General features: G+C 69.5%; 42 protein-coding genes and 1 tRNA gene. 21 read left to right on the forward strand and 22 right to left on the reverse strand.

The features are described from left to right. Positions 1 to 517: 517 nt before the first annotated feature. On the reverse strand, positions 518 to 1,729 hold the full coding sequence (gene tyrS / locus CEK66_RS13790; RefSeq protein WP_152181180.1) for a tyrosine--tRNA ligase: 1,212 nt from the start codon (positions 1,727 to 1,729) through the stop codon (positions 518 to 520). 168 nt (positions 1,730 to 1,897) lie between these two features. Here tyrS and CEK66_RS13795 point away from each other — a divergent pair, with 168 nt between their 5' ends. Together CEK66_RS13795 and CEK66_RS13800 are read left to right on the forward strand one after the other, a co-directional pair. Then, complete coding sequence (locus tag CEK66_RS13795; protein ID WP_152237288.1) at positions 1,898 to 3,352, forward strand: peptidoglycan DD-metalloendopeptidase family protein; 1,455 nt, start codon at positions 1,898 to 1,900, stop codon at positions 3,350 to 3,352. 89 nt (positions 3,353 to 3,441) lie between these two features. Next, positions 3,442 to 4,572: an anhydro-N-acetylmuramic acid kinase gene (locus tag CEK66_RS13800; protein ID WP_152237289.1), complete on the forward strand. Its 1,131-nt coding sequence runs from the start codon at positions 3,442 to 3,444 to the stop codon at positions 4,570 to 4,572. A 15-nt stretch (positions 4,573 to 4,587) separates the two neighbouring features. On the opposite strand, the gene CEK66_RS13805 is transcribed toward CEK66_RS13800, so the two are convergent. The 3 genes from CEK66_RS13805 to CEK66_RS13815 all read right to left on the reverse strand — a co-directional run bounded on the left by CEK66_RS13805 (position 4,588) and on the right by CEK66_RS13815 (position 7,128). Further along, positions 4,588 to 4,815 (reverse strand): hypothetical protein, encoded by a 228-nt coding sequence (locus CEK66_RS13805; protein ID WP_026143529.1) that lies wholly within the window; start codon positions 4,813 to 4,815, stop codon positions 4,588 to 4,590. A gap of 151 nt (positions 4,816 to 4,966) precedes the next feature. After that, the gene (locus CEK66_RS13810) at positions 4,967 to 6,331 is read right to left on the reverse strand and encodes an MFS transporter (RefSeq protein WP_152237290.1); all 1,365 of its coding nucleotides are present in this window, start codon (positions 6,329 to 6,331) and stop codon (positions 4,967 to 4,969) included. Then, complete coding sequence (locus CEK66_RS13815) at positions 6,328 to 7,128, reverse strand: exodeoxyribonuclease III (RefSeq protein WP_152237313.1); 801 nt, start codon at positions 7,126 to 7,128, stop codon at positions 6,328 to 6,330. The genes CEK66_RS13810 and CEK66_RS13815 overlap by 4 nt, the downstream gene beginning before the upstream one ends. 129 nt (positions 7,129 to 7,257) lie before the next feature. Between CEK66_RS13815 and pyrE the strand changes: the two genes are divergently transcribed. Together pyrE and CEK66_RS13825 are read left to right on the forward strand one after the other, a co-directional pair. After that, complete coding sequence (gene pyrE / locus CEK66_RS13820) at positions 7,258 to 7,917, forward strand: orotate phosphoribosyltransferase (RefSeq protein WP_017907592.1); 660 nt, start codon at positions 7,258 to 7,260, stop codon at positions 7,915 to 7,917. An 18-nt stretch (positions 7,918 to 7,935) separates the two neighbouring features. Continuing rightward, the gene (locus CEK66_RS13825) at positions 7,936 to 8,607 is read left to right on the forward strand and encodes a hypothetical protein (RefSeq protein WP_193312657.1); all 672 of its coding nucleotides are present in this window, start codon (positions 7,936 to 7,938) and stop codon (positions 8,605 to 8,607) included. Positions 8,608 to 8,656: 49 nt separating this feature from the next. Here the strand turns inward: CEK66_RS13825 and CEK66_RS13830 are convergent, their stop codons facing one another. From CEK66_RS13830 to coaBC, 3 genes are read right to left on the reverse strand one after another with little or no spacing between them, the layout of a single operon-like run. Beyond that, positions 8,657 to 10,993 (reverse strand): phosphomannomutase/phosphoglucomutase, encoded by a 2,337-nt coding sequence (locus tag CEK66_RS13830; protein WP_152237291.1) that lies wholly within the window; start codon positions 10,991 to 10,993, stop codon positions 8,657 to 8,659. Positions 10,994 to 11,008: 15 nt separating this feature from the next. Then, entirely contained in the window at positions 11,009 to 11,479 is a 471-nt protein-coding gene (gene dut, locus CEK66_RS13835) for a dUTP diphosphatase (protein ID WP_017907877.1), read from the reverse strand. Beyond that, on the reverse strand, positions 11,476 to 12,753 hold the full coding sequence (gene coaBC, locus CEK66_RS13840) for a bifunctional phosphopantothenoylcysteine decarboxylase/phosphopantothenate--cysteine ligase CoaBC (protein WP_193312658.1): 1,278 nt from the start codon (positions 12,751 to 12,753) through the stop codon (positions 11,476 to 11,478). The genes dut and coaBC overlap by 4 nt, the downstream gene beginning before the upstream one ends. Positions 12,754 to 12,849: 96 nt before the next feature. On the opposite strand from coaBC, the gene radC reads away from it, so the two are divergent. The 7 genes from radC to CEK66_RS13875 all read left to right on the forward strand — a co-directional run bounded on the left by radC (position 12,850) and on the right by CEK66_RS13875 (position 23,341). After that, the gene (gene radC / locus CEK66_RS13845) at positions 12,850 to 13,524 is read left to right on the forward strand and encodes a DNA repair protein RadC (protein ID WP_152237292.1); all 675 of its coding nucleotides are present in this window, start codon (positions 12,850 to 12,852) and stop codon (positions 13,522 to 13,524) included. Between the two features lie 210 nt (positions 13,525 to 13,734). Beyond that, the gene (argS, locus tag CEK66_RS13850) at positions 13,735 to 15,423 is read left to right on the forward strand and encodes an arginine--tRNA ligase (RefSeq protein ID WP_017907880.1); all 1,689 of its coding nucleotides are present in this window, start codon (positions 13,735 to 13,737) and stop codon (positions 15,421 to 15,423) included. Between the two features lie 15 nt (positions 15,424 to 15,438). Continuing rightward, positions 15,439 to 16,272 carry an SPOR domain-containing protein gene (locus CEK66_RS13855; protein WP_152181185.1) on the forward strand — a complete coding sequence of 278 codons (834 nt, stop codon included), beginning with the start codon at positions 15,439 to 15,441 and terminating at the stop codon, positions 16,270 to 16,272. 378 nt (positions 16,273 to 16,650) lie between these two features. Further along, positions 16,651 to 17,406 carry an SDR family NAD(P)-dependent oxidoreductase gene (locus CEK66_RS13860; protein ID WP_010341843.1) on the forward strand — a complete coding sequence of 252 codons (756 nt, stop codon included), beginning with the start codon at positions 16,651 to 16,653 and terminating at the stop codon, positions 17,404 to 17,406. A gap of 251 nt (positions 17,407 to 17,657) precedes the next feature. Further along, the gene (locus tag CEK66_RS13865) at positions 17,658 to 19,709 is read left to right on the forward strand and encodes a TonB-dependent receptor (RefSeq protein WP_152237293.1); all 2,052 of its coding nucleotides are present in this window, start codon (positions 17,658 to 17,660) and stop codon (positions 19,707 to 19,709) included. 241 nt (positions 19,710 to 19,950) lie between these two features. Further along, positions 19,951 to 22,011 (forward strand): TonB-dependent receptor, encoded by a 2,061-nt coding sequence (locus tag CEK66_RS13870; RefSeq protein WP_152237294.1) that lies wholly within the window; start codon positions 19,951 to 19,953, stop codon positions 22,009 to 22,011. A gap of 322 nt (positions 22,012 to 22,333) precedes the next feature. Beyond that, a complete protein-coding gene (locus CEK66_RS13875) occupies positions 22,334 to 23,341 on the forward strand; it encodes a pyridoxamine 5'-phosphate oxidase family protein (RefSeq protein ID WP_152237295.1) in 1,008 nt (335 codons plus the stop codon). Between the two features lie 17 nt (positions 23,342 to 23,358). Here CEK66_RS13875 and CEK66_RS13880 read toward each other — a convergent pair whose 3' ends face one another. From CEK66_RS13880 to CEK66_RS13890, 3 genes are read right to left on the reverse strand one after another with little or no spacing between them, the layout of a single operon-like run. Further along, positions 23,359 to 23,913 carry a DUF4865 family protein gene (locus CEK66_RS13880; protein WP_152237296.1) on the reverse strand — a complete coding sequence of 185 codons (555 nt, stop codon included), beginning with the start codon at positions 23,911 to 23,913 and terminating at the stop codon, positions 23,359 to 23,361. Next, a complete protein-coding gene (locus CEK66_RS13885) occupies positions 23,910 to 24,308 on the reverse strand; it encodes a tautomerase family protein (RefSeq protein WP_152237297.1) in 399 nt (132 codons plus the stop codon). Before CEK66_RS13885 ends, CEK66_RS13880 begins: the two co-directional genes overlap by 4 nt. Further along, the gene (locus CEK66_RS13890; protein ID WP_152237298.1) at positions 24,308 to 24,658 is read right to left on the reverse strand and encodes a carboxymuconolactone decarboxylase family protein; all 351 of its coding nucleotides are present in this window, start codon (positions 24,656 to 24,658) and stop codon (positions 24,308 to 24,310) included. The genes CEK66_RS13885 and CEK66_RS13890 overlap by 1 nt, the downstream gene beginning before the upstream one ends. 101 nt (positions 24,659 to 24,759) lie before the next feature. On the opposite strand from CEK66_RS13890, the gene CEK66_RS13895 reads away from it, so the two are divergent. Beyond that, positions 24,760 to 25,668, forward strand: coding sequence for a LysR substrate-binding domain-containing protein (locus tag CEK66_RS13895; protein ID WP_152237299.1), 909 nt, complete (start codon positions 24,760 to 24,762; stop codon positions 25,666 to 25,668). 150 nt (positions 25,669 to 25,818) lie between these two features. Here CEK66_RS13895 and CEK66_RS13900 read toward each other — a convergent pair whose 3' ends face one another. Together CEK66_RS13900 and speA are read right to left on the reverse strand one after the other, a co-directional pair. Then, a complete protein-coding gene (locus tag CEK66_RS13900) occupies positions 25,819 to 26,934 on the reverse strand; it encodes an acyltransferase (RefSeq protein ID WP_152237300.1) in 1,116 nt (371 codons plus the stop codon). 204 nt (positions 26,935 to 27,138) lie between these two features. Beyond that, positions 27,139 to 29,028 carry an arginine decarboxylase gene (speA, locus tag CEK66_RS13905; RefSeq protein ID WP_152237301.1) on the reverse strand — a complete coding sequence of 630 codons (1,890 nt, stop codon included), beginning with the start codon at positions 29,026 to 29,028 and terminating at the stop codon, positions 27,139 to 27,141. A 413-nt stretch (positions 29,029 to 29,441) separates the two neighbouring features. Between speA and speE the strand changes: the two genes are divergently transcribed. Both speE and CEK66_RS13915 read left to right on the forward strand, forming a co-directional pair. Continuing rightward, positions 29,442 to 30,293, forward strand: coding sequence for a polyamine aminopropyltransferase (gene speE / locus CEK66_RS13910; RefSeq protein WP_017916998.1), 852 nt, complete (start codon positions 29,442 to 29,444; stop codon positions 30,291 to 30,293). A 248-nt stretch (positions 30,294 to 30,541) separates the two neighbouring features. Further along, positions 30,542 to 31,273, forward strand: a complete 732-nt coding sequence (locus tag CEK66_RS13915) for a hypothetical protein (RefSeq protein WP_152237302.1) — start codon at positions 30,542 to 30,544, stop codon at positions 31,271 to 31,273. 160 nt (positions 31,274 to 31,433) lie between these two features. Here the strand turns inward: CEK66_RS13915 and CEK66_RS13920 are convergent, their stop codons facing one another. Then, on the reverse strand, positions 31,434 to 31,772 hold the full coding sequence (locus CEK66_RS13920; RefSeq protein WP_010341856.1) for a P-II family nitrogen regulator: 339 nt from the start codon (positions 31,770 to 31,772) through the stop codon (positions 31,434 to 31,436). A 175-nt stretch (positions 31,773 to 31,947) separates the two neighbouring features. On the opposite strand from CEK66_RS13920, the gene CEK66_RS13925 reads away from it, so the two are divergent. Beyond that, on the forward strand, positions 31,948 to 32,217 hold the full coding sequence (locus tag CEK66_RS13925) for an accessory factor UbiK family protein (RefSeq protein ID WP_152237303.1): 270 nt from the start codon (positions 31,948 to 31,950) through the stop codon (positions 32,215 to 32,217). Between the two features lie 13 nt (positions 32,218 to 32,230). Further along, positions 32,231 to 33,754: a YifB family Mg chelatase-like AAA ATPase gene (locus CEK66_RS13930; RefSeq protein WP_152237304.1), complete on the forward strand. Its 1,524-nt coding sequence runs from the start codon at positions 32,231 to 32,233 to the stop codon at positions 33,752 to 33,754. A gap of 491 nt (positions 33,755 to 34,245) precedes the next feature. On the opposite strand, the gene CEK66_RS13935 is transcribed toward CEK66_RS13930, so the two are convergent. The 8 genes from CEK66_RS13935 to CEK66_RS13970 form a co-directional block, all read right to left on the reverse strand. After that, positions 34,246 to 35,289 (reverse strand): lipocalin-like domain-containing protein, encoded by a 1,044-nt coding sequence (locus tag CEK66_RS13935; protein WP_152237305.1) that lies wholly within the window; start codon positions 35,287 to 35,289, stop codon positions 34,246 to 34,248. A gap of 111 nt (positions 35,290 to 35,400) precedes the next feature. Beyond that, positions 35,401 to 36,489, reverse strand: coding sequence for a carotenoid 1,2-hydratase (locus CEK66_RS13940; RefSeq protein WP_226977771.1), 1,089 nt, complete (start codon positions 36,487 to 36,489; stop codon positions 35,401 to 35,403). A gap of 398 nt (positions 36,490 to 36,887) precedes the next feature. Beyond that, positions 36,888 to 37,730: an alpha/beta fold hydrolase gene (locus CEK66_RS13945; RefSeq protein ID WP_152237306.1), complete on the reverse strand. Its 843-nt coding sequence runs from the start codon at positions 37,728 to 37,730 to the stop codon at positions 36,888 to 36,890. A gap of 559 nt (positions 37,731 to 38,289) precedes the next feature. After that, positions 38,290 to 44,562, reverse strand: a complete 6,273-nt coding sequence (locus tag CEK66_RS13950; RefSeq protein ID WP_152237307.1) for a YDG domain-containing protein — start codon at positions 44,560 to 44,562, stop codon at positions 38,290 to 38,292. Between the two features lie 34 nt (positions 44,563 to 44,596). Further along, positions 44,597 to 46,324 (reverse strand): ShlB/FhaC/HecB family hemolysin secretion/activation protein, encoded by a 1,728-nt coding sequence (locus CEK66_RS13955; protein ID WP_226975057.1) that lies wholly within the window; start codon positions 46,322 to 46,324, stop codon positions 44,597 to 44,599. 305 nt (positions 46,325 to 46,629) lie between these two features. Beyond that, positions 46,630 to 47,295, reverse strand: a complete 666-nt coding sequence (locus tag CEK66_RS13960; protein WP_226977772.1) for a response regulator transcription factor — start codon at positions 47,293 to 47,295, stop codon at positions 46,630 to 46,632. 75 nt (positions 47,296 to 47,370) lie between these two features. Continuing rightward, positions 47,371 to 49,389, reverse strand: a complete 2,019-nt coding sequence (locus CEK66_RS13965) for a sensor histidine kinase (protein ID WP_226978610.1) — start codon at positions 49,387 to 49,389, stop codon at positions 47,371 to 47,373. A 536-nt stretch (positions 49,390 to 49,925) separates the two neighbouring features. After that, positions 49,926 to 50,002, reverse strand: a tRNA-Arg gene (locus CEK66_RS13970). A gap of 259 nt (positions 50,003 to 50,261) precedes the next feature. Here CEK66_RS13970 and ubiA point away from each other — a divergent pair. After that, positions 50,262 to 51,164, forward strand: coding sequence for a 4-hydroxybenzoate octaprenyltransferase (gene ubiA, locus CEK66_RS13975; protein ID WP_017909533.1), 903 nt, complete (start codon positions 50,262 to 50,264; stop codon positions 51,162 to 51,164). A 110-nt stretch (positions 51,165 to 51,274) separates the two neighbouring features. Here the strand turns inward: ubiA and CEK66_RS13980 are convergent, their stop codons facing one another. After that, positions 51,275 to 51,982, reverse strand: coding sequence for a ComF family protein (locus tag CEK66_RS13980; protein ID WP_152237309.1), 708 nt, complete (start codon positions 51,980 to 51,982; stop codon positions 51,275 to 51,277). 73 nt (positions 51,983 to 52,055) lie between these two features. On the opposite strand from CEK66_RS13980, the gene bioB reads away from it, so the two are divergent. From bioB to bioH, 4 genes are all read left to right on the forward strand, one after another. After that, the gene (bioB, locus tag CEK66_RS13985; RefSeq protein ID WP_017914166.1) at positions 52,056 to 53,099 is read left to right on the forward strand and encodes a biotin synthase BioB; all 1,044 of its coding nucleotides are present in this window, start codon (positions 52,056 to 52,058) and stop codon (positions 53,097 to 53,099) included. Positions 53,100 to 53,200: 101 nt separating this feature from the next. Further along, entirely contained in the window at positions 53,201 to 54,406 is a 1,206-nt protein-coding gene (bioF, locus tag CEK66_RS13990; protein ID WP_152237310.1) for an 8-amino-7-oxononanoate synthase, read from the forward strand. Further along, on the forward strand, positions 54,403 to 54,756 hold the full coding sequence (locus CEK66_RS13995; RefSeq protein WP_152237311.1) for a hypothetical protein: 354 nt from the start codon (positions 54,403 to 54,405) through the stop codon (positions 54,754 to 54,756). The genes bioF and CEK66_RS13995 overlap by 4 nt, the downstream gene beginning before the upstream one ends. A gap of 49 nt (positions 54,757 to 54,805) precedes the next feature. Continuing rightward, entirely contained in the window at positions 54,806 to 55,567 is a 762-nt protein-coding gene (gene bioH, locus CEK66_RS14000) for a pimeloyl-ACP methyl ester esterase BioH (RefSeq protein WP_152237312.1), read from the forward strand. The last annotated feature ends 373 nt before the right edge of the window (positions 55,568 to 55,940 follow it).

The raw sequence follows: 55,940 nt of genomic DNA on the forward strand, positions 1-55,940 counted from the left end.
CGTCCGAGTGAGCCGCCCATTGTAGCGGACTTTTTGTTTCCGTCAACACCTCATTTCGAGGCGGTTGACGCTGGTTCGTCTTCAAACCCGAGGGCTTTTCGCCGAACCGAGCCGCCCATCATAGCGGCTTTTTTCTTGCCGTCAACACCTTTTTGATCAGGTGGTTGACGCCGCTTCTTCGTCCAAACCCGAAGGCTTTTCCTCGAAGCGAGCCGGCCATATTAGCCGACTTTTTCACTTCGTCAACACCTTTTTGAAGAGGTTTTTGACGCCCTTGCCGCGTTGCCGTGAAGGCGTTGCGTCAGGGGAGGGAAAGTATGGCCCCAAATCGGGCGCTTGGGAAGAGGGCGTGAAAACTTTTTTCACTCTCCCGTCGCGGGAGCCCTGTCAGCCCCACCTGCCTTACCGCGCACGCTATTCGGTGAGCGCTGCTTCGCGGCCACTCCCTATATATAGAGAGCAGGCAGCGCCGCACCACCGTCGCCCGATTGCCTGCGCGGCAACCGGGCGGACGATCTCATGCCGCGATGAGCTGTACCCGGGCGAACGTCCGCTTGCCGACCTGCAGGACGCCCTCGAAGCCAGGCGCGAAACTCTGTTGCGGATCTTCCACCACCTCGCCAGCCACGCGCACCGCCCGCTCCTTGAGCTTGCGGCTTGCCTCGGAGTTGCTGGCGGTCAGCCCCGCAGCGGTAAGCAGCGCGGCGATCCGCAGGCCTTCCGCCGGCACGGCGACCTGCTGCAGCGGCAAGGCGCTGGTGTCGCCCTGCCCGGTCACCACGGCGTGCCAGCCGACGATGGCCTGCTCGGCGGCGGCGGCATCGTGGAAGCGGGTGGTCAATTCGCGCGCCAGGCGCAACTTCACTTCACGCGGATGCAGACTGCCGGCCTGCACCTGCTGGCGCAGCGCCTGCGCTTCGTTCACGCCGATATCGAAGGACAGCAGTTCGATCCAGCGCCACATCAGCTCGTCGCCGATCTTCATGGTCTTGGTGACGATGTCGATCGCCGGTTCGCTGATGCCGATGTAGTTGCCCAGCGACTTGGACATCTTGTTGACCCCGTCCAGGCCCTCCAGCAGCGGCATGGTCAGCACGATCTGCGCCGGCTGCCCGTAGTGCTCCTGCAGGCCGCGGCCCATCAGCAGGTTGAACTTCTGGTCGGTGCCGCCCAGCTCGACGTCGGCCTTCAGCGCCACCGAGTCGTAGCCCTGCACCAGCGGGTACAGGAACTCGTGGATGGCAATGGACTGCTGCGCCGCGTAGCGCTTGGCGAAGTCGTCGCGCTCGAGCATGCGCGCCACGGTGTGCTGGCCGGCCAGCCGGATCATGTCGGCCGCGCTCATCTGCCCGAACCATTCGGAGTTGAAGCGGACCTCGGTGCGCTCCCGGTCCAGCACCTTGAACACCTGCTCCTCGTAGGTGCGGGCGTTGGCCAGCACGTCCTCGCGGGTCAGCGGCTTGCGGGTGACGTTCTTGCCGGTGGGGTCGCCGATCATCCCGGTGAAGTCGCCGATCAGGAAGATCACCTGGTGTCCCAGGTCCTGGAACTGGCGCATCTTGTTCAACAGCACGGTGTGACCGATGTGCAGGTCCGGCGCGGTGGGATCGAAGCCGGCCTTGATCCGCAGCGGGCGGCCGCTGCGCAGGCGGGCCTCCAGTTCTTCACGCTTGAGGATTTCGTCGGCACCGCGGCCGATCAGGACAAGGGACTCTTCGATCGTGGACAAAACAGTAACTCCGGCGAATGGCGTCAACAAACGTGAATGGCGTTAAGAGCGAGTTAACCGTGCAGCCAGGTGAAAATTCGAGCCGGCTCAATGGTTTGACGCGCTGTGGAACGATGTTTATGGTAGCCGAGTTTTGAGCTCGCGCTTCGGGCTCGTGAGGAAGCCTTGATGCCCAACAGTGATCAGGAACGCGCGCGCCGGCAGCGGTTCCAGCAACGCCTTCACGTTCTCCACGACACTGCGCTGCATCGCAAGTTGAAGGAACATCTTCCCGCCGGCCGCTGGACGCGCCGCCACTGGATCCACGCCAGCCTGTTCGCCACCATCGGCGCGATGGTCGCCACGATCGTCCCGGGCTTTTCCAACGCCATCGACGTGCCGCTGCAGACCACGCAGGCGACGCTGGCGCTGCCGTTGCCGCCGATCTCGCTGGCGCAGCAACAGCAGGCGGCGATCACCGACAACTGGCAGGTGGTGCGGATCGAGTCCGGGCAGACCCTGGGCTCGGTGTTCGAGAAGCTCGGCATCCCCGCCACGGTGATGCAACGGGTGCTGGACCATCCGGGCACCCATGACGCGCTGACCAAGCTGCGTCCAGGCGCCGAGATCGGCTTCGACCTGGCGACGACGGGCGATCTGCGCGCTCTGCGCTTCGACCGCGATGCCACCCACCGGGTGGAACTGTCGCTGCTGGACGACGACATCAAGGAAAAGGTGATCGAGCGCGAGACCAGCACGCACACCGTGGTCACCAGCGGCGAAATCACCAGCTCGCTGTACGTGGCCGCACGCAAGGCCGGGCTGTCGCCGTCGGCGATCGCGACGATGACCGACGAGATCTTCAAGTACGACATCGACTTCGACAAGGACCTGCAGCCGGGCGACCGCTTCAGCGTGGTCATGGACGAGACCTGGCGCGAAGGCGAGCGCATCGACACCAGCAAGATCCTGGCGGCGACCTTCACCACCCGCGGCAAGACCTACAGCGGCTTCCGCTTCGAGCGCGGCGGCAAGCCGGCCGAATATTTCGACGTGACCGGGCGGCCGCTGAAGAAGAGCTTCATCCGCATGCCGGTGTCCTACAGCCGCATCAGCTCCACTTTCGGCGCGCGCAAGCACCCGGTGCTGGGCACCATGCGCATGCACAAGGGCATCGACTACGCGGCGCCGACCGGCACCCCGATCATGGCCGCCGGCGACGCGCGGGTGCAGTTCGTCGGCACCCAGCGCGGCTACGGCAACGTCGTCATCCTGGATCACGGCAAGGGCTACAGCACGCTGTACGGACACATGTCGCGCTTCGGCGGGATCAAGGCCGGCCAGCGCATCAACCAGGGCACGGTGATCGGCTACGTCGGCATGACCGGCATGGCCACCGGTCCGCACCTGCACTACGAATTCCGCGTGGACGGGGTGCAGCGCAATCCGGCCTCGGTGACGATGCCGCCGCCGACCCCGCTGGCCGGCGCCGAACTGGCCGCGTTCCGTGCGCAGACCTCGCCGGCGCTGGCACGCATCCAGCGCGTGGAGAAGCTGATCTACGCCGATGCCGGCGAGCCGGGGGCGAAGAAGAAGAAGGTCGTCGCCTCGTCCAAGGCCGCCACGTCGCACGACGCCGGCTGAGCACCGGCAGCCGGTTTCGCCGCGCCGCGCATTGACGGGCGGCGGCGCCTGGCCCACGCTGCGGCGCCGACCGCCGCCTGGTGTCTTGCATGCCCTCGCCTTCCGCCGTTCCCGACGACGCCCTGTTCCTGGGCCTGATGTCCGGCACCAGCGCCGACGGCATCGATGCCGCGCTGGTGCGCTTCGACCACGCTGGACGCCCGCAGCTGCAGCTGGGCCGCACCTATGCGTGGGCGCTGCAGCAGCGCGCGGCGCTGATCGCGCTGGGCGAAGGCGGCGACATCGCCTCGCTGGACGCGCTGGGCCAGCTTGATGCCGAGGTCGCGATCGCCTTCGCCGAGGCGGCGCTGCGCCTGCTCGACGACGCCGGGGTGGCGCCGGCCGCGGTCCGCGCGATCGGGTCGCACGGGCAGACCGTGCGCCACCGCCCGCTGGCCGACCCCGCCTTCACCTGGCAGCTCGGCGACGGCAACCGCATCGCCGAACTGACCGGCATCGCCACGGTCTGCGACTTCCGCCGCCGCGACGTCGCCGCCGGCGGCCATGGCGCACCACTGATGCCGGCCTTCCATGCGGCGATGCTGGGGGCGGCGCACGAGGACCGGGCCGTGCTCAACCTCGGCGGCATCGGCAACCTGACCTTGCTGCCGGCCCACGGCGCGGTGCGCGGGTTCGACACCGGCCCGGCCAACGCGCTGCTCGATGCCTGGTGCCAACGCCATCGCGGCCAGCCCTACGATGCGGGCGGCGCGTTCGCCGCCAGCGGCGCGGTCGACGCCGACCTGTTGCAGCGCTTGCTGGCCGATCCCTGGTTCGCGCTGCCGCCGCCCAAGAGCACCGGGCGCGAGCAGTTCCACCTGCGCTGGCTGGAGGCCTGCCTGGACACCCCGGCGCCGGCGCCGGCCGCGGTGCAGGCGACGCTGCTGGAACTGACCGCGGCCACCGTCGCCGACGCGCTGCTGGCGCGGCAGCCGGCGACCCGGCAGTTGCTGGTGTGCGGCGGCGGCGTGCACAACCCGCTGTTGCTGGCGCGGCTGCAGGCGCGCTTGCCGGGGGTGCAGGTGCACTCGACCCAGGCACAGGGCCTGGACCCGGACTACATCGAAGCGATGGGCTTCGCCTGGCTGGCCCGGCAGACCCTGGCCGGGCTGCCGGGCAACCTGCCGTCGGTCAGCGGCGCGCGCGGGCCGCGCATCCTCGGCGCGATCCACCCCGCGTAAGCGAGGCGTCGGGATTCAGAAGCCGCTGCCGGCCGGCAGCGCGCGCAAGGCCGCGATCGCCTCCGAGAGCGCATCCACCTCGCGGTGCTCGAACCCGCTGCGCACGTCGTGCTCGCTGGAGAACAGGCCCTGCTCGATCAGCGCCAGCACCGCCTGGCGCTGGGTCCAGCCGCGCGCGACGGCGATGCGGCGAATGCGTTCGAGCAGGAACGGGTCGATATCGCGCAACACAAGGTCGCTCATGCGGACTCCCGGGCGGCGGCGCACGCGTGCGCCGTTGCCCATCATCCCCGTCCGGGGACGGCCTTTCAATCGCTGGGCGGCAATGGCTGTGAGGGAGTTGCGGATACGCGCCTCGTACACACGCGGCTGCTATGGCCGAGAAACCCAGCGGTCAGGGTGTTTTCTGCCAGGCATCTCCCCTCATTCGTGGCTCACGCCAGATGAGCCAGATGATCATCGGTAACGCAAGGATGCCAATCGCAGCGGTATAGACAAAGAACGGAGGATAGCCCCAGGCGTCCACGATCTTGCCCCATTGACTGGCGATCGACTTGGCGGGAAGGCTCCACAGGGTTCCGAACAGAGCGTATTGCGTCGCCGTGTAGTTCGGACTGGTCAGCGATGACATGTAAGCGATGAAGGCCGTCCCGGCGATACCGTTGGCCACGTTGTCGGCGCTGATCGCAGTCGCCAGCCAGGCGATCCCAGGGTGGATGCTGGCGATATGCGCGTAGATCAGGTTGGCGCCACTAAGCAGGACCAATCCGATCAGCAACGTCCGCGCTATGCCGTAACGACGGACCAGGATGCCTGCCAGAAAAGCGCCGACGATCGTCATGAGGATCCCATAGACCTTGGAGACCAATGCGATCTGTTCCAGCGTAAACCCCATGTCCAGATAGAACGTATTGGCCGCAACGCCCATCGTGGTGTAGTTGAGTCGGTAGGTGATCACCAGGGAAAGGGACAAGATGCCCACCTTCCAGCCCATCCGCGCGAAGAAATCGACGAACGGGCAGATCACGGCACCGATGCACCAAGCAACCGTCGCTCTGATCCACGCCGGCCAACGCTGCGCGCGCGTGCGGAACGCCTCCACCATGGGTTCGACCGGACGTATTGGACCGCTGGTGCCCGTCATGGGTTCGGCAATGCAGAGCGTCGTGACAAGACCGACCAATCCGCAGACCGCCATGATCAGGTAGGACGCCTTCCAGCCCAGTTCTGCCGCCAAGGTCAGGGCACCGGCGCCGGTACAGATCAGCGCCAACTGGTAGCCAGCCTGATAGGCGGCGACCATCGCGCCTTGCGTATCGGCCTGAGCCGCCTCGATTCGATAGGCGTCCACGACAATGTCCTGGGTTGCCGCGGCGAAAGCAGTGCAGACGGCAAGCAATGCCACCGCGCGCGCGTCCAGCGCGGGATTGGCCAGCGCGAGTGCGACCAGGCCGGCAACGACGCCGATCTGTGCAACCAGCATCCAGCTACGCCGCCGACCAAGTCGCGAGAGAACCGGGATCGGCAGACGGTCCACGATCGGCGACCAGAAGTACTTCAACGAGTACGCCAGCCCGACCAGACTGAAGTAGCCGATGGTGGTCCGGTCGATGCCGGCCTGGCGCAGACGCGCCGACAGCGTGGTCAGCACCAATGCGAACGGCAGCCCCGAGGAAAATCCCAGAAACAGCATCGCCCGCACCCGCGGGTTGGCGTATACGTCCAGCGACCGCCACCAAGCGCCCAGTGCTCCGATCACGTGCGGTAGTCCACCGTGAACGGCGCGTGGTCGGAGAAGCGCTGCGCGGTATAGATCGAACAGCCCTGCAGGCGCTCGCGCAGGGTCGGGGTGACGAACTGGTAGTCGATGCGCCAACCGACGTCGTTGGCGCGTGCCGCGCCGCGGTTGCTCCACCAAGTGTAGTCCTGGCCGTCCGGATGCAGCGCGCGGTAGGCGTCGACCCAGCCGCGGCCGCTGGCCGCATCGGCCTCGTCGGCGCGGTCGGCGCACAGGCCGTTGAGCCAGTCGCGCTCGGCCGGCAGGCAGCCGGAGTTCTTCTGGTTCGACTTCCAGTTCTTGATGTCCAGCGCCGAGCGCACGATGTTCCAGTCGCCGCACAGCACGTAGTCGCGGCCGCTGTGCAGCCACTCCACCAGGATCGGCCGCAGCCAGTCCATGACCTGGAACTTGTAGCCCTGGCGCAGTTCTCCGGAGGACCCGGAAGGAATGTAGAAGGACACCACGCTCAGGTTGCCGAAGCGCGCCTCGATGTAGCGGCCCTCCTCGTCGAACTCGGGCCAGCCCAGCGCGGTCCGCACCTCGTCCGGCTCGCGCTTGCTGTAGATGGCCACGCCGCTGTAGCCCTTCTTGATGCTGGCGTCGCGGAACCAGACCCGGTAGCCGTCCGGCAGAAACGCCGGCCCGGCCAGCTGATGCTCCTGCGCCTTGGTCTCCTGCACGCACAGCACATCCGCCTGCTGGGTGGCGAACCACTCGAAAAAGCCCTTGGTGGCGGCCGACCGCAGGCCGTTGGCGTTGAAGCTGATGATGCGCATTGAGGAGCCGGGAATGGGGAAAGGGGAATAGGGAATGGTGAAAAGCATAGCGGTTGTTCCGTCTTCGCGGTCCTGCTGGGGTACGCTTTATCGATTCCCTATTCCCGTTTCCCCATTCCCGGCCCCCCAATGACCGACTACCGGCACCGTTTCCTGCAACTGGCCCTGGACGTGGAGGCGCTGCGCTTCGGCGAGTTCACGCTGAAGTCCGGACGCCTCAGCCCCTATTTCTTCAACGCCGGGCGCTTCGACTCCGGTGCCAGCATGGCGCGGCTGGCGGCGTGCTACGCCGATGCGGCCGACGCCGCCGGGCTCGACTTCGACCTGCTGTTCGGCCCTGCCTACAAGGGCATTCCGCTGGCGACGGCGGTGGCCTGCGAGTACGCGCGGCGCGGGCGCGATTTGCCGCTGGCGTTCAACCGCAAGGAAGCCAAGGCGCACGGCGAAGGCGGCAGCCTGATCGGCGCGCCGCTGGCCGGCCGCCGGGTGCTGATCGTGGACGACGTGATCACCGCCGGCACCGCGATCCGCGAGGCGCTGGGCATCATCCGCGCCGCCGGCGGCGAACCGGCCGCGATCCTGGTCGCGCTGGACCGCCAGGAGATCGCCGCCGAGGACGACCGCCGCTCGGCGGCGCAGGCAGTGGCCGCAGAAGCCGGCGTTCCTGTGGTCTCGGTCGCGCATCTGGGCGACCTGCTTGCATTCATCGACGGAAACGCAGACCTTGTCGGCTTCCGCGAACCGCTGCTGGCCTACCGGGCCCGCTACGGTTGCGCTTCGTCTGGCTGACAGCAGGGGGCTGCCACGATGCCGATCCGATCACGCACCCGCGTCCTGCCGGCCGTGTTGGCGCTGCTGGCCTTGCCGGTCGCCGCGCAACAGGCGTCGGCGCCGTCCAAGAAGCTGTACTGCTGGAACCAGGGCGGCCAACGTACCTGCAGCGATGCGTTGCCGCCGGAAGCGGTGAACCAGGCACGCGACGAGTTCAACGCCACCAGCGGCATGCGCAGCGCCGAGGTCGGGCGTGCGCTCAATGCCGAGGAACGCGCCGCGGCCGCGGCCGATGCCGCGCAGCAGCGCGCCGACCAGGCCGCGCTGGAGACGCGCAAGCGCACCGACCAGGCGATGCTGCTGTCGTACCAGACCGAGGACGAACTGCGCCGGGTGTTCGCCGAGCGCATCGGCATTGTCGACAACAACATCAACACCGCCCGCTACAACGTCGACAGCCTGCGCCAGGGTCTGATCGGCCTGCTGTCCGGCGCCGGCGCGCGCGAACTGGCCGGGCAGAGCGTGCCGGCCAAGACCGCCGACGACGTGCAGCAGCGGCACCGCGCCCTGCTGTGGCAACTGCGCATGCAGAAGAACTTCGAACAGCAGCGGCTCGGCTTGGATCAGGAAATCGAGGACGTGCTGCAGCGCTATCGCGCGGCCCGGGGCAACGGCCCGGCACAGTCCGCGACCACCGCCGGCGGCTGAGCCGTCGCACACGCCGGCGCCCGGACCAGACCGGGCGCGCGACGCCGCCTCAGAAGGTCGGCGCCAGGCCCGGCAGCATGGCCTGCAGCTGTGCGCGGAACAGCGCCTTGATCCGCTCCAGCGCCGCCGCGTTGTCGGCTTCGAAGCGCAGCACCAGCACTGGCGTGGTGTTGGAGGCGCGCACCAGGCCCCAGCCATCCGGGAAGTCGGCGCGCAGCCCGTCGATGGTCAGCAGCCGCGCGCCGGCGAACGGCGAGCCCTCCTGCTGCGCCTGGGCGACCAGCTCGGCGACCAGCGCATGCGCGTCCTGCCCGTCCACCGGCAGCTTGATCTCCGGCGTGGCCACGCTGTCGGGCAGTTCGGCCAGCACCTCCGACGGCGATTCCTCGCGCTGGGCCAGGATCTCCAGCAATCGCGCCGCCGCGTACAGGCCGTCGTCGAAGCCGTACCAGCGCTCCTTGAAGAAGAAGTGGCCGCTCATCTCGCCGGCCAGTTCGGCGTCGGTCTCGCGCATCTTCGCCTTGATCAGCGAATGCCCGGTCTTCCAGACCAGCGGGCTGCCGCCGTTGCGCAGCACGTAGTCGGACAACTTGCCGGTGCACTTGACGTCGTAGATCACCAGCGCACCGGGATTGCGTTGCAGCACGTCGGCGGCGAACAGCATCAGCAGGCGGTCCGGGTAGATCACCGTGCCTTCCTTGGTGACCACGCCGAGGCGGTCGGCGTCGCCGTCGAAGGCCACGCCGAGGTCGGCGTCGAAGCGCCGCACCGTCTGCACCAGATCCTCAAGGTTGTGCGGCTCGCTGGGATCGGGATGGTGGTTGGGGAAGGTGCCGTCGACGTCGCAATACAGCGGCACGACCTCGGCACCGATCGCTTCCAGCAGGCGCGGCGCCAGTTCGCCACCGACGCCGTTGCCGGCATCGGCCACCACCTTGAGCGGGCGGTCCAGCTGCACGTCGTCGGCGATGCGCTGGATGTAGTCGTCGCCGACATCGCGCTGCTGCAGCCGGCCCGGCTCCTCGGCCGTGGGCAGGCGGCCGGCGCTGATCCGCGCGTACAGGTCGGCGATGGCGGCGCCGGACAGGGTCTCGCCGCCGACCACGATCTTGAAGCCGTTGTAGTCGGCGGGGTTGTGGCTGCCGGTCACCGCCACGCAGCTGCCGGCGCGCAGGTGGTAGGCGGCGAAGTAGACCACCGGGGTCGGCGCCAGGCCGATGTCGGTGACATGGCAGCCGGCGCGGCGCAGGCCTTCGATCAGTGCGGCCGACAGCTCCGGCCCGGACAGGCGGCCATCGCGGCCGACCACCACCTCGTTGAGCCCCTGCTCCTGCATCACCGCGCCGATCGCCTGGCCGATCAGCGCGGCGACCTGCGGGCTGAGGTCGCGGCCGACCACGCCGCGGATGTCGTAGGCGCGGAAGATCTCCGGCGCCACCGTGAACGCCGGCACCGGCTTGGCCGGCGCGGCATCCTCGGTGGCAGACGGCGGCGGCGGGGGCAGCTCCTGGCGTTGCAGGCTCTGCTGCAGGGTGTGTTCTTCGGCCACCGCCGGGCCGGCGCGGCGCACCCGCGGCTGCGGCAGGCGCCCGCGCGCGGCCAGCAACAACAGCGCGCCCAGCACCAGGCACAGGCCGGCGACCAGCAGGCAGGGCAGTGCGCCCAGCCCCAGCGGACCGGCTTCGGTATCCGGCAGCGAGGCGACCATGCGCAGGCCGCTGTCGCCGACCGGGCGCGACATCGCGTCGGCGCGATCGTGCAGCGCATTGTCGCCGGCGGCGATCACGTCGTAGCCGCCCTGGCGCAGGGCCAGATAGCCGGTGCCCGGCACCGATGCCTGCGCGACCGGGTCGGTCAGCAGCGCCAGTGGCAGGCGCAGATACACCACTCCGGCGTTGCCGCCCAGCGAGACCGGCGCGGCCAGGCCCAGCCGCGGGCCGCCGCCGTCGCGGATCACCGCGCTGGCGAGCTTGCCGGTCATCAGGGCCTTCTCCAGCAGCGCCAGGCGGCCGTAGCCGAAGTGCGCCGCATCGGTGTAGCCAGGCTCCAGGTCGGCCGGCAGCACCTGCGCGTCCTCGGCCTGCGCCCAGTCCGCACGCAGCGCCTGGGCGGCGGCCGCGGCGTCGCCGCGGCGCAGGGCCGCCTGCACGGCCGGCTGCTGCAGACGTTCGGACAGGCGTTTGCCCACGCCCGCCAGCGCCTGCTGGGTCTGCGTCACCGCGGCATCGCGCGCCTGCTCCAGGGTGGCGGCGGCCTGCTCGGCGCGCCATTGCTCGACCCCGCTCCAGCCGAACCAGACCACCAACAGCACCAGCAGCACCGTCAGCAGAGGCGCCACCTTGCGCAAACCCTGCGGCACCGGCCGCGCTTGTGTTGCCTCGCTCATGCAGACGATCCCCTGTCAGCGCACTCCGGTATGGCCGAATCCACCCGTTCCCCTGGCGCTGTCGGCGAAAGTATCCACCACCTGCAGGGCGACACGCACGACCGGCATCACCACCAACTGCGCGATGCGGTCGCCGGGGGCGATGGTGAAGTCCTCGCGGCCGCGATTCCAGACGCTGATCAGCAGCGGCCCCTGGTAATCGGCGTCGATCAGGCCGGTGCCGTTGCCGAGCACGATGCCGTGGCGGTGGCCCAGGCCCGAGCGCGGCAGCACCACCGCGCACAGCTGCGGATCGGCGATGTAGATGGACAGGCCGCTGGGGATCAGCGCGGTGTCGCCCGGCGCCAGGGTCAGCGGCGCCTCGGTGGCCGCGCGCAGGTCGAGCCCGGCGCTGGCTTCGGTGGCGTAGTCGGGCAGCGGCCAGCTGTCGCCGAAGCGCGGATCCAGCAGCTTCACCTGCAGCGGATAGGGCGTGGGAGTGCTCATGCGTGCAGCCTCTGCGCGATCAGGTCCAGCAGTTGTTCGGCCAGCTGCGTCTTGGAGACCGCCGGGAAGTCGCGTTCGCCATCCTGCCAATAGGCGGTGGCCGCGTTCTGGTCGCTCTCGAAGCCGTTGCCGGCCACCCCCACCCGGTTGGCCACGATCAGGTCCAGGTGCTTGTCGGCGAGTTTGCCACGGGCATAGCGCTCGATGTCGTGGGTCTCGGCGGCGAAGCCGACCACCAGCTTCAGCGCCTGGGTCTGCGCGGCGACCTCGGCCAGGATGTCCGGAGTGCGGGTCAGTTCGAGGGTGAGCGTCTCGCCGCTCTTCTTGATCTTCTGCGCCGCCACCTGTTTTGGCGTGTAATCGGCGACCGCGGCGGTGCCGATATAGATGTCCGCCGGCAGCGCGCCGAGCACCGCCTCGCGCATCTGCGCGGCCGAGCGCACATCGATGCGCTGCACGCCGTCGGGCGTAGACAAATGCACCGGGCCGCTGACCAGCACCACCTCGGCGCCTTGCCGGACCGCGGCCGCGGCCAGCGCATAGCCCATCTTGCCGCTGCTGCGGTTGCCCAGGTAGCGCACCGGATCCAGGTCTTCGTAGGTGGGGCCGGCACTGATCACCACGCGCAGGCCGCGCAGGGCGGCAGTGCCGGTGCCAGCGCCGGAACGCGCCGGGAAGGCGGCCGCGGCCGGCTTGGCCGACGCGGCGCTCTGGTCGGTGCGCGCAACGAGCGCGGCGACGATCTGCTCCGGTTCGGCCAGGCGACCGGGGCCGGACTCGCCTTCGGCCAGCGGGCCATCGTTCGGGCCGACCACCTGTGCGCCGCGCGCGCGCAGGGTGGCGATGTTGGCCTGGGTGGCCGGATGCAGCCACATGCGGTGGTTCATCGCCGGGCACACGGTGAGCGGTGCGGTGCTGGCCAGGCACAGCGTGCCCACCAGATCGTCGGCCAGCCCGTGCGCCAGGCGCGCCAGCAGGTCGGCAGTGGCCGGGGCCACCACCACCTGCTCGGCCCAGCGGGCCAGTTCCAGGTGACCCATCGCCTGCTCGGCGCCGCTGTCCCACAGCGTGGTGCGGGTGAGATGGCCGGACAGCGCCTGGAAGCTCAGCGGGGTGACGAACTGCTGCGCGCCGGCGGTCATCGCCACCTGCACCTCGGCGCCGGCGTCGCGCAGGCGCCGCACCAGTTCCAGCGCCTTGTAGGCGGCGATTCCCCCGCCGACGCACAACAGCACACGTCGCCCCGGCAGGGGCCTCTCGAAAATCGCGGTCACGTCGGGAATGTCCTACCCATACAAGGACGATTAGCTTACCCGATGGTTTTTGGCGGCCTGATACCGTTGCGCCATGTCGGCCGGCACCCTGGCGATATGCACATCTCCGACTGGCCCTGCGAAGAACGTCCCCGGGAAAAGCTGCTGGCACGCGGTCCCCGGGCCCTTTCCGACGCCGAACTGCTGGCGATCTTTCTCGGCTCCGGCCTGCCCGGCAGCGACGCGGTACGCACCTCGCGCGACCTGCTGCAGCGGCACGGGCCGTTGCGCACGCTGCTGGACCGATCGCCCGGCGACCTGGTGCGCCTGCCCGGGCTGGGCCCGGCGCGGGCCTGCCAGCTGTCGGCGGCGCTGGAACTGGGCCAGCGCCACCTGGCCGCGGAACTGCAGCGCGGCGACACCCTCAGCAATCCGATCACCGCCGGCCGCTACTTCGCGCAGCGCCTGCGGGCGCGGCCGTACGAGGTGTTCGCCGCGCTGTTCCTGGACACCCGGCACCGCTGGCTGGCGTTCGAGGAACTGTTCCAGGGCACGCTGGACGGCGCCGAGGTGCATCCGCGCGAGGTGGTGCGGCGTGCGCTCACGCTCAACGCCGCCGCGGTGATCATCGGCCACAATCACCCGTCCGGAAACCCGGAACCCTCGCCCGCCGACCGCGCCGTCACCGACCGGCTGAAACAGGCGCTGGACCTGATCGACGTGCGCCTGCTCGACCACTTCATCGTCGGCGACGGCGTGCCTGTCTCGATGGCATCGCGCGGCTGGGCCTGAACCGAGGCGGCGGCCGGGCGTGCCATGTCGCGGGACGCCGATCCCGGCGAGGCCGGCCCCGGGCCACGCCGGCGGTCAGCCGGCCAAGCCCCAGGGGCGCAGGCGCGTGCTGGTCGCGGCGTCGCGGCTGAGGTCGGGCTGAACCCGGGACGGGCCGGGAGGCGGCGGGTCGGGTAAAATCGCCGGTTCCGCGCTTCAAGCAGAGATCTCGTGAAATCCCAACTCCGCGCCCTGATCGGTCAAGGCATCGAAGCCTTGCGCGCCAATGGCACCCTGCCGGCCGACACCCTGCCGCCGGACTTCGTGGTCGAGCGGCCCAAGACCCGCGAGCACGGCGACTTCGCCACCAACGCGGCGATGCTGCTGGCCAAGGCCGCGCGCACCAATCCGCGCGCCCTCGCCCAGCAGCTGGTGGACGCGCTGCCGGCCAACGACGACGTCAGCAAGGTCGAGATCGCCGGCCCCGGCTTCATCAATTTCCATCTCGGTCCCGGCGCCTACCAGCGCGAGGTGCTGGCGGTGCTCAAGCAAGGCGAGGACTACGGCCGCAGCCTGGTCGGCAACGGCCGCACCGTGGGTGTGGAGTACGTCTCGGCCAACCCGACCGGGCCGCTGCACGTCGGCCACGGCCGCGCGGCGGCCATCGGCGACTGCCTGGCGCGCCTGCTCGAGGCCAACGGCTGGAACGCCAAGCGCGAGTTCTACTACAACGACGGCGGCAACCAGATCGAGAACCTGGCGCGCTCGGTGCAGGCGCGCGCTTTGGGCAAGACGCCCGACAGCCCCGACTGGCCGGAAGAAGGCTACCGCGGCGACTACATCCAGGACGTGGCCGACGCCTACATGGCCGGCGCTGCGGTCGACCTGGAAGGCCATGTGGTCACCGGCGCCAAGGATCCGCAGGACCTCGATGCGATCCGCCGCTTCGCCGTGGCCTATCTGCGCAACGAGCAGAACCACGACCTGGCCGCGTTCGGCGTGGATTTCGACATCTACTTCCTGGAAAGCTCGCTGTACCGCGACGGCAAGGTCGAGGAGGCGGTGCAGAAGCTGATCACCTCCGGCCATACCTACGAAGAGGGCGGCGCGCTGTGGCTGAAATCCACCGATTTCGGCGACGACAAGGACCGCGTGATGCGCAAGTCCGACGGCAGCTACACCTACTTCGTGCCGGACGTGGCCTACCACCTGAGCAAGTGGCAGCGCGGCTACGTGCGCGCCATCACCGAACTGGGCGCCGACCACCACGGCTCGCTGGCGCGCGTGCGTGCCGGCCTGCAGGCGATGGACCTGGGCATCCCCAAGGGTTGGCCGGAGTACGTGCTGCACCAGATGGTCACGGTGATGCGCGGCGGCGAGGAAGTGAAGCTGTCCAAGCGCGCCGGCAGCTACCTGACCCTGCGCGACCTGATCGAGGAAGCCGGCCGCGACGCCACGCGCTGGTTCCTGATCGCGCGCAAGCCCGATTCCCAGCTCACCTTCGACATCGACCTGGCGCGCCAGCAGAGCAACGACAACCCGGTGTTCTACGTGCAGTACGCGCATGCCCGGGTGTGCAGCCTGCTGCGCCAGGCGCAGGAGAAGAAGCTGGACTACGACCAGGCCGATGGCCAGGCGCAACTGAACCGGCTCAGCGACGCGACCTCGCTGGAACTGATGCAGGAACTCTCGCGCTACCCGGAAGTGGTGGAGAATGCGGGGCATGCGCTGGAGCCGCATCTGATCGCGCAATACCTGCGCGAACTGGCGACGGCCTTCCACACCTGGTACCACGGCACCCCGGTGCTGGTGGACGACGCCGGCGAACGCAACGCCAAGCTGACCCTGGCGGTGGCGGCGCAGCAGGTGCTGGCGAACGGTCTGAATCTCCTGGGCGTCTCGGCCCCGGAAAAAATGTGAGTGGAGAAGCGGTAAATGGCAGCACGACGCGGTAAGACCCAGGCCCGGCGCAACAGCGGCAACGGCACGCCCGGGTGGGTGTGGCTGATCGCCGGCGCGGCGATCGCCGCGGTGGTGTTCCTCGGCGCGCCAGGGCTGTTCAAGAAGGACGGCGACTTCCTGCGCGTGGGCGGCCCGCGCGCCAATCCGGATGCGCAACCGGCGCCGGTGGCCGATGCCGACGTCGATGCGGCCCCGGACCTGCCCAAGCCCGCCGCCAACGCGGCCGGCAGCACCAAGCCGGAAGCGAAGAAGGACGCGCAGACCCAGTACGACTTCTACACCCTGCTGCCCGGCAAGGAAGTGCAGATGTCCGACGCCGAACTGGCCGCCAGCGCGCGCGCCGAGGCCATTCGCCAGGCCAAGGCGCAGGCCGCTGCAGGCACGGCCGCCACCGGCACCACTCCGGCCGCGGTCGCCACCGCACCGACCGCGACGGCGGCCAACCCGACCCCGCTGCCGGAGACGCCGAGCGCGGCCGCCAGCGCCCCCGCCGCCGCCAAACCGGCGGCCACCACGGCAACGCCGGCCGCGACCACCGCACCGGCGACTGCCGCGGCGGCGGCCGCGCCCGACAACGCCCGCTACATCCTGCAGGCCGGCTCGTTCGGCGCCTCCGGCGACGCCGAGTCGACCAAGGCCAAGCTGGCGATGCTGGGCCTGTCGGCGCGCGTGGAATCGGCGCAGATCAGCGGCAAGACCGTCTACCGCGTGCGCATGGGGCCCTACGGCACCGCCAGCGAACTGGCCGAGGCCAAGCAGAAGTTGAATGGCAGCGGGCTGTCGGCGATCGCGATCAAGGCTCAGTAGAGCCGGGATTGGGGAATCGGGATTGGGGAATGGGTGAAGCGGCCTTCTTGCCGTTTCACCTGTACGTGCGCGGATGCGATGTCGCTGCTGACATTGGGCCGCGCTGGCCCCGATATGACGTTGCAGTTCCACGACGGCGTGCTGCCGGCGACTAAGTAAAAGACTTAGTCGCCAGGGAATTTGAAATGGGGACGCGAGCACGTCCCGTTCCGCGCGACGAGGCTTGAAGACGCTTCGGATCCGCGCGCTGTCGCGCCGCGCTGGCCCGTCTCAATCATCGAAGCCGACTTCCCCCGCGGGCACACGCGCTGTCGACGCGCGCGACCGGGTTTTGCTTTTACCATTCCCGATTCCCCACTCCCCATTCCCGGCCCTCAAATGACTCAGACCGCCCTGATCACCGGCGCCACCTCCGGTTTCGGCGCTGCCGCCGTGCGCCGCTTCGTCGATGCCGGCTGGCGCGTGATCGCCACCGGCCGCCGCGCCGAGCGCCTGCAGCCGCTGCTGGACGCCTTCGGCGCCGAGCGCGTGCACATCGCCGCCTTCGACATCCGCGACACCGACGCGCTGGACGCGATGCTGGCGGCGCTGCCCGAGGCGTTCCGCGGCATCGACCTGCTGGTCAACAACGCTGGCCTGGCCCAGGGCACCGCGCCGGCGCAGGCCGCGCAACTGGACGACTGGCGCACGATGATCGACACCAACGTCACCGCGCTGGTGACGCTGACCCATCGCCTGCTGCCGACGCTGATCCAGCGCCGCGGCGCGATCATCAACATCAGCTCGGTCGCCGCGCTGTATCCCTACCCCGGCGGCAACACCTACGGCGGCACCAAGGCCTTCGTCAGCCAATTCTCGCTGGGCCTGCGCTCGGATCTGCATGGCACCGGCGTGCGCGTCACCGCGATCGAACCCGGCATGGCCGAGACCGAGTTCACCCTGGTCCGCACCCATGGCGACCAGAAGGCCTCGGACACGCTCTACCAGGGTGCGCAGCCGATGACCGCCGAGGACATCGCCGAACAGATCTTCTGGGTGGCGACGCTGCCGCCGCATCTGAACATCAATCGATTGGAAATCATGCCGGTGACGCAGTCCTTCGCCGGCTTCCAGGTCGCGCGGCAACCGGCCTGAACGGCCGCGGGGCCGCTCCGCGCGGCCCCGCCACCTCCCGTCTCTCGCGCGCCCATGCGGCGAAGGCCCTCTGCCGCACGGTCGGGACGGACGCTTGTCGCGCCGGCCTGCTGGCGATTCCAACAACTCCTTAACGAAATGATATAACATCACCTGATCGGGGCCGGGTTCGTACGTCGGACCGCGCACCACCCGCTCGCCCGCAGCCCAGCCGCTGCCGCCAGTCTCCACTCCCCTTGTCCGCAGCCATCATGAAGACCTACACCCATGCCCTCGCCGTGCTGGCCGGGCTCGCGGCCGGCGACGGCGCCGCGCAGACGACACCCGACACCACCACCACGCTCGGCACCGTGGAAGCGCGGCGCCACAGCGCCGCCTCGCTGTCCACGCGCAACATCCTCAGCTCGGTCGACGTGCTCGGCAGCGAGCAGATCGCCGACAAGCAGGTCATGAACAGCTGGGAGTTGCTGGGGCAGATGCCCGGCATGCAGCTCACCGAAACCCGGCAGGGTGCCGAGTCCGGCAAGGTCACCTTCCGCGCTTTCAACGGCGAGGGCTACATCAACGGCATCAAGGTGCTGATCGACGGCGTGCCGAGCAACGTCAACAGCGGCAACCAACGCTTCATCGACATGATCTTCCCGCTGGAGATCGCCTACATCGAGGTGGTGCGCGGCACCAACGATCCGCGCTACGGCCTGCACAACATCGGCGGCAACTTCAACATCGCCACCCGCCAGGGCGGCGACTACCAGGACCTGCGGCTGAGCTACGGCAGTTTCGCCACCCGCGAACTGCAGTACGCCGTCGGCCATGAGGCCGATGGCCTGGCGCAGAACTATTTCGTCGGCGCGCAGGCCGCGCATGGCTATCGCCAGCACGACAGCTCGCGCAAGTACACCCTCGGCGGCAAATGGTTCTACGGCGAAGACGACGATGCCGCACGCATCGGCCTGATCGCACGCGCCTACCACCACGAGGCCGACGAATCGGGCTTCCTCACCGCCACCGAGTTGGCCGAGGACCGCGACCAGTCGCCGCCGAAGAACGCCAACGACGGCGACGACCGCGACATGCGCCAGGCCAGCGTGCACGCCGACTTCAAGCTCGGCGGCGGCTTGCAATTGCGCAACACGCTGTACCTCAACCGTTACCAGGACGACCGGCGGATCACCTTCACCCGCTATCCGCTGGGCAACGCGCCACGGCAGCGTCGGCAATGGGACGAAACCCAGACCGGGTTGCTCAGCACCGTCACCTGGCAGGCCAGCGATCTGCTGAGCGCGGAAGGCGGCTTCAACGCCGAGCACCAGGACAACCGTTACCGGCGCTCGCGCTACGCCTACAGCGTGCCGACCGATTTCGACCGTGCGCCGGCACGCGTGCAGAACGACGACCGCTACAGCCTGGATAACCTCGGCCTGTACCTGCAGGCGGTGATCCAACCGAGCGATGCGCTGAAGATCGTCCCGGCATTCCGCGTCGACCGCTTCTCCGGCGAGACCGCGCTGCCCGGCGGCGTGCATGCGCCGCTGCAGCGCTACGGCTGGATCGAACAGCCCAAGCTCAGCGTGATCTACGCGCTGACCCCGCAGCTGAGCGTGTACGCCAACTGGGGCCGCACCTTCCAGATCCTCACCGGCTCGACCGCCCCGGCCTACCTGACGCCCGGGCAGAGCACGTTCCGGCCCTCGATCAATACCGGCAAGGAGCTGGGCCTGAAACTGCAGCCGGTCGCCGGCACCGAGGCGCGCGTGGCGGTCTGGCGCCAGGATGCCACCGACGAAGTGGCCAACATGCCCAGCACCGGTACCACGGTCGGGCTTGGCCAGACCCGCCGGCAGGGCGTGGACCTGCAACTGAGCACGCAACTGGGCGAGCGCTGGACGCTGTGGCTGTCGCACGCGATCCAGGAAGCCAAGGTGGTCAGCGCCTTTACCGCGAGCGGCGAGTCGCTGCGCGGGCGCGAGGTGTTCTCCACCCCGCGCTACATCAGCAACGCCGGCGTCGACTACCGGCCCGATGCACGCTGGAAGCTGGGGCTGCAGGCGCGCGCGCAAGGCGACTACTACATCGACGAACGCAATACCCAGGGCAAGTACGGCGGCTTCCGCGTGGTCGATGCCAGCGTGCGCTACCAGCTCAGCCCGCGCACCAGCCTCGACCTGCAGGTCAAGAATCTCACCGACGCCCGCTACGCCTACGTCTGGTACGACAACTTCTTCTGGGGCGGCAACGACCAGCCGATGTTCTCGCCGGCGCCCGGACGCGCGGCCTATCTCGGCTTCGAACTGCGCCTGTAGCCATCGCCGACGTTGGCGCGGTCCGCTGCGGCCGCGCCTCTGTCTCCCCCGGCGCCGTCCGGGGCACGCAGGTGCTGCGGCGCGGTTGCCTGCGTGGCGCAGACAACCGCGCGATTTTCCCCGCGAAATCGCATAACATCGCCTTCACGGAGCGAGGTACGCCCAGCGTACCGAACAAGCAAGCCCCGCAACCTCGCCGTTGCCGCCAGCTCTCCGCTGTCCCCACTTGCTTGCAGACCCCATGAAGATCGACTCCCTTGCCCTTGCCCTGGCCGTGCTGGCCGGGCTTGCCGCCGGCCATGCCGCCGCGCAGACCCTCACCTCCGAGACCACCACCACCCTCGGCACCGTGGAGGCGCGGCGCGAGACCGCCGCCTCGCTGTCCACGCGCAACATCCTCAGTTCGGTCGACGTGCTCGGCAGCGAGCAGATCGGCGACAAGCAGGTCATGAACGGCTGGGAGCTGTTGGGCATGATGCCCGGCGTGCAGCTCACCGAGATCCGCCAGGGCGCCGAATCCGGCAAGGCCACCTTCCGCGCCTTCAACGGAGAGGGCTACCTCAACGGCATCAAGATCCTCATCGATGGCGTGCCCAGCGATGCCAACAGCGGCAATCAACGCTTCACCGACATGATCTTCCCGCTGGAGATCGCCTACATCGAAGTCGTGCGCGGCACCAACGACCCGCGCTACGGCCTGCACAACATCGGCGGCAACCTCAACATCGCCACCCGCCAGGGCGGCGACTACCAGGACCTGCGGCTGAGCTACGGCAGCTTCGCCACGCGCGCACTGCAGTACGCCGTCGGCCATGAGGCCGGCGGCCTGGCACAGAACTATTTCGTCGGCGCGCAGGCCACGCAGGGCGAGCGCGCGCACGACAGCGCGCGCAAGTACACACTCGGCGGCAAGTGGTTCTACGGCGACGACGACGACACCGCACGCATCGGCCTGATCGCCCGCGCCTACCATCTGAAGGCCGATGCGCCCGGCTTCCTCACCGCCGCGCAATGGGACGACGACCGCGACCAGTCGCCGCCACAGAATGCCAACGACGGCGGCGAGCGCACCCTGCGCCAGGCCAGCGTGCATGCCGACTTCAAGCTCGGCGACGGTGTGCAGCTGCGCAACACGCTGTACGTCAACCGCTACGACGAGGAGCGCCGCGTCACCTTCACCCCCTACCCGATCGGCAACGCACCGCGGCAGCGCCGGCAATGGGACGAAACCCAGACCGGCCTGCTCAGCACCGTCACCTGGCAGGCCAGCGACCTGCTGAGCGTGGAAGGCGGCCTCAACGCCGAGCACCAGAACAACCGCTATCGCCGCTACCGCTATGCCTACGCGGTGCCGACCGATTTCTGGAGCGCGCCGGCGCGCGTGCAGAACGACGACCGCTACACGCTCGACAACTTCGGCCTGTACCTGCAGGCGGTATTGCAGCCGACCGCCGCGCTGAAGATCGTGCCGGCGTTCCGCGTCGACCGCTTTTCCGGCGACACCACGCTGCCCGGCGGCGTGCACGCGCCGCTGCAGCGCTACGGCTGGATCGACCAGCCCAAGCTCAGCGTGATCTACGCGCTGACGCCGCAGCTGAGCGTGTACGCCAACTGGGGCCGCACCTTCCAGATCCTCACCGGCTCCACCGCGCCGGCCTACCTGACGCCGGGCCAGCCCGGCGTGCGGCCGTCGATCAACACCGGCAAGGAACTGGGCCTGAAACTGCAGCCGGCCACCGGCACCGAGGCGCGGGTGGCGGTCTGGCGCCAGGACGCCACCGACGAGGTGGCCAACAACGTCAGCTCCGGCACCACCGTGGGCCTGGGCCAGACCCGGCGCCAGGGCGTGGACCTGCAACTGAGCACGCAACTGGGCGAGCACTGGACGCTGTGGCTGTCGCAGGCGCTGCAGGAGGCCAAGGTGGTCAGCGCCTACAACGCCTCGGGCGAATCGCTGCGCGGCCGCGAGGTGTTCTCGGTGCCGCGCTACATCAGCAACGCCGGCGTCGACTACCGGCCCGATGCGCGCTGGACCTTGGGCGTGCAGGCGCGCGCGCAAGGCGACTACTACATCGACGAGCGCAATGCGCAGGGCAAGTACGGCGGCTTCCGCGTGGTCGATGCCAGCGTGCGCTATCAGCTCGGTCCGCGCACCAGCCTCGACCTGCAGGTCAAGAACCTCACCGACGCTCGCTACGCCTACGTCTGGTACGACAGCTTCTTCTGGGGTGGCAACAATCAGGCGATGTTCTCGCCAGCGCCTGGGCGTTCGGCCTATCTCGGGTTCGAACTGCGGCTGTAGGGCACCTCGCATCACCTGCATCCGCCACAGCGTGCTGCGCAGGAGCGGCTTCAGCCGCGACGGGCTTCACCGGGAACGCCCCTGTCGCGGCTGAAGCCGCTCCTGCGGGACACGTCCCCGGGGAGATGAGAGGTGCCCGATCACGGTGTTGCCTGGCCAAGGACGACCGTAAGCCGCCGGACGCGGCGTCCGCCGCGCTGTGGTACGGTTCCAGGCGTCGCCAGCCTTCGCGCAAGCCTCCCGCTCGTTCACAGGAGTGCTTTGCGATGATCTCTCCCGCTTCGCTCGACCACGGCGTCTTCCGCTTCCGGGAGACATCGCCATGACCGACTTCGTCACCGATGCGATGCAGCTGCAGGACTGCGTGGGCCGCCTGCCCGGTCCGCGCGACCTGAAGGTGATCGACCACCTGGACGCGCATGCGCTGCGCTGGCTGGCCGCCAGCCCCTTGCTGTTCGCCGGCTTTGCCGGCCAGCGCCTGGCATTGAGTGCGGGCAGCGGTGCACCCGGCTTCGCGCGCGGCGATACGCCGCATCTGCTGTCGATCCCGCTGCAGGCACTGGACACCGCCCACGCGCACGTCGGCGCCGGCTTCGGTTCGCTGTTCCTGGTGCCCGGATTAGGCGAAACCCTGCGGGTCAATGGCCGCATCGCCGGCGACGACGGCACGCGCGTGTTCGTTGCCGTCGAGGAATGCTATCTGCACTGCGCCAAGGCCCTGCTGCGCGCCGACTGGTGGCACGCGGAGGCACGGACCGGCGCCACGCCGCCGGAGACGCCGGAAGAATTGCTCGCCAGTTGCCGACTGCTGATCCTGGCCACCGCCGATGCCGAGGGCCACGTCGATGTCAGTCCGCGCGGCGATCGCGCCGGGGCCTTGCTGCAAGCCCACCGCGACGCCTGGTGGTTCGCCGACCGGCCGGGCAATCGTCGCGTCGACAGCCTGGGCAATCTGCTGGCGCGGCCGCAACTCGCGCTGCTGGCACTGCGCCCCGGCAGCGCACGCTGCGTGCGCATCGAAGGGGTCGCCCGCCCCAGCACCGACGAGGCGATCCGCAACGCGCTCGCCGTCGATGGACGCGTTCCGCATCTGGCGGTGCGGGTGCTGCCGGCGCTCCTCGAAGAGACGCACAGCCGCGCGCTCGGTCGCTTCGACCGTTGGCCGCCCGCCGCCATCGCACACGACCTGGACCCGCCGACGATCTTCCGCGACCACGTCCGGCTCAGCGGCGCGCGCGGCGCCCAGGCCACGCTGATGCGCGCGGCGGTCTCGGTGCCCGGCGTGGTGCGCAAAGGACTGCAGGCCGACTACAAGAAGAACATGTACTGAGCATCCAACGCCGCCGATCACCGGGCGGCGTCGGTCACGCCGGGCACGCTGAGGTGGTGTACGGCATAGCAGTGTGCGGCGGCGGCGTCCGGCGGCAGATCGCGCCACAGGTGAAAACGCAGCCGCGTCCATCCCTGCGGTTCGTAGCCGCACACCGTAGCCAGCACGCGTTCGTCAGGCACGTCCATGTCGTCGGTGTCGTTTCCGCAGGCAGGCGATGGCGCCGGAAGCGCGCGGGTGGCGTAGCGCGCCGAGCGCAGCGCCGCGGACGTCCACGCCGTGCCGACCATCCACGCCTGCACGGTCGGGCGTCCGAAGGCCTCGCACAGCGCGGCGAACGCGGGGCCGGCGAGGAACGCGTGCATCGCCGCCGCATCGCGCCACAGATAGAACGGCGCATACAGGTTCTGCCGGCCGGGCAGCAGCGGATCGCTGCGATCGGCGACCAGGTAGGCCTTGAACTGCAGCCCCGGCAGCGTGTCGAGCAACGGGCCTTTGTCGGCGATGCGGCGGCGGATGACGGCCATGTCGTAGTCCGCCGGCAACGCGATGCTGTATTGCATGGCGATCATGCCGGCACTCCGCGGGCCGTGATGCCGGCGCGGCCGCCGCCGAACGACCAGTCCTGCGCCGCGGTGGTGACGATGGTGACCATCACGTCCTCCGGCGGAATTCCAGGCGCGATCGCCAGCAGCGCGACCAGGCGCCGATAGAACGCCTGCTTGCAGGCAGCGCTGCGTTCGCGGCCGGCGGTGATGGCGATCAGCACGAAACGATCCGAGCGCGGCCCGCCCAGGTAATGGCGGTCGAACACCAGTTCGTCCGGGTCGTGCTGATGGATGACCTGGAAGCAGTCGCCGGCCGGCACCTCGAAGGCGTCGTGCATGGCCTGGTAAAGGCTGGCCGACAGCGCGCGCAGGTAGGCAGGCGGATGACCGCGCAGCAGCGAGATACGGGCGTACGGCATCAGCGCGGCTCCGTCATGGACGGCCGCGCCGCGGCAGCGGTGCGCAGCAACGGCAGCGCGGACGCCGCACACGGCCAGCCGGCGTAGAACGCCAGGTGGGTGATGGCCTCGGCCAGGGTGTCGCGGTCCAGACCGTTGTCCAGTGCGCGCGCCAGGTGCAGCGGCAACTGCTCCAGTCGCGACAGGGCTACCAGTGCCGCCACCGTGACCAGGCTGCGCTCGCGCGGCGACAGCCCAGGGCGCTGCCACACCTCGGCGAACAGCACCTCGTCGGTGAGGCGGGCGAAGGCCGGCGCGATGTCGCCGAACGCGGCCTGCGGGGAAGGAAACGGCGTGGATGGGCCGGACATCGGAAGGTCTCGCAGGGGGAACGGGCACAGCCTAGTCGCGCACAACCTTTCGAAAAATCGGAAAATATCGAAACGACCGTCCGGTAAATCAGGATCGACCGATGCGCCCCACCACCTTCGACCTCGACGCGCTGCGCAGCTTCGTCGCCGGCGTGGAGTTGGGCAGCTTCGCCAAGGCGGCCGAGCGCCGCGGGCGCTCCACCTCGGCGATCAGCGCACAGCTGAAGAAGCTGGAGGAGCAGGCCGGGCAGCCAGTGCTGCGCCGCCAGGGCCGCGGCCTGGCCCTGACCGAGGCCGGCGAAGCCTTGCTGGGCTACGCGCGGCGGCTGCTCGAGCTCAACGACGAGGCGGTCGTGGCCCTGCAGGACACGGCACTGCAGGGCTGGGTGCGGCTGGGGCTGCAGGAGGACTTCGGCGAGTACATGCTGCCGGACGTGCTCGGGCGTTTCGCCCGCGCCCACCCGCAGGTGCGGATCGAAGCGCGCATCGCCCGCCACCAGGAGCTGCTGGCGCGGGTGGAGGCCGGGCAACTGGATCTGGCCCTGGCCTGGGACTCCGGCGCGGCCTCGGCGCATCGGCAGGCGCAAGCGGCGTGGCCGCTGCGCTGGATCGCCGCAGGCGGCCGCAGCGCGCCGGACGTGGCCGACTGGAGCGGCGCGGCGCCATTGCCATTGGTGATGCTGGAAGCCCCCTGCCTGCTGCGCACGGCCGCGACCACCGCACTGGACCGCGCCGGCATCCCATGGCGCATCGCCTTCACCAGCGCCAGCCTCGGCGGCGTATGGGCGGCGGTCCGCGCCGGATTGGGCATCACCCTGCGCACCCCCGCCGGGGTGCCGGCCGGACTGGCCCTGCTCCCGCCCGGCGCCGGCGGCCTGCCCGCGTTGCCGGCGCTAGGGCTGAGCCTGCATCGCGCGGCCGCCGTGCCGCCGCCGGCGGTGGCGCGGCTGGCGGAGATCCTGCAACAGCGCCTGCAGGCGGCGCATGCAGCGCTGGTCGGGGATGGCTGAGACGTCCCGCGCGCTTACCTGCCGCCCTTGCAGGACATCCTCCTGGCGATCAGGACGCCGGCGAGCATGTGGCGCCGCCGCTGGTCACGATCTTGAAGGATTGCCATCGCTCTTCACCGGGACGTGCCGCACGGATCGGAAACCGTGCGTTCAACCATGCGCGGTCGCGACAGCCGCGGCGCTGCGCCGCTCGCGCAGGCGCAGGAACGGCCGCTCCACCGCGTAGTGCAGGACAGCCGCGAACAGCAGCGCCATGCCGGCATAGCCGGCGAAGGCGAGCGGTCCACGCCCGTCCAGCAGCGCGCCGAACCACGCCTGGGTCAGATGGAACGCCGCCTTGTGGCTCAGGTACAGGCTGTAGGACACCGCGGCCAGCCAGGCCGCGCCCGGCACCCGGCAGCGCCCCAGCCATCCCTGGGTGGAGGCGCCGGCGCCGACCAGCAGCGCCAGTCCCAACGACAGCACCGGCCAGCCGATGGCATTGCCGAGCAGGCCGGTGCGGTCGCGGAACAACCACATCGCCAGCGCACAGACCACGATGCCGGCAAGCGCCACGACGCTGGCGTTACGCTGCAGCCGCTGCCAGTGCTGCGGCCGGAAGGTCTTCAGCACCGCCAGCGCCACCCCCGCCAGCAGGCCGTCCAGGCGGTTCCAGGTCGGGTAGTAGAGATCCTCGATGAACCAGTTGCGCTGCAGCCCGGCACCGATGCGATCCAGCGCGCTGTCGTGCACCCAGATCGCACTGCGCAGGGCGATGCCGGCCAGCACCACGGCCACGCACAGCGCCACGAAACGCGGCGCCGATGGCCGCCGCAGCATCCACGCCGCCAGCAGCGGAAACACCAGGTAGAAGTGCTCTTCCACGCACAGCGACCACGCATGCGAGAACGCCTGCTGGTTGGCGTAGTCGATGCCCAGGTTGAGGGTGAAACTGGCGAACAGCCACCACGGCGCGATCCCGGGCGTTTCGCGGAAGCCGGGCCATGCCAGGTACAACGCCAGCACCACTGCATACGCCGGCAGGATGCGGTAGGCGCGGCGCCGGTAGAACTCGCCGTAGCGCAGCCGCTCGCCGCGGGCCAGCGGCGCCAGCACCTGGCCCCCGATCAAAAAGCCGCTGAGCACGAAGAACAGATCCACGCCCATCCAGCCATAGCGCGACAGCCACTCCCAATCCGGGCCGAGCCCACCGACCACGAAGGAGTGGAACAACATCACCCAGACGATGGCGGTGGCGCGCAGCAGGTCGAGGCCGGGATAGCGCATCGCACGCAGGTGGCAGCGGAAAGCGTGCAGCTTACTGGTTGCATCGCCGGTTGCGGCAGCAGCCGTCTATCGACGCCCAAGCGATCGCGCCTGGAAGATGCAAGCAGCGGCGCCAGGCAGCCAACCCCAAGATTGCGTGCACGGGCGTACCCTCACCCCAACCCCTCTCCCGGGGGGAGAGGGGCTTGCGTGGGTCGCGCGCTGTCAGCCCAGCGGTTCGTCCGACAGGTAGGTGTAGCCGGTCAGGCCGGCCTCGAGCGCGTCGGCCAGTTCCGTGGCCTGCGCGGCCGACAACTGCGCGGCGGCGACGCGTTCGGCGTAGGCGGCGCGCAGGTCGTCCAGGCGGTAGCCGACGTAGTCCAGCATCACGTCGGTGGTATCGCCGCGGCGCTGCTGGGCGATGCGGTAGCCGTCGCCATCCACCGCCACTTCCACCGCGTCGGTGTCGCCGAACAGGTTGTGGATGTCGCCCAGGATCTCCTGGTAGGCGCCGACCAGGAAGAAGCCGATGCGGTAGCTTTCGCCCGGGCGCAGCGCGTGCAGCGGCAGCGAGCTGTCCAGGCTTTCGTTCTCGACGTAGGTCTTGACCATGCCGTCGGAATCGCAGGTCATGTCGCAGACCACGCCGCGCCGCGCCGGCGCCTCGTTCAGGCGCTCGATCGGCACGATCGGGAACACCTGATCGATCGCCCACACGTCGGGAATCGATTCGAACACGCTGAAGTTGACGAAGTACTTGTCGACCAGGCGCTCGTTGAGCTCGTCCAGCACCGGACGGTGGCTCTTTTCCTCATGGCTCAGCCGCGCCCGCACGCCGTGGGCGATGGCGTAGAACAGGTCGTCGATGCGCGCGCGATGGGTCAGGTCGATCTGGCCCAGGGCGTAGCCGCTGAGGCCTTCGGCATGGAAATGCTGCGCCTCCTGGAACAGTTCCACCGCCGGGCGCTGGTCCAGTTCGGCATGGATCTCGCGCAGGTGGCGGATCGCCGCCGGTTCGTCGTCGTGCGCGTCGGGCACGCGGCCTTCCGGCGCCTGTTCCACCTCGGACACGTTGGCGATCAGCACGGCGTGGTGCGCGGTCATCGCGCGCCCGCACTCGGTGACGATGCGCGGCGGCGCCAGGCCGTGCTCTTCGCAGGCGCTGGCCAGCGGCTGCACGATGTTGCTGGCGTAGGAGTGCAGGCCGTAGTTGATCGAGCAATAGCTGCGCGAGCGGGTGCCTTCGTAGTCGATGCCCAGGCCGCCGCCGACGTCGACGTGGCTGATCTTCGCGCCCAGCTTGGACAGCTCGACGAAGTAGCGGGTAGCCTCGCGCATGCCGTTGGCGATGTCGCGCACGTTGGAGATCTGCGACCCCATGTGGAAGTGCAGCAGGTTCAGCGCGTCGGCGTATTCGGTGTCGCGCAGGGTCTTCCACAGGTCCAGCACCTGCCGCGGCGACAGCCCGAACTTGGCCTTGTCGCCACCGCTGTTCTGCCACTTGCCCGCGCCCAGCGAGGCCAGGCGCATGCGCACGCCCAGGCCCGGCTTCACGTCCAGCGCGCGCGCCTCCTCCAGCACCAGCTTCAGCTCCGACGGCTTCTCGATGACGATGAAGGTCTGCAGCCCGAGCTTGCGCCCGATCAGCGCCAGACGGATGTACTCGCGGTCCTTGTAGCCGTTGCAGACGATCAGCCCGCCCGGACGCGACAGCGCCAGCACCGCCATCAGCTCCGGCTTGCTGCCCGCCTCCAGGCCGAAGCCCTCGCCCTGGTGGCTGGCCAGGGTGCCGGCCACGCCGCGGTGCTGGTTGACCTTGATCGGGTACACGGCGGTGTAGCCGCCGGTGTAGTCCCAGTCGGCCTGGGCCTGGGCGAAGGCGGCCTGCAGCTTGCCCAGGCGCTCGCCGAGGATGTCCGGGAAGCGCACCAGCATCGGCAGCTTGGCCCCGGCCGCACGCGCGGCGTCCACCACCTCCGGCAGCGCGATCGCCACGCCGTCGGCGCCCTGCGGCCGCACCACCACCCGGCCGGCCGCGTCCACGTCGAAGTACCCGTCGGCCCAGTGCGGGATCGAGTAGGTCTTGCGGGCTTGGTCGAGGGACCAATCGCTCATCGTGGCGGCTCGGCTGAGGGAAAAAGGGCGTGGATTGTAACCCCTGCTACGCGTGGGGTCCGTTACAATCCGCGCCGTTCCGACGCCCTCGGCTCCTGGTGGAGCCGGGCCGGGTTCGCGGGCACCTGGCGTGGCTTGAGTGCGCGGGGCCGCGTCCGGAGGGTGCGGCGACAGCATCGGGTAGCTCGGCTGCACGTGGCTGTGTCCGGCCCTCATCCGGAGAGAGTGGGTGACAGCATCGCGTGGCTTGGCTGCACGAGGCTGCGCCCGACCCTCATCCGGGGAGGTGTGGTAACAGCCTCGTGTGACCTGGCTGCATGAGGCTGCGCCCGACCCTCATCCGGCGCTTCGCGCCACCTTCTCCCGGTGGGAGAAGGAAACGCTGCATTCTTTTTGCTTTCCTAGGACATTCCATGAGCGCCAACGACAACTGGTACATCGAACACTTCCAGCCCACCGGCTCGGCCATCGGCTACCGCATCACCGGCAAGCTGGACGAGGTGCAGTCGCCGTTCCAGAAGATCGAGATCTACGACACCACCGACTGGGGCAAGCTGATGGTGATCGACGGCGCGGTGATGCTGACCACACGCGACAACTTCTTCTACCACGAGATGATCAGCCATCCGGCGCTGTTCACCCACGCCGCGCCCAAGCGCGTGGTGATCATCGGCGGCGGCGACTGCGGCACCCTGCGCGAAGTGCTCAAGCACCCGGGCGTGGAAAGCGCCACCCAGTGCGACATCGACGAGCAGGTCACGCGCATGGCCGAGAAGTACTTCCCGGAACTGTGCGACTCCAACAACGACCCGCGCGCCGAGCTGCTGTTCGACGACGGCGTGGCCTACATGGCCAACTGCCCGGCCGGCAGCGTGGACATCGTCATCGTCGACTCCACCGACCCGGTCGGCCCGGCCGAAGGCCTGTTCAACAAGGCCTTCTACGAGAGCTGCTTCAAGGCGCTGAAGGACGACGGCATCCTGGTGCAGCAATCCGAGTCGCCGCTGGCGCTGCTGGACCTGATCAAGGAAATGCGCGCGGAAATGGGCAAGGCCGGCTTCGCCAGCTTCCACACCGTGCCGTTCCCGCAGCCGTGCTACCCGACCGGCTGGTGGAGCGTGACCATGGCGCGCAAGCAGGGCGGCTTCGACTTCCGCCAGGACGACGCCGCGGCCAAGCCGTTCGCCACCCGCTACTACAGCGCGCACCTGCACACCGGCACCCAGGTGCTGCCGCCGTTCGTGGCCGAGGCGCTGGGCGGCTAAGGCGCCGTCCTCCATCGGCATCGGCGCCTGACGTGCGCCGATGCCGCGGAGCGCCGGCGCTGTCGGGGCCCTCGGTAAAGCCGGCCCCCAACGCGTGCGCATCCGAATCGACAGGCGCGCTGCATCGCGCATGGCATCGCCTCGCCGGTTGCCGCGATCGCGCGCTGTAGGCGCCAAACGATGCCGCACACCATGGCCGGCGCGTGCGACGATGCGCCGGCCTCCATCGCACACACCGCGAGCCTTCCATGCGCTCCCAGACGACGTCGCCGTGGACCCTGTGCGCGCTGGCCGCGATCGGCTTCGTCGTCGCCTGCGTCGCCCACGAAGCGGTGGGCCATGGCCTGGCCTGCCTGGGCAGCGGCGGCACCGTCCGCTGGCTCACGTCGGTGTACTTCCGCTGCCAGCCTGGGCGCCCCTTCGTCGATGCCGCCGGCCCGCTGGCGAATCTATGCGTGGCCGCAGTGTGCATCCTGGCGGCACGCCGCCGTCGCGCGGACACGCCGCGCCTGGCGCTCGCGCTGATCGCCGCCTTCAACGGACTGTGGGGCGCCGGCTACCTGCTGTTCTCCGCGGTCACCAATGACGGGGACCTCGCCTTCGTCCTGCGCGATCTCGCCCTGCGGCCTGCCTGGGCCTGGCGGCTGGGGATGGGACTGGCCGGTGCCTGGCTGTATCTACAGGTGCTGCGCGCCATCGCCCCGTGGCTGCCGAAAGGCAGGCCAATGCTGGCGGCCTACGCCACTGCCGGCACGGTGGCCTGCGTGAGCGTGCTGTTCCATGCCGGGCCGGTGCTGCCGGCACTGCGCGAGGCGGCGCAGGAAGGCCTGTTGGCACCTATCGGCCTGGTGGTCGTTGCGCTGTCGCGCCGGTCGCGCGCGCCACTCCCACTACCATCCAGCCGCACGACGATCGCCGTGACGGTGGTGGTGGTCGCGACGTTCTGGCTCACCCTCGGCCGCGGCTACGGCGGCGTCTGAGTCGGCGCCTGGCGCAGCGTGGCGGCCCATCCGGCGGGCCCGCCATACCTGTAGGAGCGGCTTCAGCCGCGACAGGTTTTATCGGGAACGCCCATCGCGGCTGAAGCCGCTCCTTACACGACACCATCCATGCCACGGCGATGCAGGCGCGCTGACTGCGTTACAGCGCGTCCGCGTCCAGTTCGCCGGTGCGGATCCGCACCACCGTGCCCAGGTCGTAGACGAACACCTTGCCGTCGCCGATCTTGCCGGTGGCGGCGGCCTTGACGATGGCCTCGACCACGCGCTCGACCTGGTCCTCGCTGACCGCCACTTCCAGCTTCACCTTGGGGAGGAAGTCGACCACGTACTCGGCGCCGCGGTACAGCTCGGTGTGGCCCTTCTGCCGGCCGAAACCCTTGACCTCGGTGACGGTGATGCCGGCCACGCCCTGTGCGGCGAGCGCTTCGCGCACGTCGTCGAGCTTGAACGGCTTGATCACGGCCATGATCATCTTCATGCGGCATTCTCCAATCACAATGGCCTCAGGATAGCGCGGTTGCGCGATCGGCGGCCGTCGGGTTCAATGGCCGCGCGCCCCCAACGCCGGAATTTTCCGACAGCGCGCCGCGTCCGATCCCGATGGCCCCGACCTGCCGGGTGCCGCAATCTGACGCCACCTGCCGGAGACAGCCATGATCGACCTCAACCATCTCGACGACCTCGCCCGCCGCCTCAGCGACCTGGTGCCGCCGGGTCTGCGCCAATCCCGCGACGAACTGCAGAGCACCTTCAAGAGCGCGCTGCAGGCCGGGCTCGGCAAGCTCGACCTGGTCACCCGCGAGGAGTTCGAAGTGCAGCGTGCGGTGCTGCTGCGCACCCGCGAGAAGCTCGAAGCGCTGGAGCGCAGCGTCGCCGCGCTGGAAGCGGCGCGCAGCGGACAGACTCCCAGCCCCAACGCCTGATCCACCCGCCACCATGAGCCTGGCGCTGGTGCACAGCCGTGCCCGCGCGGGGGTGCTTGCGCCTCCGGTTCGGGTCGAAGTCCATCTGTCCGGCGGCCTGCCGGCCACGCAGATCGTCGGCCTGCCCGAGGCGGCGGTGCGCGAGTCGCGCGATCGCGTCCGCGCCGCCCTGCTCTGCGCGCAGTACGAATTCCCGGCACGGCGGATCACCGTCAACCTGGCCCCGGCCGACCTGCCCAAGGAGGGCGGCCGCTTCGACCTGCCGATCGCGCTGGGCATCCTCGCCGCCGCCGGCCAGCTCGACCCGCAGGTGCTGGGCCAGTACGAATTCCTCGGCGAACTGGCCTTGACCGGCGAACTGCGTCCGGTCGACGGCGTCCTGCCGGCCGCGCTGGCTGCCGCCCAGGCCGGACGCACGCTGATCGTCCCGGCCGACAACGGCGCCGAGGCCGCGCTGGCGCAACACGTACAGGCCTTCACCGCACGCACGCTGCTGGAGGTCTGCGCGCTGCTCAACGGCAGCAAGGCCCTACCGGCGGCAACGGCGCCGTCCGCGGTCGCCGCACCCTTTCCCGACCTGAGCGACGTGCGCGGCCAGGCGCAGGCGCGGCGTGCCCTGGAAATCGCCGCGGCCGGGCACCACCACCTGCTGCTGATCGGCAGCCCCGGCTGCGGCAAGACCCTGCTGGCCTCGCGCCTGCCCGGGATCCTGCCCGCGGCCAGCGAAACCGAGGCACTGGAGAGCGCGGCCATCGCCTCGGTCAGCGGCCGCGGCGTGGATCCGGCGCGCTGGCGGCAACGCCCCTACCGCGCACCGCACCACACCGCCAGCGCGGTATCGCTGGTCGGTGGCGGCAGCCATCCGCGCCCCGGCGAAATCTCGCTGTCGCATCATGGCGTGCTGTTCCTGGACGAACTACCCGAATGGAACCGGCATGCACTGGAAGTGCTGCGCGAACCGCTGGAGTCGGGCCAGGTGACGGTGTCGCGCGCCGCGCGCAGCGCCGAGTTTCCCGCGCGCTTCCAGTTGGTGGCGGCGATGAATCCCTGCCCCTGCGGCTGGGCCGGCGACCCCAGCGGCCGCTGCCGCTGCAGCGAGGACGCAGTGCGGCGCTATCGCGCGCGTATCTCCGGGCCACTGCTGGACCGCATCGACCTGCACGTGGAAGTGCCGCGGCTCCCGCCACAGGCGCTGCGCGCCGATGCCCCGCCCGGCGAAGCCAGCGCCACGGTGCGCGCCCGCGTCGAACAGGCGCGGCAACGGCAACAGCGCCGCGCCGGCCGGCCCAACGGCCAGCTCGGCCACAGCGAGACCCTGCGCGACTGCCGGCTGCAGCCGCACGATGAAGCGTTGCTGGAACACGCGATCGAGCGCCTGCGGCTGTCGGCGCGCTCGCTGCACCGTATCCTGCGCGTGGCGCGCACCATCGCCGACCTGGACGCCAGCGACGCCATCGCCACCGCGCACCTGACCGAGGCCATCGCCTACCGGCAACTGGATCGCGGCGAACCGGCCCCGGTGGCGCGTAGCGCCTAGGACCGCCGCCACCGCTGGTCTGTGGATCGAACGGATGCGGGCCATGTTGGAGCGCCGCCCGCACCACCTCCGACGCACTCACTCCTCTGCGAGCTTGAGCCGCAGGACGGTGGCCTGTCGTGTGGGTGCGGCTTCGGGGAACCGCCAATAACGACGGGAAGTAGTTTGCAGGAGCGGCTTCAGCCGCGACGGGGCCTTCCCGGCGAAGCCTGTCGCGGCTGACGCCGCTTCTACAAACGACCCGACCAATCCGCAGCCGGCGAACCCTCCCGCAGGAACGCGGCGGGCACCGCGCTCCTGCGGGATGGCGCGCGTGCCCCCTGGCGCGACGCTGCGCCTATCCCGCCCAACCGCGAGGCGGCGGCGGCCTCCTCGGGCCAATCGGCGCGGCGGTCGCCGCGCCGTGCACCACCGCTGCCCACGTCACACACACCGTTGTTCCAGGCGACTATCTCCGCCTGGAACAAGGTTGCTGCGATACGCCGCCTCGTTCAGGGCAGCGACGTGTACGGCTGTCGCCACGGATTGACTTCGACGTAGCTGCGGCCGGTCACGGCAGCGCCGTTGAGCGTGCCGACCACTTGCGAAGCGCCTTCCCAATACGTGCGGTGCCCGGTCCAGAGCATCTCCTGGTCGTCGACCAGCGGCGTGATGAGCAGGTTGCCTTCCGGCAGGATCACGTTCCACTTGGACTCGTAGGTGTAACCGGAGTTCGGACTCGTCCAGGTCGCCAGCCGTTGCAGATCCATCTGGTCGCCGGAGACGGGGGTCGCCACGCCCTTGGACACGCGCGTGCCGTACTTGTTGGTAATGGCGCCAGTGTTGGGGTCCTGAAGGTAATACAGCATGTACTGGGTGTCGTTATCCATCTGGATGGCGAACCAGTTCCAGCCGCCGCCGAAGAAGGAGCCGTTCTCGTCGGAGGCCATGCCTTTCACGAACCACTGCCGGTCCTGCCACGAGGTACCGATGATCTTGATCGGCACGCCGTTGTCGTAGACCGTGCCTTCGGTGTCCAGCGCCGTGGAAGAGTAGTACGCCGAGGTCTTGGCGATGGGACGGTAGTCCACCACGCCGTTGCCGTTATGCAGCACGAACGGCATGTCGCTGCTGGTCTTGAGGTCGATGGCGAAGCGCCCATCGCTCAGTGCGCCCTTGATCGCGTAATTCTGCTGCGACCCGCTGATCGACCAGCCGTTGTTGGCGAAGTTGAAAGAGCCCTTCTGATCGGGAATCTGATCGGTGACGACGCGCTCCTCCACCTTGTGCAGCTTGTTGTTCACGTCGGTGACCGCGAAGTGCCAGGAATAGGTGGCAGGCCCGGACCCGATCGGCCACAACTGGAACACGGTGACCTCGTAGCCGAATTCGCGCTTGGCGCCGCTGGGGTCCACGCCATACAGATGGCCGACGAAATACCACCATTCCAACTGACTGTGGTGCGGACCCTCGTCGCGCGGCAATTGCACCGGCGTGGGTTCTTCGAACACCTGCGCAGCCACGGGTGCGGACGAGAAGCCGCACGCGATGACCATGGCAGCAGCGAGCCAGCCGCGGAAGCGGCTAAACGTTTTTGTTGACAGACGCATTGTGATCCCCTGCAAGATGATGATGGATGTCGTACTGATTGGATGCGACTGGGCACTTCACGGCAGGACGCGCATCCCCCAATCCACGCCCCACGGGTTCATTTCGGCGAATGCCCTGCCGGTGATCGATTTCCCCGCCACCGTGCCGACCACCTTGGCAGGACCCTCGAAATAGAACTTCTGCGTGGCCGGCGCATACAGCTCGGCGTTCTGCAGCGTCGGCGTGATCGTGATCGCGCCGTCCGGCAAGGTGACCTTCCATTGCGCCGGATAGGTGTAGCCGGTGTTGGGGCTCGTCCAGCTGCCGATCCGTTCGAGCTTGAGCGCACTGGGATCGAGCGGGGTGTAGTGACCTTCGGCGGTCTTGACGGCGAGCGCCTGATCGACCGTACCGTCGCCCTTCATGAAGAAACTGATGTTGTATTGGCTGTTGTCGTCCAACGACACGCCGAACCAGGTCCACCCGCTGTTGGCGTCGCCCGGGATGCCGTTGGCCCATTCGTGGTCGTACCAGGAAGTGCCGGTGACCTTGACCGGCACGCCGTGATCCCAGACGGTGCCGCTGGTTGCATTGACGTTGAAGGAATAATACGGCGAGATGAATCCGCCATAGGTTTCCACGCCATTGGTTCCGTTCAAGGTCGGTTTCTGCAGCGCCTGGGTACTGAGGTCGATGGCATAATCCAGATCGACAGGCGCGGCCTTGGCATAATAACTGCCCATCGAACCGCCCATCTGGAAGCCGGCGACGTCCAGATCGAAACGATCCGTCGACGTGGTGAACGGCCCGGTCACCACCTGCTTCTTGAAACGGAAATCGCCGCGATCCAGATCCGAGATCGCGAAATGCGCGTCGTAGATCGGTGCGGTATTGGCGACACCAACGATCTGAAATACCACCATTTCATACGCGTATGAGTGTTTTCCCCCAGATGGATCGGTGCCGTCCAGAAAACCGGTCATGTACCACCATTCGGCCGGCTGGCGATGCGACGCTTCGTCGTGTGGGAGCGAGATGCTTGTTTCGATGGGTGGAAATGTCCCGATCGCCTGCGCGGACGCGGCGGGCGCAAGCAGCGTCGCGGGAAACGCGAGAGCGGCGATCGCGAAGGCATGCACGAGTTCGTGCATCCGAATCATTTTCATGACGGAATCCCCTGAGTAGCATTAAGTGAGTACCGACTGCAGCTGTCGGGCTTGCGTGGAACGCGATGACGTTTTGTGCAGTGCAGCGATGTCGCGTTCGATTCAAATCTATTGCCGCCGTTGTGGCTGTCAATGATTCAATTTTAAATTTTTCAATCCTGCAACGCAGGTCTCATCATGACAGCGCATGACGCTCAATCGGCGTCGGCGGCAGCGGGATTTATAACCAATTTCCGACAATCACCGCAGACGATGCGCAAATCGCAGAAAATTTCCCCATACTTATTTTCCGCAATGCGCACGGACGTTCCGTGCATAGAAATCCGCCGGTCACGCTTCCTGTCCAAATAATCGTCCAGTGCAAAATGTTCCACGCCGCGGCATCCGCGAGCAGAGCCTCAAAGCATCCGGTCGGCCGCGGCCACCGCATCGGCGATCAAGCCGTTGCAGCGGCGCGCATGCGTGAAGGTCATGCCATGGGAGGCGCCGGCGAGTACCTCATGGCGCACCTGCGGCAGCCAGGCCGCCAGGGCGGCGGCGTTGTCGCGGTACTGGGCCGGACTGCGTTCGCCGGCGACCAGCAACACCGGCATCGCCAGGGCAGCGGCCTGCTCGGGTCGGTACGCCGGCAGCACGTCGGCGATCTGCGGCACCAGGGTCTGCGCGTTGTCGCGCACCATCTGCCGAAAGCTTGCGCTGCTGCGCGCCCAGGCGCCGGGCTGGCTGACCGAATCGACGAAGCATTCCAGGCCGGCCTCCACCTGGCCACCCTGCAGCAACGCGATCGCCTGTGCGCGGACCGCCTGAACGTCGGCCGGCAGGCCCTGCCGCTGCGGGCCGCCCGGATCGAACAGGGTCAGGCTGGCGATGGCATCCGGCCGCAGCAGCGCCGCCTGCCAGGCCACGGCGGCACCACGGGAATGACCGACCAGATGCACCGGCCGCGCTTCCTCGGCGATGAAGGCGGCGAGCTGCTGCGCATGCCAGCGCCAGCCGAACGCATGCCGCGACGCCGACGGCAGCCGCGGGTAGTACTGGCCCAGGCTCAGCGCGCTGAGCTGGAAGCGGTCGGCCAGGCCGCGCAGTTGTGGCGCCCAGTAGCGGTAGTCGCACAGGGCCCCATGCACCAGCAGCACCGGCGCGCCCTCGCCCACCCGCAGATAGGCCAGCGCATCGTCCGCGCCGAGCCGGCGGACGGCCGGCTTGGGCAGGGGCGTGCGCGAACTGCTCGTCGCGATCATGCGTGCGACACCGCGACTACCGCCAGCGACGCCGACAGCCAGCGGCCAACAACACCATCGTCGCGCAAGCAACACGCCGTTTGCGTCGAAAGGGAAGTGGGGAAGCGCTCGGCATCCCGATACGATAGCCGTATCGCCCCGGCGCGGCGACACTGCAGCGATGCGGTGGCGATGGGCGGCACAGGCACAGCATCGCGCTGGCCGCGCGGCACACGCGCCGGAACGGCGGCGGCAGCCTCCCACCCACAAGGCTGCCAGAGCACGCTCCCGCATGAGGGCTTGTGCGACGCAGGGTCGCGCTGTGTCGCACCCTGCATGCATCAGGCAATGACACCTCCAGAATGTGGCGCGTCCGCGGCGCGACGATGGCGAGGCGATGACCTTGATCTCACCGCAAGGGTGTTCCGCGCTTGCCACCATCGCACCGCGGACGCCGCTGCCTCCGCCTCAGGCGCATCACCCGCGCCGAGACGGTCGAACCCGGCCTGGCCTTTCCCCCGATCAGCCAGGCCGCCGGGACGCAGAGGCGGCAGCCGCCCCTGTGTCCCTCGCCACTCCGTCAGTCGACGAAGCTCAGCACCAGCGCGCGCACCTGCTTCACCGACACGCCCGCCTGCTGTTTCAGCGCGCCGAGCGCGTAGGCGCTGAGCGTTTCGCGGTCCATGCGTGCGGCCGAACGCGGCGCCACCACGTGGAGCGTGCCGTCTTCCAGCAGGGACAGGCGCAGCGTAGCGTTCTCGTCCGCATCGACGGCCACACTGGTCTGGGCGCTGGCGCGAACGTTCTGCTGCAGGTTCGGCGCGGTCGGCGCGCTGCCGTCCAGCGGGTGCAGCGCCAGGCTGCTGCCCAGGTCTTCCACCCGCAGGCGGCCAAGCGCGCGGCCTTCGCCGTCGAACACCGTCAGCACCGCCACTTCAGGCTGCGCCAGGGTCTCGCCACCGGTAGCGAGGCTCACGCCGGCACCGTTGCGCAGCACCTGCTCCATCGCCACATCGCCCGGGGCACCGCCGCGCTGGCCGGCACCCTGGCTTGCGGCGCCAGCACCGCCCTGGGCATCGACGACGTTGCCTGCGCCGTTGCCACCGGTATTGGCGCCCGCCGAGCCGGTGGCACCGTCGGCCGCGGTGATCCCGGTGCCCGTGCCGATCGCAGCGCCGGCAGTGCCGCCGGCACCGCCCGAACCACCGGCGCTACCGCCAAGGCCACTGCCGCTGCCACCGGCGGCGCCACCCGATGCCGTGCTGCCGGCGCCGGTCGGATCGAGCGAGGTTCCACCCAGCCGCGGTTGCGCCGATGCGCCCAGTTCCCCCATCGCGCCGGCCGCTGCCGAAATCGCGCCCGCCGCCGTCAACGAATTGCCGTCGGCGGTGCCGCCCGGCTGCGTGCCGTTGCCCCCCATGCTCGGCTGCGAGACCGCGTCCACCGCGTTGCGGCCCGGCAGGTCCTCGATGCCGGCGACGGTCTGCTGACGCGCGTCGGTCAGGCGGTAGTTGCCCGCGTCGGCACCGCTCAGGGCCAGTGCGATCTGCACCGTCTTGCCCGCCGCGGCCGAGGCATTGTCGTACTGACCCCGACCCTGCAGCGCGACCTCGTCGCCAGCGACCACGCCACGCAGCGGCGGCAGTACCAGCACCGCGTCGCTGCCGCCGTCGAAGCGCTTGTCCAGCACGGCCACATTGCCGACGGTCAGTGCCTTCGCCGCCACGTCGCCGCGCGACTGCAGGCTGGTGTTGACCAGGCGATAGTTGCCGGCATCGCCACCGCGCAGGTCCGCGGTCACGTCCACGCGCTTGCCGGTGCCGGCGTTCTTGGTGTCGTAAAGGCCCTGCAAGATCAACGCCACGTCGTCCCCACCGACCGTGCCGACCAGGCCGCTGCTACCGACGGTGGCGGTCCGGTTGCCGTCGTACACCTTGGTGGTCACGCTCAGCGTGCCGGCGTCGATCGTCTTGGGCGTGATGTCGCCGCTGGACTGCAGGCGCGTCGCGAGCAACTGGTAGTTGCCGGCATCGCCACCGCGCAAGCCCGCGGTCACGTCCACCCGCTTGCCCGTGCCGGCGTTCCTGTCGTCGTACTGGCCCTGCAGGACCAGTGCCACGTCGTCCCCGCTCAGCGTGCCGACCGGGCCGTTGCTGCCGACGTTGGCGGTGCGGTTGCCGTCGTACACCTTGGCGGTCACGCTCAGCGTGCCGGCGTCGATCGTCTTGGGCGTGATCGAGGCGGTACTGCCGCGCGGCGTCGAGGTGGCCACGTCCATGACGTAGTTGTCGGCATCGGTGCCGCCGAGTTGTGCGGCGACCACGACGCTCTTGTTGTCGCCGACGTTCTTGTCGACGAACGCGGCCTGGGTGGCGACGGACACATCGTCGCCGACGACGGCATTGCCGAGCGTGGCGTTGCGCACCTGCGCGCCGATCCCGCCGTCGTACACCTTGCCGGCGATGTCGACCGCCACCGTCAGCGTGCGCTTGGCGATGTCGGCATAGGCCGTGCTGTCGACCAGGTAGTTGCCTGCATCGCTGCCGCCGAGCGCGATGCCGGACACGGTGACCTGCTTGTTGACGCCGGCGCGCTTGTCGGCGAACACCGCGCCGGATGCACCGGCGAAGCGCACGTCGTCGCCGCTCACCACGCCGCTCAGGGCCGCCGACCCCAGGCTGGCGGCGGTGGTGCCGTCGTAGACCTTGCCCTGGATCGAGCCGGCCCCCAGCTGCAGCGTCTTCTGGCCGATCGTACCGATGTTGGCACTGGCGCTGGTGCTGGCCAGACCGTAGCCGTACACGCGCACCGCGCCGTTGCCGGCGTGGTCCACGCTGAGGCCGTCGACGGTGACCGCCTTGCCGTGGCCGACGTTCTTGCTGTCGTAGTGCGCGGCGGTGCCGGTGACGACAACCGTATCGCCGTCGATCGCACCGCTGCTGGCCGTGTAGCCGATCCCGCCCAGTGCGGCAGCGGCATTGCCGTCATAGGTCTTGCTGGCTGCGCCGGTGAGGGCGACGGCAACGGTCGGGGCGACGCGGTAAAGGAAACCGCTGCCCGCATCCAGCACGGTGCTGCCGGTGCCGGCGTTGTACTGCTTGAACTGCGGCGCCAGACCGCCGCGGGTGTCATTGAGCGGCGAGGTGGAATACACCAGCCAGCGGCCGTTGCCGGTGCTCACCGCGCTGCTGCCTGCCTGATTGATGAAGTTGCGGCCGGCCGCCAGCAGCACGCCGGTCTGTCGCTGCGCGGCATTGCCCGCGCTCACCGCCTGTTGCAGCGTCAGGTCCGCGCTGGCGCCGGTCAGGCGCACGTCCACCGCGCCGGTGGAGGCGATGCCGGCGAGGCCATCGACACTGCCGACCAGCAGGCTGCCGTTGTTGCGGAAAGTCAGGTCGCCGCTCTGCGCCGCGATCGCGTTCACCAGGGTACTGGCGGAGGTCAGCGACACCGCGCCGCTGGAGCGCAGCGCCAGCGCCGCGGCGGTCAACGCGCCGCTGCCCTGGATGCCGGTGCCGGCGACGTCGTTGAGCGACAGCGTCTGCGCGGCGCTGATCCCGTGGTTCAGGCTCAGGCCGCCCTGCGCGGCGCTGAGATAGAGGCTGCCGCCGCTCACGCCGACGTCGTCGGTCTGCTGCAAACGACGCGCCTGCACCTGCATGCGGTTGCCAACGGCGACGTTGAACGCCCCCATCGTCACGTCATTGCCCGACGCATCCACACGCAACGTGCTCACGCCGTTGAAGCGCGACAGCATGCTGCCGCTCAGGACAGTGCTGCTGCCGCCGAACGCGAACGGGTTGCCGCCGGACAGGGCGAAGGCCACGGTAGCTGCCGTCTGATTGCTCAGCGTGGTGCTGGCCGCATCGAAACCGGTGCCGGCAGTGGCGGCGAGGGTGGCGGCGCTGTTGTTGAAGTTGATCGCGCTGTTCAGGCCCAAGGTTCCTGTCGCGTTCAATCCCACCGTCCCGGTGGTGCCGGCGCGCACATTCAAGCCGGTCAGTGTGTCGGCGAGACCCAGGCCCCAAGTGGCGCTGGAACTGGCGATCTGGGTGGCGCCGCCCACGTCCAGCGCCAGCGTGGTGAAGTTGAAGGTACTGTCGCTGAGGGTGGCGCCAGCGCCGGCGGTGACCGCCAGTTTGGCCGCAGATACGCCGCCGTTGACTCCCAAGACGCGTTGGCCGCTCTTCAGGCTCACGGTGCTGGCGCCAGTGACGATGTCGCTGTCGAACACCAGGTCGCCGCCGTCGCTGCGGCCCACTTCCAGCGTGGCCGCGTTGACCTGGCCGATCGTCGCGTTGCTGAGCCCGGTGCCCAGATGCAGGGCGTTGGCCGCGGTCATCTGCCGGATCGTGACCTTGCCGTTGCCGCCGTTGGCGGTGACATGCTGGCTGAGGTTGATGGTGTCGCCGGTCAGGATCACGTCGCCGGTGCTGTTGCTGAGGCTGCCGGCGGTGATGTCCAGGGTCTTGTCGAGCAGTTCGAAGCTGCCGCTGGCGTTGAAGTTGTAGTTGCCGGAGACGCTGATGGTGCCGGTGCCGTCGGCGCGGCCGATGGTCAGGTTGCGGATGCCCGGCAACTTGTTCAGCGTCGCCGCAGAGGCGAAGCCGTTGGCGTCGCCCAGCACCATGTTGACCGAAGGGTCGTACGGCTCCAAGCGCATCGACGCGGTGCTGAGGTTGTTGAGAGTCGACGAGCCCCAGTCGATCTTGTTGGCGCGCAGCACCAGCACGCCACTACCGGTATCGAGATTGACCGGTACGTTGCCGAACACGATGTTGCCGCTGGTGTAGATGCTGGCGCCGCCCTTCATGGTGAAGGCGGTATCGATGTTGAAGTCGCCACTGGCGTCGATCAGGCCGTTGAGGATCTTCTCGCCGCTGGTGTAGCTGCCATCGGCCTTGAACAGCACGCGCCCGGCGCCGAGGGTCATGTTGGAGTTCAGTGTCACCGCGCCCTGCCCGGTGGACAGGTACACGTTGCCGCCATTGCTGAAGATCGGCGAGTTCAGGGTCAGGTCGCCGCCACCCATGTTGTCCGAGTCGCCCCAGATGCGCACGTAGCCGCCATTGGTGGTCAGCGCGCCGCTGACCGAGATGCCGTCGGCGCCGTACAGGGTGATCGAGCCGGCGCCCGGGGTACCGTTGCCGTTCTGGGTGACGTCGTGGGTCGGCAGCGTGCCGGGATTGGTGCCGGGGCCATGTGCGATCAGGTTGCCGATGCTGCTCAGGAAGCCGGTGTTGGTGCGTCCGCTCTGCATGTAGATGCTGCCGGTCCCGAACACTTCCACCGTATTGGTCGGATTGGCGAAGCTGATGGTGCCGTTGGTGTTCTCCAGACGCAGGCTGACATTGTTGGCCATGCTCAGGCGGCCGTTGCCGCCGTTCAGCGACAGGTCGCCGAAGGTGATGCCATTGTCGGCCACCAGCATCACGTTGGCGTTCTGCGCCTGCAGGTCCCGCACGTATACCGTGCTTCCGCCCAGGGAACCGATGCCGGTGCCGCCGCCTTGGATGCTGATGGTGTCCGGATCCAGCAGCAGGTCGCCCATCGCGCCGTTGGCCGCGCTGGCATCGGTGCGGCCGCTGTAGGCGAGTTGCTGCTTGCCGGAGACTTCGGCGCGGCCGCCGTTGCCGCCTTGCGCGCCACCGCGCACGGCGATGCTGCCGGCGAACCGGGTGTCGCCGTCGGACCAGACCACCGCTTCGCCGCCGTTGCCGCTGCTGCCGGCGCTGGCGTCGAGCGCGACGCTGGCATCGGCCTCCACGTGGGTGGCGTTACGCAACGCCGGATCGTGCCCCTGCCAACCGCCGCCGACGTGGATGGCGCCACCGCCGGTCGCGCCGCTGGCATCCAGGCGCGCGCCGCCGTCCAGGCGTAGCTGCTGGCCTAGCACGTCGATGCGGCCGCCCTGGCCGGTCGCCGAACTGGCGTCGAGGCGGCCGCTGACGTGGACCTGGCCGGCGTCGCCGCCGTCGAGCAGGATGCGACCGCCATGCGCGCCCAGCGAGGTCGCTTCGACCACGCCATCCATGTTGATGACGCTGGAGCGCAGCGCGCTGGCGCCGGCGGCGCTGAGCACCACGTTGTTGCCGCGGATGGTGCCGCTCTGCGCCAGTTCCGCCTTCAGCGCGTCCTGGGCGACCGCCAGCGACAGCAGGCCGTCGCTGCCGAAGTCCACCGCAACGCGATCGCCTGCGGCCAGGCCGACCTGGCCCGCCGCGATGCTGCCGGTGTTGCTCACCGCCGGCGCCAGCAATGCCACCACGCCGCCGTTGGCGCGGATCGCGCCGTCGTTGCGCACCGCGCCGGCCGCACCGCTGGCGACGAAGCGCGCGTGGCCGCCCAGGAAGTCGCTGTCGCTGATGCCAAGCGAGCTGACCAGCAGCCCGCCCACGTCCACCTGCGCGCCCTTGCCGAAGTACACGCCGTTGGGATTGACCAGCCAGACCTGGCCGTTGCCGCTCAGTTCGCCCAGCACCTGGCTGGGCGTACCACCGAGCACGCGGTTCAGCGCGATGGCGGTGCTGTCGGGCTGCTCGAAGCGCACGCTGGCCTGGTTGCCGATGTCGAAGCTGTTCCAGTTCAGGATCAGCCGCTGGCTGTCCTGATGCACGGTCAGGTTGGCGCCGTGCTGGTCCAGGTGCGCATTGCCGGCGGCGATCTGCGCGCCGTCGGGCAATGCGCCAGGATCCACGGCATAGGCCGACAGCGGCACGCTGCCGATGGCGATCGCGGCGGCGGCAGCGCGCACCACGGTGCCGCTGCGCTTGCCGCGGCGGCGGGAAATCTCGGCGGCGACCACGTAGGCGCCACGCAGTTCGTCCCAGATCAAACGGTAGATGTGATTCATGCGAATCGTCCTCAGAAGGCGTGGAGTGGCGGCGTCAGAAGCGCAGGCTGGCCTGCAGCCACAGGTAGTGGTCGTCGCGCAAGCCGTCGGCGTTCAGGCCGGCGGCGCTGCGGCCGGGGTTGTCGCCCAGCCGGTGCGCCCAGGCACCGCGCAGCGACCAGCGCTCGCCTTGCAGGTTCAGGCCGATACCAGCGCTGGACAGGTCATACGCATTGCCCGACCACGGCATCACCGATCCCGCCCACGGATCGATGTGCTGACGCACGTGGCCGTGATCGGCGAACAACAGCGCCTGCGCACGCACGTGCCTGGCGACGAGGAAATCGCGGCGCAGCTCGGCATTGACCAGCCAGCCGTTGTCGCCGCTGCCTTCGCCGACCGCATGCCCGCGCACCCCGGACGGGCCGCCGAGCAGGAACTTCTCCGATGAATCCAGGTTCTTGCTGGCGAACTGGCCATTGGCACCCACGTACAGACCCCAGTTGCTCAAGCCGCCCAGGCTCTGATTGCGCTCCACGCGCCAGACCAGCTTGTTGTAGCTGCCGCGGGTGCGCGCGCTCAGCCCGTCGGCGATGCGGTCGGCCGCGTTGTCCAACTCCACACGGCCGGCGACCCAGCCCAGGCTGGCGCCGAAGTAACCGCCGCCCCACCAACCGTCCCAGGCGTTGCCGCTGAGCATGGTGGTGAGCCGGTCCAGATTGCGCTCGCGCAGGACCTGGCCCAGCGCCTTGTCGACCAGCTCGCGACGCTCGGCGTCCATGCTGATCCACAGGCTGCGCTTGCGCGTGCGCAACAGCGGATAGCTGAGGCCGGCGCTGACGGTACGCGCGCTGCCGCGCAGGTCCAGCGGCTTGAACTCGGCGCCAACCGCGTAGTGCATCGACGAGGCGGCGACGTTGGCGCGCAGACCCGACGGGGTCAGGCCGATGGCGTAGTTCAGACCCAGCAGATCACTGCCGCTGCTGTGGCTGAGGTTCACGCCGAGCAGGTCCTCGTGCTCGAACGGCCGATTCACCGCGCCCCAGGCGCTGCTGCGCCACGCGCCGGTGTAGCGGTTGGCGAAGTTGTCCACGCTCGCGCCGCCGATCCACGCCGGCGCACTATCGGCACGGATCAGCAGGCGGCTGCTGCCGGGCTCGGCGCCCTTTTCCAGCGTCGCACGCGCGCTCACGCCTGGCACGTCGTTGATCAACAGCAGCGCGCGCTCCAACTGGTCGTTGCGCACCGGCCCTTCGGGCAAGGCCGCATCGGCGATGCCGGTCGCGCGGGCGCGCAGCGCGGCATCGTCGGACAGCACCTGCACGCGGCCGGGCGCGTTCTGCAGACGCCCGATCATGATCGCGATCTCCAGCTCGCCGTTGCTCAGGTCCTGCCGCGGCAGATAGGCGCGCGCCAGCAGATAACCCTGCGCCTGCAGCGCGGCACTGACCCGCTGCGCCAGCGCCTGCAACTGCGCGTGGGTCAGCGACTTGCCCAGCGCATCGGCAACCACCGCCTGCAGCGCCTGCGTGTCGATCGCGCCCTCGGCTCCGCTGAAGCGGACGCGGTCGATGCGTGCGCTGAAGCCGCCATCCGGCGCATCGGGCAACGGCGCCTGCAGCAACGCGGCCGCATCGTCGGCCGGCGGCTGCAACCGTTCCTGGCGCTGCTGCTGGTTGAGCAGCGAACCCGCGTCCGGCGGCGCCGTCTGCGCAAGAGCCAAATTGACAGCGAGTGGCAACGAGCCGAGGCCAAGAAGCTTGGCCAGCCGCGTGGTATTCATGCAATGTCCCCGTGTGGTGCGCAGAACGCGCCCTTGTTGATCGGCGCCATTCTGGAGATCACGAGGGTGTGAAAACTTACGAGTTCTGACACGCCCGCGTAACGTCAGAAGACCGCATACGCATCCCGCTCGCGCCGCAGAATTGCAGGCTTTTTCGGCGGATTTTTGGCGCACTCAAACGGTCGGCGCCCGGCACGCCACCCTCATCGGCGGCGGAATTCTGACGCGCATCGCCGGCGCCACAGCGTGCGCGCACTCGATTGCGCAAGATCGCCATCGCACGCTCGCCTTACGGTGTGGCGCAGTCACTCCACGCGCACGGGCTCGGTCGTCAGGTAGCCGCGCGCGTGCTCGGTGCGGATCGGCAGTTCTTGGCGGCAGGCGTCGCGGCAGCGCCGACGCAGCCGGCTGATCAAGGTGTCGAGGCGACGCTGGTCGAAGGACATCCAGTCCCAGCCCAGCGCCTCGGCCACCTCGCGGCGGCCGGCCATCTCGCCGGCGCGCACGGCCAGCACCCGCAACAGCGCGAACTCGCGCGCGCTCAGTTCCAGACGCGCATCCTCCGGCGTGTACAGGCAGCATTCGCTGGCGACCAGACGCCAGCCGCGCGGCAGCCGCCGCAACAGCGCACGCACGTGCGCCGCCAGTTCCGCCAGGCGCACCGGCTTGACCAGATAGTGGTCGGCCCCGTTCTCCAGGCCATGGATGCGGTCCTCGCTGGCACCGCGTGCGGTCAACATGATGATGCCGACGCCCGGGGAGGCGCTGCGCAGGCGCTCCACGATCTCCAGGCCATCGGCATCGGGGAGCCCGCGATCGAGGATCACCACGTCGAAGCGCAGCCCGGCACTTGCGGCGAAGAAGGCCGCGGCCGAGCCAGCGGATACCACGCGGTGTCCGGCGCCGACCAGATAACTCTGCAGTTCCTCGCACAGATCCACTTCGTCTTCGAGCAGACCGATCAATGCCATGTCAGCGTGCCTCCCCGGCGCGGCGGCGGCGCGCGACGCCATGCCGTGCGCCGCATGTGCGGTGCGTGCGCATGCTCACCGCCCCTCCGCGGCGACGGCCTGGGGCAGGCGCAGGCTGAAGGTCGCGCCGCGGCCGTCGCTGTCCAGGGTCAATTCGCCGCCCAATCGCAGGGCGATGCGCTTGACCAGGTACAGCCCCAGCCCCGCGCCGGCAGTCCCGCCGCTGCCGCTGCCGCGCGCGAACTTGCGGAAGATCCCGGTGTGCTCGTGCTGCGGAATGCCGGGACCCTGATCGGCGACGCCGAGGATCAGGGTCTGCGCCTGCGCCGTGGCCGTCAGCCGTACCGGTTGTCCCGGCCCGGAGTACTTCAGGGCGTTGCCCAACAGATTGTCCAGGGCGATCCGCAGCAGGCCGCGGTCGCAATCCACCCGCAGCGGCGCCTGCGCCAGTTCGACCCGCACGCGCTCGCGTGACGGATCGAGCGCGTCCAGCACCTCGTCGATGAGCGCGGGCAACGCAAACACCTCGCGCTTGAGCGCGCCTTCGTCCGAGAGCACCTGTTCATCGTCGAGGAAACGTTCGATCAACTCGGACATGCGCTCCACCGATCGCTGGATCTTCTCGATGCGGCGGCGTCCTGCCGGCTGCAGCGCGGTCTCCGTGTCCTGCAGCATCTGGCCACTGGCATGGATGATCGACAAGGGCGTGCGGAACTCGTGCGACAGCAACGTCACGAATTCGCGCTGCTCCTCGCGCAGCCGCTGCTCGGCGACCAGTGCCTGCCGCAATTGCGTCTTGCTTTCGCGCAGGCGCTGCTCGGTGGCCTGGCGCTGCACGATTTCCTCGGCCAGTTCGCGGGTGCGTTCGCGCACCTTGTGCTCCAGCGATGCCTCGGACTGCTGCGAGAGTTCCAGCGCCAGGGCCAATGCGTCTTGGCGCTGCTTCTCCAGCGCGTAGAAGCGTTGCGCGAAACTGAAGGTCAGCAACAGCAGGTGCAGGGTCAGGCCCACCGCCAGCGGCGCGCCATTGCGCAGCCACGGCGTGTTCGGCAGCAGGCCAAGGTTGATCAGGAAGCCGCGGAAGAATGCGATGTACAGCACCAGGAACGCCACCAGGTACAGCTTGGCCATGGCCTGGCCGCGCCAGCTCAGGTAAGCCGCCACCAGCAGCAGCAACGGTACGCTGACCAGGCTCAGCCCCTGCACGAACGGCATCACCGTGCCGAACCTGCCAAGCAGGAATCCGCTGCAGGCGACGCCGATCACCAGCCACACGAAGGTTTCGTAGGCGCGCGACAGCCGCGGGAAATGCGTGTGCAAAGCCATCAACCGCACGCTGAAGGACACGGCGATGGCCACGCTGAGCGCCAGCACCACGCCGAGTACGGTGTCGCCGCCATCGTGCGTGTCCAGACGAAAGAACGGGCCGACCAGGCCCCGGGTCTTGTACACGCTGTAGCCGCTGGTGGCGATGTAGGCGACATACCAGCGCACCGGCCCCACACCGCTGCGTCGCCAGATGAAGGTGCCGGCCATGCACAGCGCGAGGATGAAGCCCAGGAAGATGCTGTCCTGGCTGGCGGACAAGGCCTCGTGGGCGAGCAGCGCCTGCGGCTCCCACAGCTTCAGCGCCACCGTCATCGCGTTGCGCTCGGTCAGGCGCAGGTAGACCTCCGGATAGCGTCCATCCGGCGCTTCCAACTGGAACACCGGCGTCCGCAGCAGGTAGGGGTACTCGCGCTGCGACACGTCCTCGCCGCGGCGCAGTTCGCGGAAGCCACCGCCAGGCTGCGGCACGTATAGGCGCACGGTATCGGCCAGCGGCGCGTCCACCTGCAACATCAGCACCCGAGGCAGGCGGGTCATGCGATCCAGGCGCAGGCGCAGCCAGACCGCATCAGGGATGTAGCCGAGACTGAACTCCGGCGACGCCGGCTGCAGGTCGCCGCGCGCCGCCACCGCGTGCACGTCGAGCGTGCCGGCACGGTCGCGCAGCATCTGTACGTGCCCGTCCAGGGCAATGGAGCGGCGGCCCTGCTCGGAGACCGACTGGATCCCGCCGCACCCGCCAAGCAACAGGACGATCAGGAGCAACAGGGGCGTGAGCGTCGAGCGGCGGCGCATGAAGAACCCGGCGTTGTATCCGAACGTGTGCGTATGCAGGTGGCGGGCGTCACTGAAAGCACTGCGAGCGGCATCCCCATGCCGGCCCTGTGGCGGACACTACCCTGGCCGCTTCGAAATTCTACACAGGGAGACATGTAATGTGAAATTCATCAACCTATGACGTTGCGCAACACCTCGTTCCGTGCGTTCCGGCGCACGTCCCGTCTCCGAACACGCACGCAGCCAGTACCACGCCTGGCGCCCTGCTCGGACACCGCGCAGACGGCTCCAGCAGAGCACGCCGCGTACCATGCTTCTGGGAGCGGATGGGACGCTGACCAAGCGCTGGGACAAGGTCGGGGTCGCGCGGGCATGACGCATCGGCGCCACAGCGCCCGGCAGCGAGCAACGCATGCGTTCGCACGGCCGCAGGGCGGCGGAAGCGAAAGAGTAAAGAGGAGCCAGCGCAGATGGCGGACAGGACGCGGGCGATGCCAGACAGGATCGGCATGCACGGCGGGGGATGGCGCGCCCGGAGGGATTCGAACCCCCGACCAATGGCTTCGGAAGCCACTACTCTATCCGGCTGAGCTACGGGCGCAACGGACGCGCATTCTAACGGCATTCGTGGTCCGCGTCTCCCCCATTCGCACGGCCCGGCGACGGCGCGCGCGTCATGGGCATGCGGCCGCCGCCGTCCGCTCACCGGCACCTTGCGTCGACATGCGGCGCGGCGGCCACCTCGCCGTGGACGCCTGGCGCCCGTCCGCGTCCTGCGGCGCTCGGCCAACCAACGCAGGACACGGCGCATCCACCTCCGCGACGCGCCGCCGGCACCACGCGGCTGCTACCCTTGCGCGATGGGTTACGAACGCTACGAAACGCCTGCCGCGCTGCCGCCGCGCGCGCGCCTGGGCCAGTATTGGAAACTGCTGCGCGGCGACCGGCCGATCGGCGTGCTGCTGCTGCTGTGGCCGACCTGGTGGGCGCTGTGGCTGGCCGCCGATGGGATACCGCCGCTGTGGACCTTGTTCGTGTTCACCGCCGGGGTGTGGCTGACCCGCTCGGCCGGCTGCGTGATCAACGACTACGCCGACCGCTGGCTGGACCCGCAGGTCGAGCGCACCCGCAGCCGGCCGCTGGCCACCGGCGCGGTCAGCGGCCGCGAAGCGCTGGCGGTGTTCGCGGTGCTGATGCTGGTGGCGTTCGCGCTGGTGCTGACCATGAACGCGCTGACCATCGGCCTGAGCGTGGTCGGGCTGTTCCTGGCCGCCAGCTATCCCTACCTGAAGCGCTACACCTACCTGCCGCAGGTCTACCTGGGCATGGCCTTCGGCTGGGGCATTCCGATGGCCTTCGCCGCGGTGCGCGGCGAGGTGCCGGCGCTGGGCTGGCTGCTGTACGCGGTCAATATCCTGTGGGCCACCGCCTACGACACCTGGTATGCGATGGTCGATCGCGAGGACGACCTGCGCGCCGGCTCCAAGTCCACCGCCATCCTGTTCGGCGAACTCGACCTGGTCATCCAGGGCGTGCTGTACGCGCTGATGTTCGTCGCTCTCGCCTTCGTCGGGCATCGCGCGGACCTGGGCGTGTGGTACTGGGCCGGGCTGGGCGTGGCGGCGTTGCTGGTCGTCGTCGAATTCCGCATGGCCCGGCACCGCGAACGCGCTGCGTGCTTCCGCGCCTTCCTGCACAACAACTGGGTCGGCCTGGCGATCTTCGCCGGCATTGCCGCGGCGCTGGCACTGCGCGCCGGCTGACACCGACGCGGTTCGGCAGCCCGCTTCGGCGGCGCGCAACAAAACCCTGGCCACAGGCCACGCGATAGGCACGGGTCCGCCATGCGGTGCAGGCACAGCCGGTGCAGCGCTCACGGCACCCGCGCCACCACCCAGGCATCGACCCGTTCGACGCCGGCACGGCGCAGTGCCTTTGCCGCGGCGTGGAGGGTCGCGCCGGTGGTCATCACGTCGTCGATCAGCGCCACGTGCGCCGGCAACGCCGCCGAATCCGGCACCGCGAACGCACCACGCAGGTTGTGCCGGCGTGCGCGCGCATCCAGTTCGGATTGCGCCGCGGTCGCCCGCACCCGCTGCAGGTCCAGGCACAGCGGCAGCTCCAGCGCGCGCGCCAGTGGCCGCGCCAGTTCCAGCGCCTGGTCGTAACCGCGCTGGCGCAGCCGGGCCGGATGCAGCGGCACCGGCAGCAGCGCCTGCGGCCGCGGCAAGGCCGCGCAGCGTGCCTGCAGCAGCGCGGCGAGCAGGCGCCCGGCGGCCAGGTCCTGATGGAACTTGAAGCGGCGCAACAGGCCATCGACCGGCGCGGCGTACACGCAGGCGCTGGCCACCCGCTCCAGCAACGGCGGCCGGCGTTGGCACGCGCCGCAGACCTGCTCGGCATCCAGCGCCGGCAACGGCAGCGCGCAGCGGCAGCAGGCCGCCGCATTCCAGGGCACGCCGTCTCGACAGGCGGCACACAGGTCCAGGCCCGGCGCGCCGGGCTCCCCGCACACCAGGCAGCGTTCCGGCAGCAGGCGGCGCTGCAACCAGCGCCAACCGCCGTCAACCAAACCAGTCATTGTGAAGTTGACAGGACGTTGCATGCTTACCAGACTGCCCGCTTTCCCAGCCGCTGACCGTCAGGAAACCCCCATGTCCGCTGTCGTCCGACACGACTGGCAACGCCAGGAATTGCTCGCCCTGTTCGACCTGCCGTTCCCGGAACTGCTGCACCGCGCCGCCGCCGTGCATCGCGAACACTTCGATCCGGCGCAGGTGCAGGTGTCCACGCTGCTGTCGGTGAAGACCGGCGGCTGCCCGGAAGACTGCGCGTACTGCCCGCAGGCGCAGCGCTATGCCACCGGCGTGGAGGCGCAGAAGCTGATGAGCACCGAGGCGGTGCTGGACAAGGCGCGCCAGGCCAAGGCCGCCGGCGCGTCGCGGTTCTGCATGGGCGCGGCCTGGCGCTCGCCCAAGGACCGCGATATCCCGAAGGTGGCGGAGATGATCCGCGAGGTGAAGGCGCTGGGCCTGGAGACCTGCGCCACCCTGGGCATGCTCGACGGCACCCAGGCGCAGGCGCTGAAGGCGGCCGGGCTGGACTACTACAACCACAATCTGGACACCGCGCCGGATTTCTACGACTCGATCATCCACACCCGCCAGTACCAGGACCGCCTGGACACCCTGACCCACGTGCGCGACGCCGGCCTGAAGACCTGCTGCGGCGGCATCGTCGGCATGGGCGAGTCGCGCGACCAGCGCGCCGGCCTGCTGCAGGCGCTGGCCAACCTGCCGGTGCATCCGGACTCGGTGCCGATCAACCGCCTGGTGCAGGTCGCCGGCACCCCGCTGCACGGCACGGTCGAGCTGGACCCGTTCGAGTTCGTGCGCACGATCGCCGTCGCCCGCATCGCGATGCCGCGGGCGATGGTGCGGCTGTCGGCCGGGCGCGAGAGCATGAGCGACGAACTGCAGGCGCTGTGCTTCTGCGCCGGCGCCAACTCGATCTTCTACGGTGAGAAACTGCTGACCACCGGCAACCCGGACACCGAGCGTGACCAGGCGCTGTTCGCGCGGCTGGGGCTGCGGCCGATGCAGGTGATGGTGGATGCCGACGCGCACGACCATCCCGGCACCGTGCACGCGGACATCACCGCCCAGCCCACACCGGCGATCGCCGCCGCGCTGGTCTGAGCCTGGGGCGTCCGTCCGCCGATCCGGCCGTCCATCGCCGGCGGCGCCCGGCCCGGCCGGGGACGCGCTACGCTAGCCCGCCAGATGCCCGTCCCGCGCCCATGGCCCGTCCCGACCTGCACGACCGCATCCAGTCCGCGCGCGCCCTACGCGAAGCGCAGGGGCGCCTGCGCGTGCGCCGCAGCGTCGGCCGCCGCGACGGCGTGCGCCTGGAAGTGGACGGCCGCTGGCTGACCGGCTTCTGCAGCAACGACTACCTGGGCCTGGCGCAGCAGTTCGAAGTGGTCGCCGCCCTGCAGGACGCGGCCGCGCGCGAGGGCGCCGGCGCCACCGCCTCGCACCTGGTGTGCGGCCACCACGCGCTGCACGAGGCGCTGGAACGCGAGATCGCCGACTGGCTCGGCTATCCGCAGGCGCTGCTGTTCGGCAGCGGCTTCATCGCCAACCTGGCGGTGCAGCAGGCGCTGCTGAGCGAGGAAGAGGACGTGTGCGTGCAGGACCGGCTCAACCACGCCAGCCTGCTCGACGCCAGCCGCCTGGCCGGCTGCCGCCTGCGTCGCTATCCGCATCTGGATGCCGAAGGCGCGATGCGCCAGCTCAAGCACGCCGCCGACGGGGCGGCGATGCTGGCCACCGATGGCGTGTTCAGCATGGACGGCGACGTCGCCCCGCTGCGCTCGCTGGCGCTGGTGGCGCGCACCCAACAGGCGCTGTTGTACGTGGACGACGCGCACGGCGTCGGCGTGGTCGGCCCGCAGGGGCGCGGCAGCGTCGCCGAGGCCGGGCTGGGTGTCGACAACGTTCCGCTGCAACTGGTGACCCTGGGCAAGGCACTGGGCGGCTACGGCGCCGCAGTGGTCGGCGATACCACGCTGATCCGGCATCTGGCCGAAACCGCGCGGCCGTATCTGTACACCACCGCGCTGCCGCCGGCGCAGGCCGCGGCCTCGCTGGCGGCGGTCAAGCTGGCGCGGCGCGACCAGTGGCGGCGCGAGCGGCTGGTCGAGCTGATCGCCCTGTTCCGCGGCGGCGCCCGCCGTCATGGCCTGGAGCTGATGGCCTCGGACACGCCGATCCAGCCGCTGCTGTGCGGCGAGGAGCGCACCGCACTGGCGTGGTCGGCGGCGCTGGAACAGGCCGGCTACCTGGTCTCGGCGATCCGCCCGCCGACCGTGCCGGAGGGCAAGTCGCGGCTGCGCGTGACCCTGTCGGCGCTGCACACGCCGGCGCAGGTGCAGGCGCTGCTGGATGCCCTGGCGCTGGCCCGCGATCGCGTGGCCGCGCACCCGCCCGGCGTGCCGGCGTGAGCGCGACCGGCCTCGCCGCGCGACGCGCGGTGTGGGACGCGCTGGCCACGCTGTACCTGGACACCGCGGTCGACGCACACCATCCGCAGATCGCCGCCGTGCTCGCCGCCTCGCCGTTCGCCACCGACACGCTGTGGCAGATGCTGCGCGAGGACGTGCATCCGCGGCTGGCGCCGAACCTGCTGACGCCGGCTGGCGCCTGGCAGGGCATCGACGGCGACTGGCTGAGCGCGGCGATCCAGCAGCGCCGTGGTGCGCATCGCGTGTCCGCCTGGCGCACCCGCGACTATCCGCGCCGACAGTGGCGCCTGCTGCTGCCGCAGGTGCTGGCGCAGCGCGCGGCACACTGACGCGACGGCCGACGCTGCCTTTCCTGTTCTTTCGCGACGACGGACGACGATGCATATCGACACCCTGGGGCAGGGCCCCGATCTGGTCCTGCTGCACGGCTGGGCGTTGAACGGCGGCATCTTCGCGCCCTTGGTCGAGCGCCTGTCGGCGCAGTACCGCCTGCACCTGGTGGACCTGCCCGGGCACGGCCACAGCCGCGGCGACGACACGCCACTGGCATTGCCGCACGTGGTCAGCGCGATCGCCGCGGCCACGCCGCCGGCCGTGTGGCTGGGCTGGTCGCTGGGCGGGCTGTTCGCGCTGCACGCCGCCGCCACGCAACCGCAGGTGCGCGGGCTGGCGATGCTCGCGGCGACGCCGCGCTTCGTACGCGGCAGCGACTGGCCGCACGCGGTGGAGCCGCAGGTGTTCGAACAGTTCGGCCGCGATCTGGCCGAGGACTATCGCGGCACCCTCGAGCGCTTCCTGGCACTGGATACGCTCGGCTCGGCGCACGCGCGCGCCGAACTGCGCACCTTGCGCGAGGCGCTCGACGCCCGCGGCGCGCCCGACCCGCACGTGCTGCAGGACGGGCTGACCCTGCTGGAACGTACCGATCTGCGCCGCGCCCTGCCCGGCCTGCGCGTGCCCAGCCTGTGGATCGGCGGCCAGCGCGACCGCCTGGTCCCACCCGCGGGCATGGAGGCCGCCGCGGCGCTGGCGCCGAACGCGCGCGCGCTGATCGTCGCCGGTGGCGGCCACGCCCCGTTCCTCGGCCATGCCGATACCGTGGCCGAAGCACTTCGCGGACTCCTGGCAACGCTGGACTAGCGGCGTCGCGCCGCGCGTTCCACGGTGCTGTCGTAGCAGTGGCTTCAGCCGCGACACGCCTGTTGCGTCGGGTCGCGGCTGAAGCCGCTCTACAAGCGCTTGCGTCGAGCCCGGCGGGTGCACTGTGGGAGGGACTTCAGTCCCGACGCATTGCGGGCACCTCGAACAACCTGCCAGGACCTGGAGCCAGGGGTAGCATCTGTCGCAACGGCACCAGAGCGGCGCCTGATCGTGGTGGTTGGGAGGCTGAGGTGGCCGCTGGGCTACCTCAGCCGATCACGCTGGCACCATGGCCCGCTCCTGTAGCCGTGCCAGCCGCATCACGTTATGGCTGGCGACCTTCAGCCCGATCACCACCTTTGCCCGCGCCAAA

The sequence above is a fragment of the Xanthomonas sp. LMG 12460 genome (assembly GCF_009192895.1).
Taxonomy (GTDB): domain Bacteria; phylum Pseudomonadota; class Gammaproteobacteria; order Xanthomonadales; family Xanthomonadaceae; genus Xanthomonas_A; species Xanthomonas_A sontii.

Bases quoted from the DNA above. Each gene is read 5' to 3' on its own strand.
- CEK66_RS13795 (WP_152237288.1), top strand. From the start codon at position 1,898: ATGCCCAACAGTGATCAGGAACGCGCGCGCCGGCAGCGGTTCCAGCAA.
- CEK66_RS13800 (WP_152237289.1), top strand. From the start codon at position 3,442: ATGCCCTCGCCTTCCGCCGTTCCCGACGACGCCCTGTTCCTGGGCCTG.
- CEK66_RS13805 (WP_026143529.1), bottom strand. From the start codon at position 4,815: ATGAGCGACCTTGTGTTGCGCGATATCGACCCGTTCCTGCTCGAACGC.
- CEK66_RS13815 (WP_152237313.1), bottom strand. From the start codon at position 7,128: ATGCGCATCATCAGCTTCAACGCCAACGGCCTGCGGTCGGCCGCCACC.
- pyrE (WP_017907592.1), top strand. From the start codon at position 7,258: ATGACCGACTACCGGCACCGTTTCCTGCAACTGGCCCTGGACGTGGAG.
- CEK66_RS13825 (WP_193312657.1), top strand. From the start codon at position 7,936: ATGCCGATCCGATCACGCACCCGCGTCCTGCCGGCCGTGTTGGCGCTG.
- CEK66_RS13830 (WP_152237291.1), bottom strand. From the start codon at position 10,993: ATGAGCGAGGCAACACAAGCGCGGCCGGTGCCGCAGGGTTTGCGCAAG.
- dut (WP_017907877.1), bottom strand. From the start codon at position 11,479: ATGAGCACTCCCACGCCCTATCCGCTGCAGGTGAAGCTGCTGGATCCG.
- radC (WP_152237292.1), top strand. From the start codon at position 12,850: ATGCACATCTCCGACTGGCCCTGCGAAGAACGTCCCCGGGAAAAGCTG.
- CEK66_RS13855 (WP_152181185.1), top strand. From the start codon at position 15,439: ATGGCAGCACGACGCGGTAAGACCCAGGCCCGGCGCAACAGCGGCAAC.
- CEK66_RS13860 (WP_010341843.1), top strand. From the start codon at position 16,651: ATGACTCAGACCGCCCTGATCACCGGCGCCACCTCCGGTTTCGGCGCT.
- CEK66_RS13865 (WP_152237293.1), top strand. From the start codon at position 17,658: ATGAAGACCTACACCCATGCCCTCGCCGTGCTGGCCGGGCTCGCGGCC.
- CEK66_RS13870 (WP_152237294.1), top strand. From the start codon at position 19,951: ATGAAGATCGACTCCCTTGCCCTTGCCCTGGCCGTGCTGGCCGGGCTT.
- CEK66_RS13875 (WP_152237295.1), top strand. From the start codon at position 22,334: ATGACCGACTTCGTCACCGATGCGATGCAGCTGCAGGACTGCGTGGGC.
- CEK66_RS13880 (WP_152237296.1), bottom strand. From the start codon at position 23,913: ATGATCGCCATGCAATACAGCATCGCGTTGCCGGCGGACTACGACATG.
- CEK66_RS13885 (WP_152237297.1), bottom strand. From the start codon at position 24,308: ATGCCGTACGCCCGTATCTCGCTGCTGCGCGGTCATCCGCCTGCCTAC.
- CEK66_RS13890 (WP_152237298.1), bottom strand. From the start codon at position 24,658: ATGTCCGGCCCATCCACGCCGTTTCCTTCCCCGCAGGCCGCGTTCGGC.
- CEK66_RS13895 (WP_152237299.1), top strand. From the start codon at position 24,760: ATGCGCCCCACCACCTTCGACCTCGACGCGCTGCGCAGCTTCGTCGCC.
- CEK66_RS13900 (WP_152237300.1), bottom strand. From the start codon at position 26,934: ATGCGCTATCCCGGCCTCGACCTGCTGCGCGCCACCGCCATCGTCTGG.
- speA (WP_152237301.1), bottom strand. From the start codon at position 29,028: ATGAGCGATTGGTCCCTCGACCAAGCCCGCAAGACCTACTCGATCCCG.
- speE (WP_017916998.1), top strand. From the start codon at position 29,442: ATGAGCGCCAACGACAACTGGTACATCGAACACTTCCAGCCCACCGGC.
- CEK66_RS13915 (WP_152237302.1), top strand. From the start codon at position 30,542: ATGCGCTCCCAGACGACGTCGCCGTGGACCCTGTGCGCGCTGGCCGCG.
- CEK66_RS13920 (WP_010341856.1), bottom strand. From the start codon at position 31,772: ATGAAGATGATCATGGCCGTGATCAAGCCGTTCAAGCTCGACGACGTG.
- CEK66_RS13925 (WP_152237303.1), top strand. From the start codon at position 31,948: ATGATCGACCTCAACCATCTCGACGACCTCGCCCGCCGCCTCAGCGAC.
- CEK66_RS13930 (WP_152237304.1), top strand. From the start codon at position 32,231: ATGAGCCTGGCGCTGGTGCACAGCCGTGCCCGCGCGGGGGTGCTTGCG.
- CEK66_RS13935 (WP_152237305.1), bottom strand. From the start codon at position 35,289: ATGGTCATCGCGTGCGGCTTCTCGTCCGCACCCGTGGCTGCGCAGGTG.
- CEK66_RS13940 (WP_226977771.1), bottom strand. From the start codon at position 36,489: ATGAAAATGATTCGGATGCACGAACTCGTGCATGCCTTCGCGATCGCC.
- CEK66_RS13945 (WP_152237306.1), bottom strand. From the start codon at position 37,730: ATGATCGCGACGAGCAGTTCGCGCACGCCCCTGCCCAAGCCGGCCGTC.
- CEK66_RS13950 (WP_152237307.1), bottom strand. From the start codon at position 44,562: ATGAATCACATCTACCGTTTGATCTGGGACGAACTGCGTGGCGCCTAC.
- CEK66_RS13955 (WP_226975057.1), bottom strand. From the start codon at position 46,324: ATGAATACCACGCGGCTGGCCAAGCTTCTTGGCCTCGGCTCGTTGCCA.
- CEK66_RS13960 (WP_226977772.1), bottom strand. From the start codon at position 47,295: ATGGCATTGATCGGTCTGCTCGAAGACGAAGTGGATCTGTGCGAGGAA.
- ubiA (WP_017909533.1), top strand. From the start codon at position 50,262: ATGGGTTACGAACGCTACGAAACGCCTGCCGCGCTGCCGCCGCGCGCG.
- CEK66_RS13980 (WP_152237309.1), bottom strand. From the start codon at position 51,982: ATGACTGGTTTGGTTGACGGCGGTTGGCGCTGGTTGCAGCGCCGCCTG.
- bioB (WP_017914166.1), top strand. From the start codon at position 52,056: ATGTCCGCTGTCGTCCGACACGACTGGCAACGCCAGGAATTGCTCGCC.
- bioF (WP_152237310.1), top strand. From the start codon at position 53,201: ATGGCCCGTCCCGACCTGCACGACCGCATCCAGTCCGCGCGCGCCCTA.
- bioH (WP_152237312.1), top strand. From the start codon at position 54,806: ATGCATATCGACACCCTGGGGCAGGGCCCCGATCTGGTCCTGCTGCAC.